This window comes from Nocardioides sp. Root1257 (genome assembly GCF_001425175.1).
GTDB lineage: Bacteria > Actinomycetota > Actinomycetes > Propionibacteriales > Nocardioidaceae > Nocardioides.
In genome coordinates this window covers 1-56,336 of sequence record NZ_LMDV01000001.1, presented here as the reverse complement: position 1 = coordinate 56,336, position 56,336 = coordinate 1, and the positions used below count along the sequence as shown (strand labels likewise).

Below are 56,336 nucleotides of genomic sequence, written 5' to 3'. Positions count from 1 at the left end.
CATCCTGTACGCCGACGAGGAGGCGGGCCGCCCCCTGCTGGTCAAGGTCTACGGTCGCGACGCCGCCGACGCCCACCGCGCGTCGCGGTGGTGGCGGATGCTGCTCTATCGCGACCAGGCTGCCCCGGGGGCGACCCGGCTCCAGCTGGTCGAGCACGAGGCGCTGCTGACGATCCTCGCCGAGCGTGCCGGCGTCCTCGTCGACGACGTCGTCGCGGCTGCCGAGACGGACGGCGACGCGGTGCTCGTCCTCGGCCGTCCGGGACGCCCGTTGGCGGATGCCGAGACGATCGGCGACGACACGCTGCGCGACGTATGGGGTGCGGTGTCGCGGATGCACGCGGCCGGCATCACCCATGGGGAGCTGACGCTCGAGCGGATCGCGACGACGGCGCGCGGCCCGGTGCTCTCGGAGTGGGCGTCGGGCACCGTCGCGGCCACGGACGCCCAGCGGGCGCGCGACGTCGCCGTCCTGCTGGCCAGCCAGTCGCTGCAGGTCGGCCCCGAGCGCGCGGTCGACGCGGCCGTGGCCGGCCTCGGCGCCGACGCGGTCGCCGCCGCCCAGCCCTACCTGCAGCGCGCCGCCATGCCGAGGTCGATGCCCGGCTCCGAGCTGAAGACGGCCCTCACCCGGATCGGCGAGCTGATCTCGGACCGCACCGGGGCGCCCGCGCCCGAACCTGCGGAGATCGTCCGGATCCGGTGGCGCGACCTCCTCCAGACCGGCCTGATCCTGCTGGCGGCGTACGGCCTGCTGAGCATGCTGATCGAGCTCGACTGGGAGACCGTGCTGGACACCTGGCGCAACGCGACGTGGGCCTGGGTCGCGATCGGGCTCGTGGTCGCGCAGCTCACCTCGATCGCCGATGCCGGCACCGCCATGTCGACGGTCCGCACCCGGCTCCCGCTCGGGCCTCTCGTGCAGCTGCAGTACGGCGTGAAGACCATCGGGCTCGCGATCTCGGCCACCCTCGGCCGGGTCGCGCTCTACACGACCTTCCTGCGTCGCTTCGGCGAGGGGCCTGCGGCCGCGGTCACGGCGACCGCGCTGGACTCCTTCGCCGGCACCATGGCGAACGTGGTCGTCGTGCTCGTGGCGCTGCTCCTCGCGTCGAACATGCCCGACGTCGACCTCTCGGGACCCGACAACCTCGACCGCATCCTGGTCTACATCGCCGTCGCGGTGGTGCTGTCGGCGATCGCCATCGCGGTGGTGCCGAAGCTGCGCCGCTACACCGTGACCGCGGTGCGCAGCGCCTGGGACTCCCTCCGGGTGGTGACCGAGAGCCCCGCCCGTGCGCTCGGGCTGTTCGGCACCAACCTCGCGTCCCTGATGATCACCGCGGTCGCCCTGGCCTGCATGGTCCAGGGGCTGCAGCCGTCGATCTCCTACGGCACCGCGCTCTTCGTGACCGCGGCCGCCGCCGCCTTCGCCGCGATCATCCCGGTGCCCGGCAACGTCGGCGTCGCCGAGGCGGCGATCGCGGCCGGCCTGGTCGCGGTCGGGATGGACAGCGGCCCCGCGTTCGCGGTCGCGGTCACCCAACGACTTGCGACGTCGTACCTCCCGCCGATCTACGGCGCGTGGGCCCTGCGCTGGCTGCGCAAGGAGGACTACATCGACTGAGCGTCCGCCTCGGACTCCCGCGCCGCCCAGCTGAAGACGCCCTGCGACATCGTCGACGCCTCGTGGGCCGCGCGGGTCGCGAAGACCTGCGCGCGCACCGACGCGATCGCGGGGTCGCCGGGCGCCGCCTGCGACGCGAGCTCGGCGAGGTGCCCGGCGAGACGCTCGTCGCCCGCTTCGAGCAGCGCGAGGGCCCGGTCGGCCAGCCGGGACGGGCCGCCGACGAGCGACGCCAGCTCGGCGGCGAGCTCGGCGGCCGGAGCGGGCTTCAGGTGGGCCGGGTCGCCGTCCCACCAGCCGCCGTACAGCCGCCAGACGTTGCGTACGACGAACTCCGGCTCGTCGTAGACCGGCCGCAGGTAGGGCCGCTCCAGCAGGTGCTCGGGGCCGCGGACGGTGTGCACGATCTCGTCGAGGCGGGCGCCGGCGTTCATCATCGCGACGGTCTCGTCGTGGAGGTGGTCGAGGAGGTCGGCGCTGTCGGTGAGCGCCTGCCGGATCCGGTCGGCCCCGATCACCGGCACCCCGTGCCCGGGCAGCAGGACCTCGGCGCCGAGGCCGGCCATCGTCCGCAGCCCGGCGGCCCACTCGCGCGGGTAGCGCTGGACCTTCTGCGGGTTGCCGGCGTTGGGCGAGGCCCAGATGAAGAGGTCACCGCTGCAGAGCACCTTGCGCTCCGGGACCCACGTGTAGGTGTGGTCGTCGGTCTCGCCCTTGCAGTGCGTGAGGTCGAGCCGGAGGCCGCCGACGGTGAGCGACGTGGCGTCGGCGTACGTCTCGTCCGGGTAGCGGTACTCGCGCGGCCAGCGCAGGTCGGGCAGCCCGAACTGGCGCTGGTTGATGACCTCGTTGTAGCCGGCGGTCAGGACGTAGCGGTCGAACCGGGCGGGCATCCGCTCGTGGGCGACGACCCGGGGCGCCGCCCAGCCGCGGTCCCGCGCCTCCTCCTCGAACGGCGCGACCCCGAAGACGTGGTCGATGTGGCCGTGGGAGAAGACGGCGGTGTTCAGGCGGGTGGTGTTCCAGCGCCGCAGCGTGTCGTGGACGTGCTGGGCGAACGGCGCACTGCCGGTGTCCACCAGGGTCAGGCCGTCGTCGGTCGCCAGCGCCGCGACGTTGGCGAACGCCGGAACGAAGGCGACGCCGTCGGTGATCTCCTCGGCCTCGCCGGACAGCGAGAAGGGGTGGGTGTCCTCGATCCGGCGCTTGCCGGTCCAGAGGTCGTCGGCGACGTCGATGATGCTCACGGCAGCTCCTGGATGAGGGCGTCGACCACGACCGCGTCCGGCGTGGCGGGGGCGGGAGGCACGGCGGTGACGACGGCGAACGCCCAGGCCCGGCCGTCGCCGACCGGGGTCCCGTCCACCTGGAGGACGAGGCGTCCCGCACCGGGCTCCGGGACGGCGGCGTCCGGACCGAGCAGCTCCACGGCGATGCGCCCGGCGCCGTCCGTCGAGCCACCGACCGGACGGCAGACCGCGATGATCGTCTCGAGCATGCCGGCGTCCTTGTGGACGTGCCGCTCGATGAAGTCGGGGCGCTCCTGCATGTCGACGAACGACCGGACCGACGGGTAGCGCACGACCGCGACCCGGTCCCAGTGCGAGCCCGGCACGCAGTCGCCGAAGAGGACGATCCTGGCCCCGAGCTCGTGCAGGATGTCGAGCGGCGCGTACCGGTCGTCGGCCTCCCTGCCGCTCAGGCCGGCGCCGGCGTCGGGATGACCGGCCGGGTAGTCGGCCAGGTCGCGGTAGCGCATCAGGTTCAGCATCAGGAACGGCGAGTCGTCGGCGGCCGGCAGCGTACGGAGCCGGGCGACGTAGGCGTGGTCCAGCTCGCCGTACCTGGACTCCTCGGTGTGTGCCGCCACGTCTGCCTCCTTCGTCCCGGAGGCTAATCTAGTGGCAGTGACTGTGTCACTAGATTGAGCCGGCGCCTGCGAGCAGGGCGGTCACGCCGCCGACCAGCGTCCGACGGGTCCGGGTCAGCGACAGGCCGCGACGGACCCGCAGGGCCTCCATCGACTCGAAGGAGCACAGCGCGTCGATGCTCGCCAGGAGCTCCTCGCCGTGGGCCTTGTCGAGGCCGCGGGTCTCCTCGGCGAACTGGGCCGCGACCTGCTCGGCGAGCAGGTCGCGCCGCGCCCGCACCTGGTCGGCGATCTGGGGCGAGAACGGCGCGCGGAGCATGGCCGCGCGGATCGTGGGAGCCAGCTTGCTGTGCAGCACCAGACGCTGGTTGACCAGGGCCAGGACGCGCTCCTCCTGCGTCCCGTCGCCGAGGCCGTCGAGCCCGTAGAGCTCACCGACCAGCGCGATCCGGCGCTCGATGGCCAGGTGCAGCAGCGCCTCGGTGTCCTCGAAGTAGCGGTAGACCGATCGCAGCGACACCCCGGAGCGGGCCGCGACGTCCTCGACGGCGGGCGAGAAGTTCCCCTCGACGAACATCTCGTGGACCGTGTCCAGCACGGCGTCGCTGTTGCGACCCCGCCGCGCCGTACGACCGTCCACGGGCTTGCTCATGTGCGAGAGGGTACGTCGTCCACGGCCGGGCGGCGACCGCCCGAGCAACATCTTTTGGCAATCTCATGCCAAATGGCGATGGCCGACGCCTCGTCGTACGGCATGATCCACAACCATGACCGATCTCCCCGGCGTGTTCGGGAGCGTTGCTCCCTACATCGACGACTACGGGTACTTCGCCGTCGCCGGGATGGTCTTCCTCGCCAACCTCTGCATCCCGGTGCCCGGGGACGCCACGCTGGTCGTGGCCGCGATCTACACCGTCTCGGGCGACCTCGACCTGCTCCCCGTGCTCGTCGTCGCCTGGACCGCGGCCGTGCTGGGCGAGTGCGGGGCCTTCGCGATCGGCCGGTACGGCGGTCGCCCGCTCGCGATCCGCCTGGGACGCCGCTTCGGGGTGACGCACGACCTGCTCGACCGGGTCGAGGCGTTCTACGCGCGCCGCGGCACGGCCACCGTGGTCGTCGGCCGCTTCGTCCCGCTCCTGCGCCGTGCCAATGGTCTGGTGGCGGGCCTGACGGAGATGACCTGGCACCGCTTCCTGATCGCCAACATGGCCGGCGCCGCGCTCTGGGTCGGCGTCTGCACGGTCGTCGGGCGCCAGGCCGGCAACAACATCGACACGGTCAACACGGTCCTCGAGCGCGTCGCACCGCTCCTCGGGCTGCTCCTGGTGGTGCTGATCGTCCTGTCCGTCGTCCGACGGCGCCGCCGGCGGGCGGCCGCCGACGTGCGGGAGGCCCCCGAGGAGGAGCTCCGATGATCGAGGTGACCCTCCTGGGCACCGGCAGCCCGCTCCCGGATCCCCATCGGGCGGGGCCGGCCACCCTGGTGCGCGCGGGCTCCGCGACGTTCCTGGTCGACGCCGGCCGGGGCGTGGTCATGCGCGCTGCCGGCGCGGGTTCGGGGCCGAACCAGCTCACCGCCGTACTCCTGACCCACCTGCACAGCGACCACGTCACCGACCTCGGCGACGTGGTCACGACGCGCTGGATCACGACCTTCGAGCACTCGCCGCTGGTCGTCGTCGGGCCTCCTGGGACCCGGACCGTGACGGCCGGCATCCTGCAGTCGCTCGCGCCCGACATCGGCTACCGCACCACCCACCACGCCGACCTGAACGGCCCGCCGCCCGTGCATGTGCAGGAGGTCTCGGCCGGCGTGGTCTGGGACGCCGACGACGTGATCGTCCGCGTCGACGCCACCGACCACCGTCCGGTCGAGCCGACGCTGGCCTTCCGGATCGAGCACGGCGGCACCGCGGTCGTGGTCGCGGGCGACACCGTCCCCTGCGCGACGCTCGACACGCTCTGCGCGGGCGCCGACGCCCTCGTCATCACCGCGATCCGGCGCGACCTGCTCGAGCCGGTGCCGCTCCCCCGCCTCCAGGACATCCTCGACTACCACTCGTCCGTCGAGGACGCCGCGCGCACGGCCGCTCGCGCCGGGGTCGGCACGCTCGTGCTCACCCACTACGTCCCCGCCCTGGTGCCCGGCACCGAGGACGAGTGGCGCCGGCTCGCCGCCCAGCACTTCGACGGCCGCGTCGAGCTCGGCGACGACCTGCACACCGTGCGCGTCGGCTAGGCCGCGAGCACGGGCGACGCCCGGAAGCCCTTGAACGTCAGCCAGAGCCCGAGCCCGAGCTCCCACGCGGCGATCGGAAGAGCGCAGAGCCCGGCGACGACGGAGAAGTCGTCCAGGCCGCCGAAGGTGACGACCATCGTCTTGGCGAGCAGGATCGGTGCCCCGATCAGACCGAGGACGGGCAGCACCCGGGGCACGAGGCCGGCCCGGTAGAGGATCGTCGCGAGGAAGAGGGCGTTGAACGCCGGCATGACGCCGGGACCGAAGAGGAAGGTCCAGTCACGTACGTCGACGAGCCCGTGTGCGACGGCGGCCAGCCCGGCCGGGGCGTCCGCCGTACCGGCGAAGTCCTGGCGCAGCGTGACGACGGACAGGATGCTCACAACGCCGACGAGGATCAGGCCGGCCTCCACCGTGCGGGACGCGACGAACCCGAGGGCGGAGGTCCGACTGACCCTCCGGGTCACCGGGTAGAGGGCGAGCGCGGTGGCGACGCAGGCCAGCGCGGTGATGAGCTCGAAGACCCCGCCGACGAGGACCTGGGTCTCGTTGCCGGCGCCCTGGACGAAGCCGGTGGGATCGTCGGTGGCCGGGTGCAGCAGCGGCACCGCCGGCATCGAGAAGACGAAGGTGGCGAGGTAGGCGAGGCCGCCGAGGAGGGCGGTGCGACGTGCGTTCACGAGGTGCTCCTGGAGGTGAGGATCCGGACCCGCGCCCGGTGCAGCTGGGGCATGAGTCCGTAGATGACGACGGGGACGGCGATGGTGGCGAGCACGAACGTGCGCAGCACCGGGGACATGGGGCGCAGCCAGTCCGAGAGCGTCAGGTTGATGACGGTCAGGGTCGGGAACACGCACAGCCAGATCATCAGGGCGAGCTGGTGCTTGGTCGGGGGGCCGACGGGCCGGGGGTTGGTGTCCATGCCAGCGAGCGTGCGGCCCGCATCCCCGTCTCGGCAACGATCGTTGCCGAATCCGGGACGCACGCGCTTCCATGGCTCCATGGCCGACCCGAACGCCCGCATCGCCACTGCCCTCGACCAGGTGGGCCCGCGCCTGAAGCGACTGCGCTCCCTGCGGTCGACCAGCCTGGCCGAGCTGTCCGAGCGCACCGGGATCTCGAAGAGCACGCTCTCCCGGCTCGAGACCGGCCAGCGCCGCCCGAGCCTCGAGCTGCTGCTCCCGCTGGCCGAGGCGTACGGCGTACCGCTCGACGAGCTCGTGGGCGCGCCCGAGGTCGGCGACCCGCGCGTGCACCTGAAGCCGCACCAGGTCCACGGCCGCACCGTGATCCCGCTGACCCGGCAGCCCGGTGGCGTCCAGGTGTGGAAGATCGTCATCCCGACGTCGAAGAACCGGGTCGAGATGAAGACCCACGAGGGCTACGAGTGGATGTACGTCATCGCCGGCCGGCTGCGGATCGTCATCGGCGACCACGACCTCGTCCTCGGCCCCGGTGAGGTCGCCGAGTTCGACACCCGCGTGCCGCACTGGTTCGGCAGCACCGGGGAGTCCCCGGTCGAGGTCCTCTCCGTCCTCGGCCGCCAGGGTGAGCGCATGCACGTCCGCGCCCGCCCGAGGGCTCAGGCCCCCGGCGGCGCGGCGCGGTCGTAGGCCGATGGGGACAGGACCTCAGAAGCAGAAGCCGCCCGTCCAGTCCGCGGGGGTCGCCTGCAGGGCGCTGCCGAGGACGAGCACCGGGACGATCGCGACGACGGGCGCCGGCAGCAGCCAGCGCGCCCACGGACGGCCGGTCCTGGCGGCGACCAGCGCCGCGACGACCCACGGGACGACGGACAGGACGACCATGATCGCGAGGTAGGTCCGGGCCTCGTGCAGCGCCGCGAGACTGGCCGGGTCGTTGCAGGTCCCCTTCGTCGCCCAGGCCTCGACGACAGCGACGAACGCCATCGCCACGGTGTTGACCACCGCGGCCACCACGAGCCCGGTCCAGGCCCACCAGCGCCAGGGCCGTCGCGGCTCGGTCCGGCGCACGCTGCGCGGGTTGGTCAGCGGGTTCTCGGGCAGCTCCATGCGCCCACCCTGTCCTGACGGGCGTCCGGTCGCCTGAGTAGCCAGGCTCAACGCGGTGCGGTCACCAGCTGAGGCGCCGGTCCCGGCGGCCGCGGGCGTAAGTCACGCCGATCGCCGCAGCTCCGGTGCCGACCGCCGCGACCCCGAACACCACGGCCACGTCGAACCGGTCCTCGCCCGCGACGCGACAGCGGGCGTTGATGTCGTCCTCGTCCGATGCTGGCTCACCTCCCGGGCGGTTGTCGGCATCGTTGAGAACGGTGTTCCACGGCGCGAGGCAGGGGTAGGGGTCGCCACGACTCGTGTGGCGGATCTCCGGGTTGTCGGTGGCCAACCACAGGGCAGTCACTCCGAGCGTCAACGCAGCCGCCGCGAGCAGCCAGCCCACGATCGCCAGTCTTCTGAGCACCGGGTCCGGTTGCAGGCGCGTCGCCGACCCGCGGAGATCGCCTCGATCAGTCATCCATCGGTCCTGCGTCACGAGGGATGTCTGTCATGGGCGCCAGTATCGGCGGGCCTGCCGGCACCGCGGCGTCACCACGCGGAGCGCGCGGCACCGGCACCGCCACGAGGCGGGCACGGCGCGACCTGTCGGCCACGACCCGCACGACACGCCGTACCGCCCCAGCGTGTCGCGCGGGTTCTGGCTGACAGCACTGCGGGTTTCGGCGGCCAGCCGGTGAAACCCGCAGACACGCCGGTCCGCGGGCGCGCCTCACCCAGCCGCGTCGGCGATCGCCCACATGAGGGACTCGTCCAGCACCTGGTCGTCCGCGGCCGTCACCAGGACGGACGACAGCCGCCCGGTGAACCGGGCCGGTGCCGGGTAGCCGCCGACGGTCAGGCCGCGGTCGCAGCCGACGTCGAGGCCGGTGTAGCCGGTCCTGGCCCGAGCCAGGACCGGCAGGGTGCCGGAGCCGACATCGGCTCCGTCGACCAGCAGCATGACGGTCCCCCCGTCATCCTGCTGCTGGTCGCGGAGGCGGTCGACGCGCACCTCCAGGTGGACGGTCCGCCCCCACGGGACCGTCCGGTTCGACACGGTGGTGGTCAGCCCACCGCCGTGCACGTAGTGGTGGACGAGGTGTCCGTCGGCGATGCGTAGGGCGTACCCGGCCGTCCGGTCGCCGTGGGCGACGAGCACTCCCCCGTCGTCGGGGCCCGGGAGCAGCACCGACGCCGAGATCGAGTGCGACCGGCCACGCACGTCGGGTGCCGCGGCGTCGGGGACACGCCCGGGGCCGGGGTAGAGCGTCCAGCGCGCGGTCATCGCGGCCCTTGGTCGTAGCGGCCGGTGATGATCGGGCCGTTCATGCCGCCGATGATGGCGCCGAGCGGCAGCGCGTCGTTGCGCTCGGCCTCCTGCCACCAGAGCTCGACCATCGCGGCGAGCCGCTCGGGCTCCTCGGTGGCGAGGTCGTGAACCTCGTTCCAGTCGGTGTCGAGGTGGTAGAGCTCCCAGCGGTCGGCGTCGAAGTCGGTGACCGCCGCGGCCTGCCCGGTGAGCACCAGGACCGGGCTGAGCATCGGCTCGTGGTGGGCGACCGCCTTCCAGCCGTCCTGCCAGATCGCGCGCTGGCCGTTCATCTCGAAGTACTGCACGGTCCGACGGGTCGGCTCGTCCGGTGACGCGAACGTGTAGCGCAGGCTCTCACCGTCGAGCGGACGCTGCTCGACCCCCTTCACCGAGGTGGGCGCCGTCATCCCCGTGACCTCGAGCGCGGTCGGGGTGAGGTCGATGGCGTGGTGGAACTGGGTCCGGATGCCGCCGGGGTCGGCGACCTCGCCGGGCCAGCGCACGATCAGCGGGGACCGTACGCCGCCGCCGTGCGTGTCCTGCTTCCAGAGCTTCAGCGGGGTGTTGCCGGCCATCGACCAGCCGATCGCGTAGGTGTTGACCCACTGCTCCTCGCCGATCTCGTCGAGGTGCTCACGCACCGCGGCCAGCTCCTGGTCGGGCGCGTCGTACCCGGTGAAGAACTTCACCGCGTTCATTGACCCGACCTCGCCGCCCTCCTGGCTGGCGCCGTTGTCGCTCATCAGCACGAAGAGCGTGTTGTCGAGCTCGCCCATCTCCTCGAGCGCCGCGACCAGCCGGCCCAGGTGCTCGTCGGTGTGCTCGACCATCCCGGCGTACGCCGCCTGCAGGCGCACCATCGCCGCCCGGTCCTCCGGGGCGTAGTCGTCCCAGGCCCGCACGCCGGGGTTGCGCGGCGGCAGCTCGGTGTCCGGCGCGACCAGGCCGAGCTCCTTCTGACGGGCGAGCCGGTCCTCGCGGGTGGCGTCCCAGCCCTTCTCGAAGACCGGCACGTAGCGGTCGACGTACTCGCGCGGCACGTGGTGCGGGAAGTGCGGCGCGCAGAACGCGACGTACAGGAAGAACGGCTTGGTCGCGTCGCCGTTGCGGTGGTCGTGGACGTAGCCGATCGCCTTGTCCACGATGTCGGCGGTGAAGTGGTAGCCGGGCTCGTCGGGCTGCTCGGTCCAGTGGTTGTCCTCGATCAGGTCGGGGCGCCACTGGTTGGTCATCCCGTCGGGGGTGCCGTAGTAGCGGTCGAAGCCGCGCTGCAGGGGCCACTGCGCGAAGGGGCCGGCACCGGTGAACTGGTTCATCGGCGTGAGGTGCCACTTGCCGACCCCGAGGGTCGTGTAGCCCTGCGACTGCGCCATCTCGCCGATGGTCGCGGTGGAGTGGTGCAGCTCGCCGCGGTAGCCCGGGTAGCCCATCGCGAAGTTCGGCAGCAGACCCATGCCGGTCGCGTGGTGGTTGCGCCCGGTCAGCAGGCAGGCGCGGGTGGGCGAGCACAGCGGGGTGACGTGGAAGTTGGTGTAGCGCAGTCCCTCGGCGGCCAGCCGGTCGGCGGTCGGCGTCGAGATCTCGGACCCGAAGCAGCCGAGGTCGGACCAGCCGAGGTCGTCGTAGAGCACGTACACGACGTTGGGAGCGCCCGGCCTGGCGCGCTCCGGCTCGGGGAACGTGGGAGCCGAGTCCGCGAACGTGCGTCCGATCATGGAGGCGACGCTAGCAACTATTGGCAAGGCTTGTGCCAAATGATAGAACTCGAACCATGACGACCACGGCGTCGCGCGTGTCGGTGGCAGCTCCCGTCGACGCGGTCTGGGACCTGTTGGCCGACTTCGCCGCGATCAGCCGCTGGGCCGGCAACGTCTCGCAGAGCAGCCTGCTGACCGCCGGCCCGCCGGGGCCGGGGACGGTACGACGGGTCCAGGTCGGCCGCGCCGCGCTCCGCGAGACGATCACGGCCTGGGAGCCGGGCCGCACGCTCGCCTACGACATCGCCGGGCTGCCCGCGATCGTCACCACCGCCAGCAACACGTGGACGCTCGCGCCCGACGGCGCCGCGACCTCGGTGACGCTCACCGGCCGGGTCGAGACCCGCGGCGGCCCACTGGTCGCCCGGCTGGTGGCCCGTCAGCTCGGCAAGGCCGGCGACGACCTGACCGCAAGCCTCGCGGCCCACCTGAGGAGCCAGCCATGAGTGCACCCGCCACCCGACCCGACGTCGTGATCCTGATGACCGACGAGGAGCGCGCCGCCCCGTCGTACGAGGGCCCCGAGCTCGCGGCCTGGCGGGAGCGGACCCTGGCCGGGACCCGGTGGTTCCGCGAGCACGGCGTCTCCTTCGAGCGGCACTACACGGGCTCGCTGGCGTGCGTGCCGTCGCGGCCGACGATCTTCACCGGGCAGTACCCCGACGTCCACGGCGTCACCCAGACCGACGGGCTCGGCAAGTCCGCCGACGACAGCCGGATGCGCTGGCTGCCGCGCGGCGAGGTGCCGACGCTGGGGAACTGGTTCCGGGCCGCGGGCTACGACACCCACTACGACGGCAAGTGGCACATCAGCCACGCCGACCTGCACACGCCGGACGGCCGACGCGTCGAGACGAACACGCCGTCCGGCGAGGTCGTCCCGGACGCCGTCCAGCAGTACGTCGACGCGGATCCCCTGGCGCCGTACGGGTTCTCGGGCTGGGTCGGGCCCGAGCCACACGGCGCCAGCCTCTCCGACAGCGGCCTGCGCCGCGACCCGCTGATCGCGGACCGGCTCGTCGCCTGGCTCGAGGACCGCTACCAGCGGCGCCGCGCCGGCGATCCGGACGCGCTGCGGCCGTTCCTGCTCGTCGCCAGCTTCGTGAACCCGCACGACATCGTGCTCTTCCCCAAGTGGGTGCGCCGGATGCCGATCGCGCCCAGCCACCTCGACCCCCCGCACGTCACCGAGCCGCCGACCGCCAACGAGGACCTCGCCCTCAAGCCCGCCGCCCAGATCGCGTTCCGGGAGTCCTACCCGTCGGCGTACGGACCGCCGTCGGCGATCGGCCGGATCTACCGCTCGAAGGCCCAGGCCTACCGCGACCTCTACTACCGGCTGCACGCCGAGGCCGACGCTCCCCTGGACCGGGTACGGCGCACGGTCACCGCCGGCTCGACGGAGGCCGTGCTCGTGCGGACCTCCGACCACGGCGACCTCCTGGGCGCGCACGGCGGCCTGCACCAGAAGTGGTTCAACCTCTACGACGAGGCGACCCGGGTGCCGTTCATCGTTGCCCGGACCGGCGGGTCGCCGACGGGCCCCGCCACCGTGAGCGAGCCAACCTCGCACGTCGACCTGGTGCCGACCCTGCTCGCGGCCGCGGGGATCGATGCCGACGCGGTGGCCGCTCGGCTGCGCGAGGACTTCAGCGAGGTGCACCCGCTGCCGGGCCGCGACCTGATGCCGGTCGTCGCCGACCCGGCCCTCGCCGACCACGACCGGGCGGTCTACCTGATCACCCGCGACAACATGCTCGAGGGCGACACCGGCCTGTCCGGCCTGGCGCGTCAGCTCGGCCGCAAGGCCGACCCGCCCGCGCCGCTCCGCATCCAGGTCGCGGCCCACGTGGGTGCGAACTTCGAGGGCGTGGTCGCCCGGGCTCCGTCGTCGAGCGGGCGGGGCCACCTGTGGAAGCTGGTGCGCACCTTCGACGACCCCGCCACCTGGACCGAGCCCGGACGCCGGCACCTGGCCGCCAACGGCGCCGCCGGGCCGGAGTACCGGACGGTCCCGGTCCCCGACCAGTGGGAGCTCTACGACCTCACCGCCGACCCCGTCGAGTCGGTCAACCGCTGGGACGACCCGGCCTGCAGCCCCGTCCTCGACCACCTCCGCACGCGGCTCAAGGAGGAGCAGCGCCGGTGCGTCCCGGAGCGCAACCACCCGTGGCCGTACGTCGCGCGGCGTCAGGGCGAGCCCGACCTCGTGCGGCCGCCGAAGCCGGCCCGCGCGCTGCGCCGGCTCGCGCAGCGACTGGGCATGCACCCCGACGACGCGGACGCCGTAACCCAGGAGGCCGCGGGGCGACGCGCGCTGGTGATCGCCACGAACCACGCGACGCTGGGCGACGGCACCCCGACCGGCGTCTTCTCCTCCGAGCTGACCGTGCCGTACTACTACTTCGAGGACGCCGGGATGTACGTCGACGTGGCGAGCCCGCTCGGCGGCGTGGTCCCGGTCGACCCGATGTCCCTCAAGCCGGTGCTGCGAACCACGGCCGACGACCGCTACCTCGGCGACGACATCCTGGCCTCGAAGCTGCAGGACTCGCTGGCGATCGCCGACGTGGACGTCACCGACTACGACCTCGTCTACCTCGCCGGCGGCTGGGGCGCGGCGTTCGACCTCGGCGACTCGGAGCCGCTCGCGGAGCAGATGACCGCCGCGGCGGCGGCGGGACTGGTGATCGGCGGCGTGTGCCACGGGCCGCTCGGGCTGGTCAACGCGACGGCCGCCGACGGGCGTCCGCTCGTCGAGGGCCGGAAGGTCTCCGCGGTCACCGACAAGCAGGTGCGCGAGCTGCGGATCACCTCGACGCCGCGGCACCCGGAGACCGAGCTGCGCAAGCGGGGCGCGCTCTTCGAGTCCGCGACCCGGTTCCGGGACCCGTTCGCCAACCACTGGGTCGTCGACGGCGACCTGGTCACCGGCCAGAACCAGAACGCCGCGCCGATGGTCGCCCGCGAGATGGTCCGACTCGTGCTCACCCGAGAGACGCCCCGGTGACGGACTGGACGGAGCTGAGCGCCCGCGCCGCCTTCGAGTCGCACCGACTGGTCGGCTGGATCTTCTGGGACCCCACGGCCGAGGCGGAGAGCGCGGAGCTCGGTCTCGACGTGCCGGGCACCTACTACATCGTCAGTCGGGCGGCGCCGCTCGCGCCGGCCGGGCACCAGGCGGTCTCGGCGGCGTTCTACTCGATCAGCCCGTTCTACATCGAGCTCTCGCTCGCGCTGGCCCGCGAGCGCACGTCGTACGCCGCGATCGCCGCGGTCCGCGACCGGGCGGTCGTGCGGGGGCTGCAGGAGTACGTGCCCGAGATCTGCGACGGCCTGGCCGAGCTCGCCGGTCCCCTCTGGGAGGCCGCCGACGCGCTGCCGGCCTCGGGACGGGTCCTGTTCGCCGCGCACCGCGAGCAGCCGCGCCCGGACGACCGCCTGCTGTCGGCGTGGCTCGCCGTCAACAGCCTGCGCGAGTGGCGCGGGGACACCCACTTCGCGATCCTGACGGCCGAGGACCTGAGCTCGACGCAGGTCGGCATCCTGCACAACGCGATGATGGACTACCCGCCCGACTGGATCCCGCGCAGCCGCGGGTCCGACGACGCAGCGCTGGCGACCGCGATGGCCGACCTGGAGGCGCGCGGCCTCGCCACCGACGGGCGGGTCAACGCCGAGGGCCTGGCGCTGCGCGCCGACATCGAGCAGCGCACCGACCGGCTCTGCGAGCGGCCGTGGCGGCTGCTCGGTCTCGAGCGCACCCAGGCGCTGATCGACCTGGTGGCGCCGTACGGTGCGCGCCTGGTCACGCGCATCGATGACACCGCCGGTCCGCAGTGGATGCCGGCCGCCCGACTCCCCCGCTTCTCCGAAGGAGCCACCTCGTGAAGGTCCTGCGCACGCCCGACGACCGCTTCGACGGCCTGCCCGGCTTCGACTTCGCCCCGTGCTACGCCGAGGTGCCCGACGGCGAGGGAGGCACCCTGCGGATGCACTACCTCGACGAAGGGTCGGAAGACGGACCGGTCGTGCTGCTCATGCACGGCGAGCCGTCGTGGTGCTACCTCTACCGCACGATGATCCCGGTGCTGGTCGACGCCGGCCTGCGCTGCATCGCGCCCGACCTGGTCGGCTTCGGCCGGTCGGACAAGCCGACCGAGCGCGACGACTACAGCTACGCCCGCCACGTCGAGTGGGTGCGCGGCCTCCTCTTCGACGTGCTCGACCTGCACGACGTCACGTTCTTCGGCCAGGACTGGGGCGGGCTGGTCGGTCTGCGCGTCGTCGCCGAGCACCCGGACCGGTTCGCGCGGGTCGCCATCGGCAACACGGGGCTGCCCACCGGGCACGAGCCGATGAGCGAGGCTTTCCTGGCGTGGCAGCAGTTCTCGCAGTCGACGCCGGACTTCGACCTGGGCGCGATCGTGAGCATGGGCGTCGTCACCCCGCCTGCCGCGGACGTCGTGGCGGCGTACAACGCACCGTTCCCTGACGACTCCTACAAGGCCGGTGCCCGGATCTTCCCGACGCTCGTGCCGACCTCCCCCGACGACCCGGCGAGCGCCGCGAACGTCGCCGCCCGCGAGGTCCTCGCGGCCTGGACCAAGCCGTTCCTGACCCTCTACTCGGACAGCGACCCGATCACGGGGGGTGGCGAGCGCTGGTTCCAGGAGCACGTGCCCGGCGCGGCCGGCCAGCCGCACGCGACGATCGTCGGAGGCGGCCACTTCCTCCAGGAGGACCAGGGTCCAGAGGTCGCGCGGCGGCTGGTCGCGTTCGTGTCCTAGACGTCGACGTGCGAGCCCAGCAGGATCGTGCGATCGCCCGGCAGCGCGAAGTGCTCGGCGGCGTCCGCGGTGATGTGTGACGTCGCGATGAAGAGCCGCTTGCGCCACGTCGCCATCCCGGGCTCGTCGCCCTGCCGCAGGGCGATGTGGGACAGGAAGTACGTGGCGTTGTCGAGGTCCAGCGCGCCCTCGGTCTCGTCGGCCGTCAGCGTCGCCAGGGCTGCGGGGAGATGGGGCGACTCGGTGTAGCCGAACCGCACCGTGACGTGCGTGATCCCGTCGTCGTGGTGCCCGAGGTGCTCGACCGTCGCCCGGTCCTCGTCGGCGACGCGGGGCACCGTCTCGATCTGGACCGCGACCACCACGACCCGCTCGTGACGCACGTGGTTGTGCTCCACGTTGGCCCGCAGCGCCAACGGCGCCGTCCGGCCCCGGTTGAGGAAGATCGCCGTGCCGCCCACGACGGCGGCGCGCTCGGGCTCGGCGTTGAGCTCGTCGACGAACTCCTGCAACGAGCCCTCGAGCGCCTCGCGACGCGCCGTGACCAGCTCGCGGCCACGTTGCCAGGTCGTCATGATCGTGAACGCCGTGAGCGCGATGACCAGCGGCAGCCACGCGCCGTGCACGATCTTGGTCAGGTTGGCGGCGAGGAACAGCAGGTCGACGCCGAGCAGGACCACCAGTCCGGCGACCAGCAGCCACGTCGGTGTCCGCCAGGTCCGGATCGCGACGTAGAAGAAGAGGATCGTCGCGATGGTGATCGTGCCGGTCACGGCCATCCCGTAGGCGTAGGCGAGCGCGGCCGAGCTGCGGAACGCGAGCACCAGGGTCAGCACGGAGGCCAGCAGCAGCCAGTTGATCCACGGCACGTAGATCTGCCCGTGCGTCGACTGCGACGTGTGCAGGATCCGCAGTCGCGGCAGGTAGCCGAGCTGGGCCGCCTGCGAGGTGACCGAGAACGCTCCGGTGATCACCGCCTGGGACGCGATCACGGTGGCGGCGGTGGCCAGGACGACCATCGGCAGCCGCGCCCACTCCGGGGCGAGCAGGAAGAACGGCGCCGACAGGTTGTCGGTGTCCTGGAGGACCAGGGCGCCCTGCCCGAAGTAGCTCAGCATGCACGCCGGGAAGACCAGGAAGAGCCAGCCGGCGGAGATCGGCCGCCGTCCGAAGTGCCCCATGTCGGCGTACAGCGCCTCGGCACCGGTCACGGCCAGCACGATCGCGGCCAGCGCGAAGAACGCCAGGTGGAAGTGGCCGGCCAGGAACCCGACGGCGTACGTCGGGGACAGCGCGCGGAGGATCTCCGGCTCCGTGACGATGCCGCGGATCCCGCAGGCTCCGATCACGACGAACCAGAGGATCATCACCGGGCCGAAGAGGCGCCCGACGGCCGCCGTGCCGAACCGCTGGGCGGCGAACAGGAGGACGATGATGACGGCGGTGATCTCGACCACCCACCGACCCAGACCGGCGTCGACGGCCTTGACGCCCTCGACGGACGACAGCACCGAGATCGCCGGCGTGATCATGCTGTCGCCCAGGAACAGCGACGCACCGAAGAGGCCGAGAGCGGCCAGCAGCGTCGTGGTCCGGGTGCGCGTGCCGGAGGACCACCGACGGAGCAGGGTGATCAGGGCCATGATCCCGCCCTCGCCGTCGTTGTCGACGCGCATCGCGAGCAGGATGTAGGTGATCGTCACGATCAGCGTCACCGACCAGAAGATCAGCGACACGACGCCGTACACGTTGTCGGTGCTGACGGGGACCGGGTGCGGGTCGTCGGGGTTGAACACCGTCTGCAGCGTGTAGATCGGGCTGGTGCCGATGTCGCCGAACACGACCCCGAGCGCGCCCACGACCACGGCCAGGCGGAGGGGGCTGGCGGCGGTCGCGGGTCGTTCGGTCACGGAGGCACCCTAGGCCGCGTCGTCACGACGTGAGCGCGCGGCGGGCCGCGTGCCGAGGTGTTGGTAACGTCCGGTCTGCCAGTCGAACCACCTCGGTGGTCAGGGAACCCGGTGAGAGTCCGGGACTGACGCGCAGCGGTAAGGGTGACGGGCGGGACACGCACGGCCACTGGGCTCGCAGCTCCGCATCTGCGGTGGGCCTGGGAAGGCGTCCCGTACCGGTGGATCCCGAGTCCGAAGACCTGCTGGCCCTCACGGCACGAGCCGCGAGGAACCCGCGGGCTCCGCGCACGAGCCCCTGACCGCGGAGGCTCCACCGTGACCAGCACCCGGACCAGGCCCGACCGATGCCCCGGGGTCCTGCGCCCCTGGCCCGCCGAGGACGGCAGCCTGGTGCGGCTCCGGCCCGCCGGCGGCCAGCTGCCCGCGGGCAGCCTGCGGGCGCTGCTCGACGTGGCGACGACGTACGGCGACGGCGACGTGCACCTCACCGGTCGCGCGAACCTGCAGCTGCGCGGCCTCGGCGAGGTCACCGAGGAGGTCGTGACGGCGATCGAGGCGACCGGACTGCTGCCGTCGCGCAGCCACGATCGCGCGCGCAACCTGATGATGTCGCCGCAGTCCGGGCTCGCCGACGGGCGCGCCGACCTGCGGCCCGTGGTCGCCGAGCTCGACCGGCTCCTGTGCGCCGACCCGGTGCTCGCCGACCTGCCCGGCCGGTTCCTCTTCGTGTTCGACGACGGCCGTGGCGACCTCCTGGACCGGCCCGTCGATCTCGGCCTCGTCGCGCTCGACGACCGGTCGGCGCAGCTCCTCGTCGGCGGTCGCTGGGGCGAGGTCGTCGCGCTGACGGACGCGCCGCGGGCGCTGGTGGCGCTGGCCCGGGCGTTCCTCGACACCCGGACCGACGAGTGGCACACCGTCGAGCTGCCCGGGCCGCTGGCAGCGGTGCTGCCACCCGACCGGCTGGTCCCGCTGCCCTCGCGACGCCTCGCGTACGGCGAGGTCCCCGGCGGCCGTCACGTGCCGGCGGTCGGCGGTGTCGTCGACCCGTCGCTCGCCGAGCTCGACACCCACCTCGTCGTCACCCCGTGGCGCGGCGTCCTGGTGCCGGCATGAACCGGCCACAGCGCCGCTACGCGTACGTCGACGACGGTCCGGCGATCTACGTCGACTCGTTCGCGACGATCCGTCGCGAGGCGCGCCTCGACGCCGTACCAGCCGACGCCGAGAAGCTCGCCGTCCGGATGATCCACGGCTCCGGGCAGGTCGACCTGGTCGACGACCTCGTGATCCACCCGGGACTCGTCCCGGCGGCGTGCACCGCATTGATGACCGGTGCCCCGATCCTCACCGACGCGCGGATGGTGGCCATGGGCATCACCGCAGGGCGGCTGCCGGCCGACAACCCGGTGCACTGCTTCCTGACCGACCCCCGGGTCCCCGACCTGGCCGCCGCGTGGGGCACGACGCGCACCGCCGCGGCCGTCTCACTGTGGGAGCCGCTGCTCGACGGGGCGGTGGTCGCGATCGGCAACGCCCCCACGGCGCTCTTCCACCTGCTCGAGATGATCCTCGACGGCGGACCGCGCCCGGCCGCCGTCGTCGGGTGCCCGGTCGGCTTCATCGGTGCGGCGGAGTCCAAGGAGGCGCTGGCGTCGTTCGGTGCCGACCACGGCATCGACCTCCCGTTCGTCACCGTCCGTGGCCGCCGGGGCGGCTCGGCGATGGCGTCGTCCGCGATCAACGCCCTGGCCCAGGAGGAGGAGTGATGCCCGGTCGTTTCTGGGGGGTCGGGGTCGGCCCCGGTGACCCCGAGCTGATCACCCTCAAGGCGGCCCGGCTGATCGCGTCGGCCGACGTCGTCGCCTACCACGCCGGCGTCCGCAAGTCGTCGAACGCGCGACGCATCGCCGCCGGCCTGATCCCCGCCGGGGTCGTCGAGGAGGAGCTCCGCTACCCCGTCACGACCGGCACGACCGAGCACCCGGACGGGTACGCCGGCGCGATGGCCGCCTTCTACGAGTCGGCAGCCGACCGCCTCGCCGCCCACCTCGAGGCCGGGCGCGACGTCGTCCTCCTCGCCGAGGGCGACCCGCTGTTCTACGGCTCCTTCATGTACATGCACGACGCGCTGTCGGAGCGGTTCGAGACCGGCATCGTGCCGGGGGTCCCGGCGTTCGCGGCCGCCACCGCCGTCGCCGCCTCTCCCCTGGCCCGCCAGACCGACGTCCTCACGGTGCTGCCCGGCACGCTGCCCGAGCCCGAGCTCGCGCGGCGGCTCGCCGACACCGACGCCGCCGTGATCATGAAGCTCGGCCGGACCTTCCCCGCCGTACGCCGCGCGCTGGCCGCCGCGGGACGCCTCGAGCACGCGGTCTACGTCGAGCGCGCATCCATGGACGACGAGCGCTGGCTTCCTGTGGCCGACGTCGACCCCGACACGGTCCCGTACTTCTCCCTCGTGCTGGTCGCCGGCGACTCGCGGCACGGCTCGGGTCGGCGGCCCGACGTTTGGTCACCAACCGCAGATGGGACCGCTCCCAGCGCGACGTTTGGTCACCAACCGCGGGCCGGAGGGCTGCTGGTGGTCGGCCTCGGACCCGGCCCGGACGCCTGGGTGACCCCGGAGGTCACGGCCGCGCTGGCGGAGGTGGACCACGTCGTGGGCTACGCGCCGTACGTCAACCGGGTGCCACAGCGGGCCGGTCTGACCCGGCACGCCTCGGGCAACAGCGTCGAGCTCGACCGCGCCCGATCGGCCCTCGACCTGGCGCTCGCCGGTGAGCGCGTCGCGGTGGTGTCCGGCGGGGACGCCGGGGTCTTCGGGATGGCCTCGGCGGTCTACGAGGCGGCCGAGGACGAGCGGTACGCCGACCTGCCGATCACGGTGCTGCCCGGCATCAGCGCCGTGCAGGCCGTCGCGGCGCGGGCGGGCGCTCCGATCGGCGCCGACTTCGCGGTGGTCAGCCTCTCCGACCGGCTGAAGCCGTGGTCGCTGATCGAGCAGCGGCTCCGTGCGATCGCGCAGGCGGACCTGGTGCTGGCGGTCTACAACCCGGCCTCGAGGTCGCGCACCCACCAGGTGGTGGAGGCGCAGAAGGTGCTGCTCGAGCACCGGTCGCCCGAGACCGTCGTCATCGTCGGGCGCGACGTCGGTCGGGCGGAGGAGTCGCTCACGGTGACGACGCTGGCCGGGCTCGACGCCGACACGATCGACATGAAGTGCCTGCTGATCGTGGGGGCGTCGAGCACGACCGTCAGCGCCACCGGCGCGGTCTGGACGCCGCGCTCGGTGGGCTGACCGGGGTCACTGCGCGGCGTCGGTCTACGCGGGAGCTGCCCGGGTGCCTCTCCACGCACGACCGTCCGTAGCTCAGGTCGAGACCGTCGGGCCGGTGCTCCGCTCGCGCGACCCGGCGTACAGCCACGACTCCCCGCCGTCGCGGGCCAGCGCCCGGCCGACCAGGATGACCGCCGCCTGACGCAGGCCCGCTTCCTCCACCTGGTCGGCGATGTCGCCGACGGTGCCGGTGAGCACGAGCTCCCCGGGCTGAGAGGCGCGGTGCACGACGACGACCGGGCAGTCCGCGCCGTACTCCCCCGCGATCTCAGCCATCAGCTCGCGGGTCCGGGTGATCGCGAGGTGCAGGACCAGGGTGGCGCGGGTGGCCGCGAACGCCGCCAGCGACTCGGTGTCCGGCATCGCCGTGGACCGGGCCTGGGTGCGCGTGAGCACGACCGACTGCGACACCAGCGGGACGGTCAGCTCACGCCCCACCAGGGCGGCCGCGGCGGCGTACGCCGGCACCCCGGGCGTCACGTCCCACGGCACGCCGGCCGCGTCGAGCCGGCGGGTCTGCTCGGCGATGGCGGAGTAGACCGAGGGGTCGCCCGAGGTCAGGCGTACGGCGTCCTGCCCGGCCTCGTGCGCGGCCACCAGCTCGGCGAGGATCGCGTCGAGGTCGAGGTCCTGCGTGTCGACCAGCCGGGCGCCCTCGCGGCAGTGCGCGAGCACGGCGTGGTCGAGGTAGGTCCCGGGGTAGAGCACCAGGTCCGTGGCGGCGAGCAGCGCCGCCGCGCGCAGGGTCAGCAGGTCGGCCGCACCGGGTCCGGCGCCGACGAAGTGCACGGTCATGGCCTGCTCCAGCTCCACTGGGTCACGGTCCGGGCGGGGCTCCACCCGGTGAACGAGCCGATCGGCGCAGCCTGCTCGATCGCGAGCCGGGTGAGCTCGCCGCCGTGCTCGGCGTACGCCGCCGCCAGCAGCGCCTCGGTCTCGAGCGTCACGCCGTGGACGACGAGACGGCCGCCGGGTCGCAGGCGCTCGCGGCAGAGGTCGAGCACACCGGAGGCGGTGGCGCCGCCACCGATGAAGACCGCGTCGGGAGCGGGGAGGTCCGCCAGCGCGTCGGGCGCGCGGCCGTGGACGACCTGCAGCCGCGGGACGCCGAGCCGGGCCGCGTTGCGGCCGATCCGCCCGGCCCGCTCTTGGTCGGCCTCGACGGCGAGGGCGCGGCAGGTGGGGTGGGCACGCAGCCACTCGATCCCGACGGAGCCGGCGCCCGCGCCGACGTCCCACAGCAGCTGCCCCGGCTGCGGGGCCAGGCGGGCGAGCGCACTCGCCCGGAGGTCGCGCTTGGTGAGCTGGCCGTCGTGCTCGAACGCGTCGTCCGGCAGCCCGGCGACCCAGGACCCGACGAGCGGCCCGCGCAGGTCGAGCGCGACCACGTGCAGGGCTGGCGCCGGACCGGTCCAGGTCGCCGCCGTCGCCTCGGCACGGGACTCCTCGGCGCCACCCAGGTCCCCGAGGACGGTCAGCGCGCTGTCGCCGTACCCCTGCTCGACCAGCAGGCCGGCCAGCGCTGCAGGGGTGTCCGCGTCGGACGACAGCACCAGCACCCGCCACCCGGGCGCCAGCTCCCGCAGCACCGCGTGCAGGTCACGGCCGACCACCGTGACGACCGTGCTGGTTTCGGCCGACCACCCCATCCGGGCCCGGGCCAGGGCGACGGACGACACCGCAGGCTCGACGCGGACCGCGCCCTCGCCCAGCAGGTCGATCAGCGTCGTCGCGATGCCGGAGACGAGCGGATCGCCCGACGCGAGCGCGACGACGTCACGGCCTGCGTGCTCGTCGAGAAGCGCGGGCAATGCCGCGCGCAACGGCGACGGCCAGGCAACCCGGACCGCCGTCGCCGAGGTGGGGACCATCGCGAGGTGCCGGGCCCCGCCCAGCACGACCTCCGCGCGCGCGACCCGGTCGAGGGCGAGCTCGGACAGTCCGTCCGCGCCGACCCCGATCACGGTGATCAGCGGCTGGGGGGCGTCGGTCGGCACGACGCAAGACCCTAGCCTCCGCGGGTCAGGCTCCGCGGCGGGCTCAGGTCTGCCAGTGCCGGGTGCGCCGCCAGCGCCCGGCGCGCCCGGTGCAGGCGCACCCGTGCGGTGCCGGGCCGCAGGCCCAGCACCACGGCCGCGTCGGCGATCGGGAGGCGCTCCCACTCGGTGAGCCGGACGAGCTCGCGGTCCGGCTCGCTCAGGGAGTCGAGCGCGGCCCGGACCGCTGCGGTCCGCCCGGCCCGGTCGGCGTCGTCGCCGTCGGCGCCGTGGTCGTCAGCGGGCTCGACGAACCTCGCGCGCTCGCCCTCGGCGTCGTGGCGCTGCCGGACGTCTCGCTGGGCCGCCAGCAGCAACCGCCGGGCCACGCCGAACAGCCAGGCCCGTCGTACGTCGGGGTCGGGCAGGTCGTCGAGGCGCTGGAGCGCCACGACGAAGACCTCACCCAGCAGGTCGGCACCCGCCTGCCCGGCCCGGCGGTAGAGGTAGCCGCGCAGCTCGCCGGCGTGGCGTCGGTAGAGCTCCTCCACGTCGGCGCGCGACGCGGGCTGCCTCACCATCGCTTGCCCAGCCCCAGCTCGGGGGCGAGTCCGGGCATGCAGGACTGGTTGCCGCGGAGTGCGGCCCTCGCCGCTGCCGGGTCGTCGGTGCGGACCGCCTGCTCGAGGTGAGGGAGCCAGGCGAACTCGGAGTCGTTGGCCAGGTCGGGGTCGGTGTCGGTGATCGACGGCCAGGTCCGCGCGTCGAGGACCACGTCGGCGGCCCGCTCCTCGCCCGCGCGGTCGCCGGTCCGCAGGGCGACCGCCCAGGTGTCGCTCCACGCGCACAGCGCGTGACCGGCCACCCACAGTCGCACGGCTCCGGTCGACACGGTGGAGCCGCCGGACCGGTCGCCCGCGTAGTTGTCGACGTCCCACGACAGCGCGCCCGCACGAGACTTCGCGGTGGGGAACCTGATGTCGGTGGTCAGGTCGTCGATGACCGCGGCGAAGTCGGGCGCCCGCGGGTCGAGTCGCTCCCCGGGTCCGCCGAGCTCGACGTCCTCCGCGTCAGCCGGACCTCGGCCGGTGTGCGCGCTGAAGACGTTGCCCGCTGCCGCGCCGGCGACACCGACGCCGAGCAGCACGACGACGGCCCCGGCCACGGCGGGCCGCCAGCGTCGGCGGCGTACGGCGGGGGTCGGGTCGGCGGCGTCGACCCGCTGCCAGAGCGCCTCCCGCTCCGCCTCGGTCCACTCCGGCACGTCGGGCGCGGCCTCACGGATCACGGTGCCGTGGTGGTCCGACCAGTCCCGGTCGCTGCCCGTCGGTGTCATGCGTCCTCCTCGAGAGATGCTGTCATCCCTGAGGTGTCGGCGCGTTACACGAATCGGGTCCGCCGTAGGATTCCGCGGTGCTCACCGCCACGGACCCGCTGCCCCACCGGCCGCAGCGCGTGGCGATCGCCGGCGTCGCAGGCTCCGGCAAGAGCACGCTCGCGCGGCGGGTCGGTGACGTCCTCGGGCTGCCGCACACCGAGATGGACGCGCTGCACCACGGACCGGGCTGGACCAAGCGACCGGAGTTCGAGGCCGACGTCGACGCGGTCGTCGGCGCGGACCGGTGGGTGTGCGAGTGGCAGTACGACTACGCGCGGCCGCTGCTGACCGAGCGTGCCGACCTGATGGTGTGGGTGGACCTGCCGTTCCCGCTGACCCTGAGCCGCGTCGTACGCCGCACGCTGCGGCGCCGCCTGCGTCGCGAGGAGCTCTGGAACGGGAACCAGGAAGGCCCGCTCTGGCACTTCTTCACCGACGACGAGCACATCGTGCGGTGGGCGATCAGCACCCGGAACCTGTACGACGAGCGCCTGCCGGCCGTCGCGGCCGAGCGGCCCGACCTGCCGATCGTGCACCTGCGCAGCCGACGCGACGTGGACCGCTGGCTGCGCGAGGTCGTCGAGCCGCTAGCCTGACCGACGGCACGAGGTGCCCCGAACGCTGCGACTCGGCGGAGGGGAGAATCTGGGAAGCCGGTGAGAGTCCGGCACAGGCCCGCTGCGGTGACCCGTGGCTGTGGAGACACAGACCCGGGAAGTCCGAAGACCGGCCTCGCGCCACGCATCATCCGATGTCCGTTGGCGAGCGAGCGGGAGCCTCTCATGCCACAGCAGTACCCCTTCAGTGCCGTCGTCGGCTCGGACGAGCCGGCCGGCATGGCACTCGCCCTGGTCCTCACGACCGTCTCCCCCGACATCGGCGGCGTCCTGGTGCGCGGCGAGAAGGGCACCGCGAAGTCGACGATCGTCCGTGCCCTCGCCGGCGTGCTGCCGCCGATCGACGTGGTCGCCGGCGACCGGTTCTCCAGCGATCCCCGCGACCGCGGGTCGCTCTCGCCGGACGGCCCGTTCCCTGCGGACGCTCCGGTCGAGACCCGCGCCGTACGCCTGGTCGAGCTGCCCGTCGGCGCCACCGAGGACCGGGTGCTCGGCTCGCTGCACCTCGAGCGGGCGCTGTCGGAGGGGAAGGCCGAGTACGAGCCCGGGCTGCTCGCCCGCGCGCACCGCGGGATCCTCTACGTCGACGAGGTCAACCTGCTGCACGACCACCTCGTCGACCTGCTGCTCGACGCGGCCGCCATGGGCCGCTCGACCGTCGAGCGGGACGGCGTCTCCGTCGAGCACGCCGCCCGGTTCGTGCTGGTCGGCACCATGAACCCGGAGGAGGGTGAGCTCCGGCCGCAGCTGCTCGACCGGTTCGGGTTGACGGTCGAGGTCGCGGCGCCGCGCGACCCGGCGCAGCGGGTCGAGGTCGTCCGCCGCCGGATGGCCTACGACGCCGACCCGGAGGGGTTCGCCGCGGCGTACGCCGCCGAGGAGCGCGCCCTCACGGCTCGCATCGAGGCCGCCCGCGCGCGGGTCGCCGACGTCGAGCTGTCCGACGAGATGCTGCTCCGGATCGCGGAGCTGTGCGCCGCCTGCGAGGTGGACGGCATGCGCGCCGACATCGTCACCGCGCGCACCGCCGTCGCCCATGCCGCCTGGCACGGCCGCACCGCCGTCACCACCGAGGACGTCCGGGCCGCGGCGCTGCTCGCGCTCCCGCACCGGCGGCGGCGCAACCCGTTCGATGCCCCCGGCCTCGACGAGTCGCTGCTGGACGACGTCCTCGGCGAGGACGACCCCGAGCCCGATCCGGACCCCGAGCCTGATCCCGATCCGCCGGGTGGTGGTTTCGACGAAGGCGACAGCGCTGGCGCGCCTTCCTCCACCACCGACGGGGGCGACTCGGCGGTTGAGGAGGTTGCGCAGCAACCGTCTCGAAACCCCGGCACCGCGGAGTCCACCGTCGCCCCCGGTGCGACGTACCGACCCCAGCTGTTCACGGTCCGCGGCGTCGGGACCGGTGAGGCCGGCCGCCGCAGTCGCGCCGTCACCGACAACGGACGTCGGATCGGCTCGCGCCCCGGCGGCACCGGGGCGCTGCACCTGACCGAGACGGTGCGCGCCGCCGCACCCCACCAGCGCGCCCGAGGGCGTACGACGGGTCGCCTGCTGCTGCGCGCCGACGACCTGCGCATCGCGACCCGGGAGGGTCAGGAGTCCAACCTGGTGCTCTTCTGCGTCGACGCCTCCGGCTCGATGGCCGCCCGCAAGCGGATGGAGCAGGTGAAGGCGGCGATCCTGTCACTGCTGCTCGACGCCTACCAGCGCCGCGACAAGGTCGGGCTCGTGACGTTCCGCGGCGGCGACGCCGACCTCGCGCTGCCGCCGACGTACTCGGTCGAGATCGCAGCGGCGCGGCTGGAGGAGCTGCCGGCCGGCGGGCGCACGCCGCTCGCCGAGGGCCTCCTCGAGGCGGCCCGGGTGCTGGAGCTCGAGCGCGTCCGCGACCCTCGGCGCCGCCCGCTGCTCGTCGTCGTCACCGACGGCCGGGCGACCAGCGGCTCCGCTGCGGTCGAGCGCTCCCGCCAGGCAGCCGGCGCGCTGGCCCGGGCCGGCGTCGCGAGCCTGGTCGTCGACTGCGAGAGCGGCGCGATGCGGCTGGGGCTCGCCTCCGTGCTGGCCCAGCACCTCGGCGCCGAGCACGTCCCCATCGCGGAGGTGAGTGCCGAGGCGCTCGCCGGAGTCGTGCGGCACGGACGGGCCGCATGAGCACCGCCGGGCTGTACGACGTCATCGCCCGGCGCCGCGACGTCCGTGCCGAGTTCAGCGCCGAGCCGCTCGACGACGTGGTGCTCGACCGGGTCCTCGGCGCGGCCCACGCCGCACCGAGCGTCGGCCACAGCCAGCCGTGGGACTTCGTCCTCGTGCGCGACCCCGCCACCCGCCGCCGCTTCCAGGAGCACGTGCACGCCGAGCGCGCGACGTACGCGGCGTCGCTCGCCGCCGAGCGACGTGCCGCGTTCAAGCGCATTCGGATCGAAGGCATCCGCGAGTCCGCACTCGGCGTGGTCGTCACCTACGACCCGAGCCGCGGCGGACCGCGGGTGCTGGGCCGGCACGCGATCGACGACGCCGGCCTCTACTCCACCTGCCTCGCGATCCAGAACCTGTGGCTCGCCGCGACGGCCGAAGGTCTCGGCGTCGGGTGGGTCTCGTTCTACCGCGAGGAGTTCCTCGGCGACCTGGTCGGCCTGCCCGACGGCGTCCGGCCGGTCGCGTGGCTGTGTCTCGGGCCGGTCACCGGGCTGCAGGAGACGCCCGACCTCGAACGACACGGGTGGCGCGAGCGCCGCCCGCTCCGGCACGCCGTCCACCACGAGACGTGGGGGTGCTGAGGTGCCCCAGGGACAGCCCGCGACCGTGCCCGACGACGGGCTGACCACCGCGCAGCGCCGCAACCAGCCGCTCCTGATGGTCAACACCGGCGACGGCAAGGGGAAGTCGACCGCGGCCTTCGGCCTCGCGATCCGGGCCTGGAACCAGGGCTGGGACGTCGGGGTCTTCCAGTTCGTGAAGTCCGCGAAGTGGCGCATCGGCGAGCAGACCGTGCTCGAGCGGCTCGGCGAGCTGCACGAGCAGACCGGCGAGGGCGGACCGGTCGAGTGGCACAAGATGGGCGCCGGGTGGTCCTGGTCGCGCAAGGCCGGAGAGACGGAGGACCATGCCGCCGACGCGGCCGCCGGCTGGGCGGAGATCAAGCGCCGCCTGGCCGAGGAGACCCACGACCTCTACGTGCTCGACGAGTTCACCTACCCGATGGAGTGGGGCTGGGTGGACGTGGAGGACGTCGTCGAGACCCTCGTCGGCCGGCCCGGGCGGCAGTACGTCGTGATCACCGGCCGCCGCGCGCACCCGCGCCTGGTCGACGCCGCCGACCTGGTCACCGAGATGACCAAGGTCAAGCACCAGATGGACCGCGGCCAGAAGGGCCAGAAGGGCATCGAGTGGTGACGGCACTACCGCGACTGGTCGTCGCCGCGCCGGCCACCGGACAGGGCAAGACCACGGTCTCCGTCGGGCTGATGGCGGCCCTGCGCCGGGTCGGGCACGAGGTGAGCGGGCACAAGGTCGGGCCCGACTACATCGACCCGGGCTACCACGCGCTCGCGTGCGGGCGGCCGGGCCGCAACCTGGACCCGCACCTGGTCGGCGAGCACCGCATCGCTCCCCTGCTGCTGCACGGTGCGCGTGGCGCCGACATCGCCGTCGTCGAAGGCGTGATGGGTCTCTACGACGGCAAGGTCGGCGCCCGCGGCTTCTCGTCGACGGCCCACGTCGCCACCCTGACCGACTCGCCGATCGTGCTGGTCGTCGACATCTCCCGGTCCTCACGGTCGATCGGCGCGGTCGTGCACGGCATGGCGACCTACGACCCCTCGGTGCGGATCGCCGGGGTCGTGCTCAACCAAGCCGGCTCGCCGCGGCACGCGGCCGAGGTGGCCGACTCGATCGACCTGCCCGTGCTGGGCACCCTCGGGCGCGACCCCGAGCTCGCCGTGCCGTCACGGCACCTCGGCCTGGTGCCCGCCGCCGAGCGCGACGAGGCCGCCCACGCCCTGGACACGCTCGCCGACCGGATCGCCGAGCAGGTCGACCTCGACGCCGTGCTCGATATCGCCCGCGCCGCGCCCGACCTGGATGCGGAGCCGTGGGACCCCTCCGCCGAGGTGCGTCCCCCGACCACCGAGCGGCCGGTGGTCGCGATGGCCGGTGGGCGCGCGTTCACCTTCCGCTACGCCGAGACCGAGGAGCTGCTCCGGGCAGCCGGCTGCGACGTCGTCACCTTCGACCCGATGCACGACGAGCGGCTGCCGGAGGGGACCGCGGGGATCTACCTCGGTGGTGGCTTCCCGGAGGTGCACGCCCGCGAGCTCACCGGCAACGAGCCGCTGCGCCGTCAGCTCGGGGCGGCGGTCGCGGACGGCGTACCGACCGTCGCCGAGTGCGCGGGGCTGCTCTACCTGTGCTCGTCACTGGACTCCTCCCCCATGGTCGGCGCGATCGCGGCGGAGGCCGCGATGACCGAGCGGCTGACGTTGAGGTACCCCACGATGACCGCCACCACCGACAGCCTCCTGACCCGCGCGGGCGAGGCACTGACCGGGCACGAGTTCCACCGCACCCAGGTCAGCCCCACCGGCGGCGACCTCGGCTTCCTCGGACCGAGCCTGTACGCGTCCTACCTGCACACCCACTGGGCCGGTCACCCCCAGCTGGCGCAGCGGTTCGCGGACGCGGTGCACGCCCGTGCGTGACCCGCTCCGGCACCACGGCGACGTCGAGGTCCGTGACGGCCTGCTCGACTTCGCCGTCAACGTGTACGACGGGCCGCGACCCGCGTGGCTGGACGCCGCCCTGCGCGGGGGTCTGGACGCTGCCGGCAGCTACCCCTCGGCGACCGCGGCCGAAGGAGCCGTCGCCGCCCGTCACGGTCGAGATCCGGACGAGGTCCTCGCGACGGCGGGCGCCGCGGAGGCGTTCTCACTCATCGCCCGGCTGCGCCGCTGGGAGCGACCGGTCGTCGTGCACCCGCAGTTCACCGAGCCGCACGCGGCGCTGCTGCAGGCCGGTCACGACGTCACCGAGGTGGTGCTCGGCGACGACTTCACCCTCGACCCCGGAGTCATCCCCGACGACGCCGACCTCGTGGTCGTCGGCAACCCGACGAACCCCACCGGCGTCCTGCACCCGCGCCCGACCCTCACCGACCTGCTCCGCCCCGGTCGGCTGGTCCTCGTCGACGAGGCCTTCATGGACGCAGTCCCCGGTGAGCCCGAGACGCTGGCCGCCGACCGGCACCCCGGGCTCGTCGTGACCCGCAGCCTCACCAAGCACTGGGGCATCCCCGGCGTCCGGGCCGGCTACCTGCTCGGCGATCCGGCCGTCGTGGCCGCCCTGCGCCGCGAGCAGGTGCCGTGGTCGGTCTCCAGCACGGCCGCCGCCGCGATGCTGGCCTGCTGCACCGAGGAGGCGGTGTCCGAGAGTCGCCGACGCGCCGAGGAGATCGCCGAGTGGCGTCGCCACCTCGAGGAATCCCTTTCAACCATGGGGATCCGTCACATCGCGTCGCACGCGAGCTTCGTGCTCGCCGACGTCGGCGACGGCGTGCACGACGCGCTGCGCGTCGCCGGGATCGCCGTACGACGTGCCGACACGTTCCCCGGTCTCGGCCCGTCGTGGGTGCGGATCGCGGTCCGTCCGCCGGCGCGAACCAGATCACTGCTGGACGCTCTGTCCGAAGCCCGCTCCGATGCCCTAGGCTGACGCCGCGGGCACGAGGAAGCCGGTGAGATTCCGGCACAGTCGCGCTACTGTGACATCGCTTCCGAGCGGTGGAGTCAGACCCGAAGGTCCGCTTCCATCCATTCGAACAGGGACGCACGTATCCCTGAGGAGGCACCATGTCGCAGTCGTCTGCCGCACCCATCTCCGGCTCCACCGTCGAGATCCCGTCGATCCCCTTCCGCGAGATCGCCCCGTGGGCGCTCTTCTTCGGCCTGCTCGGGCTGATCATCCTGTTCTTCATCAGCGCCGACCAGGGCGCGATCTCGATCCCGTCGGGCAACGCGATCCACGAGTGGGTCCACGACAGCCGGCACCTGCTCGGCTACCCCTGCCACTGAGCCGGGGTCGCCACCATGACCGCACGCGCATTCCTCGTCCGGGGGCTGCTCGTCGGCCTCCTCGCCGGCTTCGCCACGTTCCTGGTCGCGCACCAGGTCGGTGAGCCGCACGTCGAGACCGCCATCGCCCTCGAGGAAGCCGCCTCCGCCGACGAGCCCGCCACCGAGGCGGGCTCTGCACACGAGGCGGGCCATGTCCACGAGGAGGACGGCACCACCGTCTCCCGCCCGAACCAGCGCACCTGGGGCCTGCTCACCGGCAGCCTGGCCGTCGGTCTCGCCATCGGCGGCATCGTCGCCCTGGTCGCGGCCTCCGTCGTGGGCCGGATCGGCACCCTGACGCCGGGCCAGTCCACGGCCCTGGTCAGCCTCGTCGGCTTCGTCTCCGTCGCACTGGTGCCGTTCCTCAAGTACCCCGCGACGCCACCGGCCGTCGGCTCGGGCGACACCATCGGCGACCGCACCAGCTGGTTCTTCGGCTTCATGCTGATCTCGGTCGCGTTCGCGGCGCTGTCGTCGCTGCTCGCCGTGCGCATCCACGAGCAGTCGGGCACCTACGTCGCGGTGCTCAGCGGCGTCGGCCTGTACGTCGTCGCCATGGTCGCCGCCGGGCAGCTGATGCCGACCGTCAACGAGGTCGGCACCTTCCCGGCCGACGTGCTCTGGTACTTCCGCCGGGCCTCGTTGATCACGCTCGCCACGCTCTGGGGCGGGATCGGGATCGGTCTCACCGGGCTCGTCGGCCGGCTCTACCGCCGCGAGACCGTCCAGGTCGAACGGCGCGCGCTGGCGGCCAGCCTGTGATCGCGGCTCCGTCGGCGGCCGTGGCCGCCGCCGCGACCGAGCGCCTGGCCGGCCTGGCCACCCCTCCGGGGGCGCTGGGCCGGCTGGGCGACCTCGCCGTCTGGATCGCCGCCACCCAAGGCGTCTGTCCGCCGCGCGAGCTGACCGACGTCGGCCTGGTCATCTTCGCCGGCGACCACGGCGTCGCCCGGCACGGCGTCTCGGCGTACCCGCCCGAGATCACCGCCGCGATGGTCCGCACGTTCCTCAGCGGGCGGGCCGGCGTCTCCGCCCTCGCGCACGCCCACGGCGTGCGCGTGCGGGTCCTCGACCTCGGGGTCGACGACGACCTGGACGGCGTGCCCGACGACGTACGACGCCACAAGGTGCGCCGCTCCTCGGGGGCGATCCACCTCGAGGACGCCCTGACGGCGGACGAGACGGGCCAGGCCCTCGAGGTCGGCGCGACGGTCGCTCGCGAGGAGATCGCAGCCGGCGCGCAGCTGCTGCTCAGCGGCGACATGGGCATCGGCAACACCACGCCCGCGGCCGCGCTCGTGGCGGCCGGGCTCGGCCTGCCCGCTACCGAGGTCACCGGCCGCGGGACCGGCATCGACGACGCGGCACTGCTGCACAAGGAGCAGGTCGTCCAGCAGGCGCTCGACCGGGCCGGCGCGCGCACCGACGACCCCGTCGACACGCTCACCGCTCTCGGCAGCGCCGACCTGGCCGCCAGCACGGGCTACCTCGCCGAGGCCGCCCGGCAGGGCGTCCCGGTGCTGCTCGACGGGTTGATGGCGGTCGCCTGCGCGCTCACCGCCGACCGGATCGAGCCGGGCGCGGCCGCCTGGTACGCCGCCGGGCACCGCTCCACCGAGCCCGCCCAGTCGCTCGCGCTCGCCAAGCTCGGGCTCGAGCCGGTGCTCGACCTCGGGCTGCGGCTCGGCGAGGGCAGCGGCGCGGTCGCCGCCGTGCCGGTGCTGCGCAGCGCGGTCGCCCTGCTGCGCGACGTCGCGCTGCTCTCGGAGATCCTCCCGGGTGCGTGACGCCTGGCGGCTCGCCGTCGGGACGCTGACGGCGCTGCCCATCGGCCCGCCGTCCCGGGTCGACCGGACGACCGCGCGTCGCGCCATGCTGCTCGCCCCCGTCGCGGTCCTCCCCCTCGGCGTCCTCGTCGCGACGGTCCTGTGGCTCGGCGGTCTCGCAGGGCTCCCGTCGCTCGCGGTCGCGTCCGTCGCCGTGGGCGCGCTGGCCGCCGGCTCCCGCGCCCTGCACTGGGACGGGTTGTCCGACGTGGCCGACGGCCTCACCGCGTCGTACGACCGCGAGCGCTCGCTCGCCGTCATGAAGACCGGCACCAGCGGCCCGGCCGGCGTCGTCGCGACCGTCGTCGTCGCCGGGGTCCAGGCCGGCGCGCTGACGGCGTACGTCGACTCCGCACGCCTCGCCGCGCTCGCGGGCGCACTCGTCTGCCTGTCCCGGTGCGCACTCTGGATCGCCTGCTGCACCCGGGTGCCGGCGGCGCGGCCCGACGGTCTCGGCAGCTCCTACACGCGCACCGTCCCGCTCCCGGTCGCCGCGCTCGGGGGCGTGCTGCTCTCGGTCACCGGCGGGCTCGCGGTCGTCGCCCTGGTGCGGCGCACGACGCGTCGCCTCGGCGGCGTGACCGGCGACGTCTTCGGCGCCGCCATCGAGCTCGCCCTGGCGACCACGCTGCTCACCTGGGCCTGGCTGTGACGCTCCAGGGACATCAGATGCGGAGGACCCGTCCTGCGACGACCAGGTGCACCTCGTCGCACGCGGCCCCGAACCGTTGGTTGACCGAGCCGAGCAGGTCGCGGAAGACCCGTCCCGACCGGTGCTCCGGCACCACCCCCATCCCGACCTCGTTGGTCACGAGGACCACCGTGCCACCCAGCGCCGACACCGCCCGGTCGACGGCCGCGTCGACGTGTGCGATGAGGTCCGGCACCGACGCGTCCCACATCCCTGCGTCGTCGACAAGCCGGGTCAGCCAGGTGCCGAGACAGTCGACGAGCACCGCGTCGCCAGTCGTCAGCGCCTGCGTCAGGTCGCCCGTCTCGACCGTCGTCCAGTGCGCCGGCCGGCGGGCCCGGTGAGCGGCGACCCGCTCCTGCCAGTCCGCGTCGTCGCGGACCGGGCCCGGCGCGACGTACCGGACCGCGGCCTCTGCGTCGAGCAGCGACTCGGCGTGCCGCGACTTGCCGGACCGCACCCCGCCCGTGACCAGGACCCTCATCGATGAACGCTCCCCTCGGACTCGTGCTCGGCTACGCCGCCGACCGGCTGCTGGGCGATCCCGCGCGCTTCCACCCGGTGGCGGGCTTCGGGCGCGCGGCCGCGGCGCTCGAGCGAGTCACGTACGCCGACCGGCGCGGGCACGGCGTGGTCCACGTGGCCGTGCTGGTGGGTGCCGCCGCGGCCCTCGGCCGCTCCGGCGTCCCGGTCGCGCTGGCCACCTGGGCCGTGCTCGGCGGTCGCTCGCTCGATCGCGAGGCCGCGGCGGTGGAGGAGCTGCTCCGGTCGGGCGACCTGGGCGCCGCGCGGATCCGGCTGACCCACCTGGTCGGCCGTGACACGACCACGCTCGACGAGGGCGAGATCGCCCGCGCGGTGATCGAGTCGCTGGCCGAGAACACCTCGGACGCAGTGGTCGCGCCCCTCGTCTGGGGGGCGCTGGCCGGCGCGCCGGGGCTGCTCACCTACCGGGCCGCGAACACGCTGGACGCGATGGTCGGGCACCGCAACGCTCGCTACGAGCGGTTCGGCTGGGCGGCGGCACGCCTCGACGACCTGCTCAACCTGCCGGGCTCGCGGCTCACCGCCGGCCTGGCGGTCGCGCTCGGCGACGACCGTGCGGGCGCCGTGCGTGCCTGGCGTCGCGATGCCGGCGGCCACCCCAGCCCCAACGCGGGACCGGTCGAGGCGGCGTTCGCCGGCGCGCTCGGGATCCGGCTCGGCGGCGTCAACGTGTACGGCGACCGGGTCGAGGACCGTCAGGTGCTCGGCGACGGCAGGGCCCCGACTCAGCACGACATCACCCGGGCCCGCTTGCTGGCGCGGCGGGTCGGACTCGGCGCGCTGGCTGTCGTCGTACCCATCGCGCTGCTGCGTCGACGTCGCTGACCGACTCGACGCCCTCCGGAGGCGCGGGTCGCCGTACGACGACGACGGGGACGCCGAGCGTCGCGGCCGCGTCGAGCTTGGGCCGGGTGTGGCTGCCGCCGGAGTCCTTGGTGACGAGCACGTCCGTGCGGTGCCGCCGCATCAGCGCCAGCTCGCCGCCGACCGTGTAGGGCCCCCGGTCGCGGAGCAGCTCCCAGGCCGGCGGCAGCTCGATCGCGGGCGCGTCCACCACTCGCGCCAGCACGGCCCGGTCTCGCATCGGGCCCACGAAGGCGTCGAGTCGCTGGCGACCGATGGTGAGGAAGGGCCGTTCCCCCAGACTCGCTGCCGTGTCGGCCGCCTCCTCGTGGTCGTCGACCCACGTCCAGGGACCGTCCCAGCCCGGGCGGGCCAGCCGGAGCAACGGCACCCGCACGCTCGACGCGTGCCGCGAGATCTGCGCGGCGTAGGGGTGCGTCGCGTCGACGACCGCGTCGAAGTCCTCGGCGTACGCCGCCAGCGCGACCGCGCCGCCGAACCCGCCGATCCGCACCTCACCGACCGGCAGCCGCGGGTCGGCGACCCGCCCGGCCAGCGACGACACGACGTCGAACCCGTCGCGGACCAGCTCGGCCGCCAGGGCGCGGGCCTCCGCCGTGCCGCCCAGCACGAGCACCCTCATCGCCGGTCGCCCGGAGGCAGCACCCGCAGCCCGGCGGGGGCGCCGGCGGTCGCCAGCTCGAGCAGTGCGTCGACGTCGAGGTGGTGCTCGACCAGGTCGCCGAGCAGGTCGAGCCGGCGCTCCCGAGCGGCGCCGAAGCTGACCCCGGACGGCGTCCACACGTGCCCGGTCAGCCGCGCCACCTCGGCCAGGAACGCGCCCCGGAAGGCGTCGCTCTCCAGGCAGCCGTGCCACATGGTGCCGAAGACGTGACCGCTGCGGGCGCCGCCCAGGAACTGCTCGCCCGTGCCGACGACGACCCGGCCGTGGTGGATCTCGTAGCCGTCGACGGGCGCGCCGAGCGCCGTGCCCCGGGGCAGCCGCAGCACCTTCTCCGCTGCGAAGACGGTGTTGACGTCGAGCAGCCCGAGCCCGGTGTCGGACGCCCCCGCCGGGCCCTCGACACCGTCCGGGTCGTGCACACCGCGGCCGAGCATCTGGAAGCCGCCGCAGATGCCGAGCACCGGCCGGCCGGCCGCCGCGTGGTCGAGCACCGCGCGGTCGAGGTCGCGCGAGCGCAGCCACGCCAGGTCGGCGAGCGTCGCCCGCGACCCCGGCAGCACGATCAGGTCTGCGTCCGCCAGGGAGCGGCCGTCCGACGCGTAGACGACGTCGACCCCCGGCTCCAGGCCGAGCGCGTCGATGTCGGTGAAGTTGCTGATCCGTGGCGAGCGCACCACGACCACGCGCAGCGGCGCCGGCCCGTCGACGACGCGCCGGTCGCCGACGTCCAGGGTGTCCTCGCTGTCGAGCCACACGTCGGAGCTGAACGGCAGCACGCCGTACACCCGCCGACCGGTGAGCTGCTCGAGCTCGCTCAACCCCGGCCCGAGCAGCGACTCGTCGCCACGGAAGCGGTTGACCACGAAGCCCGCCACGAGCCGCTGGTCCTCCGGCGACAGCAGGGCGACGCTGCCGAAGAGCGACGCGAAGACCCCACCCCGGTCGATGTCGCCGACCAGCACCGTCGCCAGGCCACCGTGCTGGGCGAGGCCCATGTTGACGTAGTCGCTCGCCCGCAGGTTGATCTCGGTCGGGCTGCCGGCACCCTCGGCGACGATCACGTCGAAGCGCGAGGCGAGGTCGTCGAAGGCGTCGTACGCCGCGGCCGCGAGGTGCCGCCGCCCGTCGACGAAGTCACGGGAGGAGACCTCGCCCGCCGGCCGGCCGAGCACGACGACGTGGCTGCGCTGGTCGCTGCCGGGCTTGAGCAGCACCGGGTTCATCGCGACCTCGGGCTCGACCTTCGCCGCGAGCGCCTGCACCCACTGGGCGCGGCCGATCTCGCCGGTCCCCGTCGGTGCGGTGACGACCATCGAGTTGTTGGACATGTTCTGCGACTTGAACGGCGCGACCTTCACCCCCCGCCGCACGAACGCACGGCAGAGCCCCGAGGTGACGATGCTCTTGCCGGCGTCGGAGGTGGTCCCGGCGACCAGGAGGCCGGTCACGCTCCACCGAGCTTCCACTCGGCGAGCACCCGGCAGTCGTGGTTGGCGTAGCGGTGCAGCACGAGCCGGTCGGCGCGGCAGCGGGCGGGCACGGCGTCTCCGAGCGCGGTGCGCACCGACTGCTCGTCGATCCCGTCCGCCCGTTGGTCGAGGGTCAGGTGCGGCGTCGGCTCCGGGTAGGCGCCGCCGTACGGAGGGCACTGCGGGAACGCCGCAACCAGCCGCCGGGTCAGCTCGCGGAAAGGGTCGTCGGGATCGGGCAGCAGGGACAGGATCCCGTGCGCCAGCTCCCCGATCCGCTCCAGCGTGAAGTCGAAGGCCGGTGTAGCCGCAGCGATCTCGCCCACCAACGCCCGATCCGGACTGCTCGGGTCGTCGAGGAACGGCCCCAGGGCCGAGATGTGGGCGTGCACGAAGGTCGGGTCCGCGGAGACGAACGACGCGTCGTAGTGCCGAGTCCGCCCGAGCACGAACGGCTCCAGCTCCGGCACCGGGACGACCAGGACGGTGTGCGCCATCACGCCTCGCGACGGATCAGGAAGATGTCCATCACCCAGCCCGCGGCCGCGCGCACCCGCTCACGGGCGGCGTCGATCTCGGGCAGCACGTCGCCGACCCGGCCGGCCACCAGCTCCTCCGAGGCCGTGCCGAGGTTGGCGCCCCACCAGATCGACCACTCACTGAGGTCCGTCTGGGGCCCCTCGAGCTCGATCACCCGGTTGAGCATCACGACGACGTTGTCCTGCCCCTGGTCGAGCGCCTCGCGCAGCCGTCGACCGCTGGTGACGTGCAGCGCGTGGCCGACCTCGTGCAGCACGATCCGGTGCTTGGCCGCGAGCAGCTGGATGCTGGAGATCCCGGGGATCACGTCGAGCTCGAGGTCGAGGCGGCCGCGCTCCTGCAGCGACTGCAGGATCCGGATCGTCGAGTCGTAGAACGCCGGGTCCCCCCACACCAGGAAGCCCGCGACGCCCTCCCGGGAGAGCAGCGCCTCCTCGTACGCCGTCTGCCGCTCCTCGTGCCAGCGCGCCACGGCCGCGTCGTACTCCTCCTGCGTGGCGGTGCGGTCCGGGCGGCGCTCGCGCTCGGGGTCGTCGACGCGCACGATCACGGGCGGCGCCCCGAGGTGCCGGTCCAGCAGCCGCTCCCGGGCGTTGACCAGCGGGTCGGGCATCCCGCCGCGACCGGACTTGTCGGTGACGACGAAGTAGTCGACCTCCCGCAGCGCCTGCACCGCCTCGAGCGTCACCTGGTCGGGGTCGCCCGGCCCCACGCCGATGATGCGGACCCGCCTGGCCGGAGTGGTCATGCTCGGTCCTCCAGGTCGCCCTCGAGGTCCAGGTACACCTGCTGCATGGCAGCCACCGTGGCCGGGTCGGGCGACTCCCACAACCCACGGTCCTTCGCCTCGTGCAGCCGCTCGACGATGCCGCGCAGCGCCCACGGGTTCGACTTGGTCATGAACTCGCGGTTGGTCTCGTCGAGCACGTACTCCTGCGCGAGCGACTCGTACATCCAGTCGTGCACGACGCCCGCCGTGGCGTCGAAGCCGAAGAGGTAGTCCACGGTCGCCGCGAGCTCGAACGCGCCCTTGTAGCCGTGCCGCTGCATCGCGGAGATCCAGCGCGGGTTGACGACCCGGGCCCGGAAGACGCGGTTGGTCTCCTCCTGCAGGCTCCGGGTGCGTACGGCGTCGGGGCTGGTCGAGTCGCCGACGTAGGCCTGCGGGGCGGTGCCGGTCAGCGCGCGGACCGTGGCGACCATGCCGCCGTGGTACTGGAAGTAGTCGTCGCTGTCGGCGATGTCGTGCTCGCGGGTGTCGACGTTCTTCGCCGCCACCTTGATCCGCCGGTAGTTGGCCCGCATGTCGTCGGCCGCCGGCGCCCCGTCGAGGTCGCGGCCGTAGGCGAACCCGCCCCAGGCCGTGTAGACCTCGGCCAGGTCGGCGTCGTCGCGCCAGCTCCCGGACTCGATCGCCTGCAGGATGCCCGCGCCGTACGAGCCGGGCTTGCTGCCGAAGATCCGGGTCGTCGCCCGCCGCTCGTCGCCGTGCTCGGCGAGGTCGGCCCGGGTGTGCGCGCGCACGAAGTTGGCGTCGTCGGGCTCGTCGAGGCCGGCCACCAGCCGCACGGCGTCGTCGAGCATGGCGACCACGTGGGGGAACGCATCGCGGAAGAAGCCCGAGATCCGCACGGTGACGTCGATGCGCGGCCGGCCGAGCTCCGCGAGCGGCACCACGGCCAGGTCGCTCACCCGTCGCGACGCCTCGTCCCACTCGGGACGGACGCCGAGCAGCGCCAGCACCTCGGCCACGTCGTCGCCGGAGGTGCGCATCGCCGACGTGCCCCAGATCGAGAGGCCGACGGAGGTCGGGTACTCGCCCGTGTCGTCGAGGTGCCGCTGCAGCAGCGAGTCGGCCATCGCGACCCCGGTCTGCCAGGCGAGCCGGCTCGGGACCGCGCGCGGGTCGACCGTGTAGAAGTTGCGGCCCGTCGGCAGCACGTTGACCAGCCCGCGCAGCGGCGAGCCCGACGGGCCGGCCGGCACGAAGCCGCCGTCGAGCGCGTGCAGCAGGGCGTCCAGCTCGTCCGTCGTACGCCGCAGCCGCGGCACCACCTGCTCGGCGGCGAACTCCAGGACCCGCTGCACCTCCGGGTCGTCGTGCAACCCGGCGGCAGCGGCGGGATCCCAGTCCGCGTCCTCCATCCGCTGCACCAGCCCGCGGGCCTGCTCCTCGATCGTGTCCACGGCCGAGGTGGACTCGGCGCCCTCCTTGAGGCCGAGTGCCATCCGCAGGCCGGGCACCGCGTGGGCGGCTCCACCCCAGACCTGCGCCGCCCGCAGGATCGCGAGCACCAGGTTCACGCGGGCCTCGCCCTGCGGCGCCTGCCCGAGGACGTGCAGCCCGTCGCGGATCTGGGCGTCCTTGATCTCGCAGAGCCAGCCGTCGACGTGCAGGATGAAGTCGTCGAACTCCTCGTCGTCGGGCCGTTCGTCCAGGCCCAGGTCGCGGTGCATCTCGGCCGCGTGCATCAGCTGCCAGATCTCACCTCGGACGGCGGGCAGCTTGGCGGGGTCCATCGCGGCGATGTTGGCGTGCTCGTCGAGGAGCTGCTCGAGGCGGGCGATGTCGCCGTACGACTCGGCACGCGCCATCGGCGGCACCAGGTGGTCGATGATCGTGGCGTGCGCACGCCGCTTGGCCTGTGCGCCCTCGCCGGGGTCGTTGACCAGGAAGGGGTAGATCAGCGGCAGGTTGCCGATCGCGGCGTCGGTGGCGCACGCGGCCGAGAGCGCGGCGTTCTTGCCGGGCAGCCACTCCATCGATCCGTGCTTGCCGAGGTGCACGACGGCGTGCGCTCCGAACCCGTGCTGGAGCCAGCGGTACGCCGCGAGGTAGTGGTGGGAGGGCGCGAGGTCCGGGTCGTGGTAGATCGCCACCGGGTTCTCCCCGAAGCCGCGAGGCGGCTGGATCAGCAGCACCACGTTGCCGGCCTGGATGGTGGCGAGCACGATCTCGCCGGCGTCGTTCACGAAGAGTCGCCCGGGCGACTCGCCCCAGGCCTCGACCATCTCGTCCCTCAGCGCGCGCGGGACGTCGGCCGTCCAGGCGTCGTAGTCGGCCTTGGTGATCCGCACGTGCGCGTCGGTGAGCTGGGCGTTGGTCAGCCACTCCTCGTCCTGGCCGCCGGCCGCGATCAGAGCGTGGATCAGGGCGTCGCCCGCCTCCGTCTCGTCGTCGAGGTCGAGGGCCGGGATGTGGCCGACGTCGTACCCCTCCTGGCGCATCCGGCGGAGCAGCCGCACCGTGCTGACCGGGGTGTCGAGGCCGACGGCGTTGCCGACGCGCGAGTGCTTGGTCGGGTACGCCGAGAGCATCAGCGCGACCCGCTTCTCGGCGTTCGGGATGTGCCGCAGTCGCGCGTGGTTGACCGCGATGCCGGCCACCCGGGCGCACCGCTCGGGGTCCGCGACGTAGCGCGGCAGCCCGTCGGCGTCGACCTCCTTGAACGAGAACGGCGCGGTGATGATCCGGCCGTCGAACTCCGGGATCGCGATCTGGGTCGCCGAGTCGAGCGGCGTCACGCCGTCGTCCGAGGCGTCCCACTCATCGCGGCTGCTGGTCAGGCAGAGTCCCTGCAGGACGGGGATGTCGAGGGCGCGCAGCCGCTCCACGTCCCAGGCCTCGTCGTCTCCCCCGGCGCTCGCGCCCGCCGGAGTGCTGCCACCGGCGGCGAGCACGGTCACCACCAGCGCGTCGAGCGTGCCGAGGGCGTCGTACAGCTCGTCGGGCGCGGAGCGCAGGCTGCCGGCGAACACCGGTACACCCACGGCCTGCCCGGTCGCGTCGATCGCGTCGACCAGGGCGTGCGCGAAGGCGTCGTTGCCGCTGATCTCGTGGGCGCGGTAGTAGAGCACCCCGACGCGCGGCAGCGCGCTCTCGGTGGTTGAGGAAGGACGAAGTCCTGTCTCGAAACCACCCATGCCCCACTGCGGCACCACGACCGGCGGCTCGAAGCCCTCACCCGTGAGCAGCACCGTGTCGGAGAGGAACGCGTGCAGCTGGGCGAGGTTGTCCGGCCCGCCCTCGGCCAGGTAGCGGTGCGCCTCCGCGGCGATCCCGATCGGGACGCTCGACATCTCCATCAGCTCGGCACTGGGCTGCTGCTCACCGCCCAGCACGACCATCGGCATCCCCGTGTCCCGGATCCGTGCGAAGCCGGAGCACAGGTCGTGCGGCGAGCCCAGGATGCGGCCGACGACGAGGTCGGCGCCCTCGATCACCTCGGCCATCGACTGGTGCCCCGGGCGCCCCGGGTTCGCGAAGACGTAGTCCGCGCCCGAGGCCCTCGCGGAGAGCAGGTCGGTGTCGGACGTCGAAAGCAGCGCGATGCGCATGGATCCTCCTCGGGGTTCTCGCCCGTCGTTGGTCGGAGGTCTCGTGGCCAGTGTCTGGCTTCGGCCGGTCGCTGGGTCAGCGAACGGCCTCACAGTGGCGGAACCGCCCCGGAGTCGCACCGGGTTCCTGTTCCACGAGACGTGGTGGCCTCAGCCTAGGGCAGACCAGGCGGCCCAGAGCTCGGCGTACCGGCCGCCGGCCGCGACCAGCTCGTCGTGGGTGCCCCGCTCGACCACCCGTCCCGCATCCATGACGACCACCTCGTCGGCCGTCGCGGCCTGGGTGAGGCGGTGCGCGATCGTCACCGCGGTGCGGCCGGTCGTGACCGCCAGCGCCGCCTGCTCGAGCACCCGGGCACCGGCCGACCCCGCCTCGGCGGTCGCCTCGTCGAGCACGACGACGAGCGGATCGGCGAGCAGCACCCGGGCCAGCGCGACCTGCTGCGCCAGGGCCGGCGTCAGCGTGACGGCGCCGTCGCCGACCGGGGTCCCCAGCCCGTCCGGCAGCGCCTGCACGGACGCCCAGGCGCCCACGGCCGTCAGCGCCGACTTCAGGTCGGCGTCCGACGCGTCGGGGGCGGCGAGCGTCAGGTTGTCGCGCAGGGTGCCCGCGAAGACGTGCACCTCCTGGCTGACGATCGCGACCGCGGGCCGCCCGGCACCGTCGACCCGCGCCAGCGGGACGGAGCCCAACGACACGGTGCCCCGGGTCGGCCGCAGGCGCCCCGCGATCGCCGCGCCGAGTGTCGTCTTGCCCGCACCCGACGCGCCGACGACGGCGACCCGTCGCCCGGGCGCCACCTCCAGCGACACCTCGTCGACGGCCGGTCGGCCCTCGACGTACTCGTGGTGCAGCCCGTGTACGACGAGGCGAGCGTCCTCGGGGCGCTGCGGGTCGTGCACGGGGACCGGCGCCGGCAGCTGCGCGAGGCCGACCAGCCGGACCAGCGAGGCGCCGACCGACTGCGCCTCGTCGAAGAGGCCGATCAGCGCACCGATCGGGTTGAAGAGCCGGTGGAAGAGCAGCGCCGCCGCCGTGACCGCACCGACCGTCAGGGCGTCGTCGCGGACGAGGAACCAGCCGGTGGTGAGGATCAGCAGCAGCCCGACGAGCTCGGCGCGGTTGTTGCGCGCGTAGAAGCGGGTGAGCATCCGGTAGACGTCGATGGAGATCTGCGCCGAGCGCCACGACGCCTCGGTGGTGACCTCCTGGTGCCGGTCGGCGAGCCCGAAGCCGCGCAGCGTCCGGCTGGCGTGCACGCCGGTGAGCAGCGCCTCGGCCCGCGCTCCGTTGGCCTCCCGCTCGCGGCGGTAGTAGGGGCCGGAGCGCGGGAGGTACCAGCGCAGCCCGAGCACGTAGAACGGGACGGCGCCGAGCCCGGCGAGGCCGAGTCGCCAGTCGAGCGCGAAGAGGCCGGCCGAGGTGAACACGACCGCGATCGCGGAGGTGACCAGGATCGGGACGACCTCGGTGAACGACTCGGTGACCAGCCGTACGTCGTCGCCGATCCGGGAGAGCAGGTCGCCCGAGCCGGAGGCCTCGATCTCGCTCGCCTCGAGACCGAGCGCCCGCTCGACGACGGTCTCGCGCAGCTCGGCCAGGGCCGGCTCGGCCGTGCGGGCCATCAGCGCGATCGACAGGGCGGTCGCGAGCCCGCCGACGACGGCAGCGCCGAGGATCCAGGCGGCGGCCCGCACGACGTCGCTGCTCTCACCGCCGGTGTCGACCACGTCGACGATCCGGCCGAGCTGCCAGGGCCCGACCAGTCCGGCCAGGCCGGCGACCACGAACGCCAGCGAGCAGAGCAGCAGGGGCCGGGGGTGGGAGCGGACCAGGCGCCAGGAGAACGCGGCGGCCTCGCGCGGCGTGGAGACGGGCCGCAGGCTCATCGCAGCACCGCCGTCCGGTAGGCCTCGTCGCGGGCGAGCTCGACGTGGCTGCCGACCGCGACCACCCGTCCGGACACCAGGTGCACGACCCGGTCGGCGCGGGCGAGCAGCGCGGGGCTGCTGGTCAGCACCAGGGTCGCCCCGTCGGCCCGCCGTACGCCGTCGAGGCGCTCGGCGATCCGCTCCTCGGTGACGGCATCGACGGCGGTCGTCGGGTCGTGGAGCACCAGCACCGGCGGGTCGGCGGCCAGCGCCCGCGCCAGACCGAGCCGCTGCCGCTGGCCGCCGGAGAGCGTCGTGCCGTTGACCGTCACCGGCTCGTCGGGCAGGTCCTCGGCGGCCGAGGCCGCGAGCACCGCCGCGAACCGGTCGTCGCGCACGACCTCTCCGGGGTCGACGTTGGAGCGCAGGCTGCCCTCGAACAGGTCGACGTGGTGCTCCCCCACCACCAGCAGCCGGCGGAGCTCCTCGATCCGCAGCTGCGTCAGGGGTACGCCGGCGAGCCGGACCTCCCCCGAGGCCGGCGGCGACTCGGCGCGGAGCAGGTCCATCAGCGCGGCCGCGTCGGCCGGCTCCTCGGCCACGACGGCGACCAGCTCGCCGGCCGGGACGTCGACGGACACGTCGCTCAGGGACCCGTGGGTGACGGCGTCGAGCACGAGGCCGCCTGCCCCGGGCACCGCCGACCGCTCGCCCACGTGCACCAGCGGAGCCGCGCCGAGCACCTCGACGATCCGGCGGGCCGAGGCCCGTGAGCGAGCGATCGCGGCGACCAGGTAGGCCACCATCCCCATCGGCTCGGCGACGAACTGCGCGAGCCCGACGACCGCCACGAGCTCGCCGATCGACAGGTCGCCGGACAGCGCCCGCTGCCCGGCCAGCAGCGCGACGGCCGCGAGGAACGCGATCCCGAGGCCGTCGGTCACGCCGTACAGCAGCCCCTCCCAGCGGGCCGCAGAGATGCTGGCGCCCATGGCGTCGCGGCTCTGTGCGCGATAGCGCCGGTGCGCGACCCGCTCGGCGCCGATCCCCTTGAGCGGACGCAGCCCGCGGACCAGGTCGGTGGCGAGGCCGTTGGCCCGCCCGACCGCCTCCTGGCGGACGTGGGCGCGATGGGCGAGCCGCGGCGCGAGGACCTGGGTCGTCAGCAGCACCAGCGGCACGCCGACGAGGACGACCGTCGCGACCAGTAGGTCGATCGTCGCGAGCACGACCGCGCTCACCACCAGGCCGACCAGCCCCACGACCGTGAAGGTCAGGTGCCGGAGCACGGTCGCCACGGCCTCGGCGTCACCGGTGGCGATCGACAGGACGTCGCCGGGCAGCCGTTCGGTGCGGGCTCCTCTCGGCGAGAGCACGAGCGCGGACACCTCGGTGCGCAGCGCGTGGCTCTCCTCCTGGAGCGCGCGGAACCCGACCCGCGAGCCCAGCCGGTACGCCGTGCTCAGCACGGCGAAGTGCACGCAGAGCACGACGCCCCACAGCACCATCTGCTCGGCGTCGCTGGTCGCCACGGCCCGGTCGATGACCACGCCGATCAGGACCGGCACGGCGGCCTCGCACACCTGCCAGACCATGAGCAGCGCGACCGCACCCGCGAGCCGCCTACGCTGGCGGGAGATGGTGCGGCGTACGAGCCCACCGGGGGTCGCCGGCGTGACGGGCATGCGGCCTGCTTTCGTAGTAAGGGAAACCTTACTTTAGGACGTCGACGAGAGGACCCAACGCGTGGCCAGCTGGCATGGACAGGTCGAGAGCACGGAGCGGCTGACACCCACCCTCGTGCGAGTGGTGCTGGGCGGTGAGGGGCTCGCCGGCTTCACGGTGCCCGAGGCGACCGACACCTACGTGAACGTCGCGATCCCGCCCGCGGGTGCGCCGTACGGCGGGGTCTTCTCCCCCGCCGAGGTCCGCGAGTCGCACCCCCAGGAGACCTGGCCGGCCCGCCGCCGCTACACGGTCCGCGACTGGGACGCCGCGGCCGGCCTGCTGACGCTCGACTTCGTCGTGCACGGCGACCAGGGTGCCGCGGGACCGTGGGCCGCGAGCGCCCGCCCCGGCGACGTGCTGGTGTTCGAGGGACCGGGCAGCGGCTACCTGCCCGACCCGTCGGCGGACTGGCACCTGCTGGTCGGCGACGAGTCCGCCCTTCCTGCCATCGCGGCCTCGCTCGCGACCATCCCGGCCGGCGCCCGCGCGGTCGTGCGGCTCGTCTGCGACGGGCCCGACCACGAGGTCGCCCTGAGCTGCCCCGGCGACCTCGACCTGGTGTGGCTGCACCGCACCGGCACCGTCGAGGACGTCGACCTGCTGGCCGACGCGGTCGCCGACGTGGACTTCCCCGAGGGCCGCGTGCACGCGTTCGTGCACGGCGAGGCCGACGAGATCCGCGCGATCCGCAAGCACCTGATCAGCGACCGCGGGGTCCCGCGCGCCGACATGTCCTGCTCGCCGTACTGGCGCCGCACGATGACCGACGAGGCCTGGCGCGCGGTCAAGCGCGACTACGTCGCCGCGATGGACGCCGACGTGGCCTGAACCCTCGTCGAGCGGAACGGCCCCCGGGAGAGTCTCCCTGGGGGCCGTTCCTCGTCTGTCGCCGACTACGACGTCACTGGTCGTAGCGGATGACGCCGCGGATGTTCTTGCCGTCGCGCATGTCCTGGTAGCCCTGGTTGATCTCGTCGAGCGAGTACTCCTGGGTGACCATCTCGTCCAGCTTGAGCTTGCCGTCCATGTAGAGGTCGAGCAGGCGCGGGATGTCGTAGCGCGGGTTGGCGTTGCCGAAGATGCAGCCGACCAGCTCCTTGCGCATCATCGACATCTCGAAGAGGTTCAGCTTCACGTCGTCGGCCATCATGTTGGCGACCGAGGTGACGACGCCGCGACCGGCCTTCTTGACCAGGCTCATCATCGGCGCGATCAGGTCGCCGGTGGCGAGGCCGACCGCGAGGATCGCCTTGTCGGCCATCGCGCCCTGCGTGATCTCGTTGATCAGCGGCTGCGCGTCGGCCATCGACGGGGCGGTGTGGGTGGCGCCGAGGGTCAGCGCCTTCTCCCGCTTCCAGTCGACCGGGTCGATCGCGATGACGTGGCGGGCACCGGCCATCGCCGCGCCCTGCACCGCGCTCATGCCGATGCCGCCGAGGCCCATGACGGCCACGGTCTCGCCGGACTGCACGTCCGCGGCGTACGTCGAGGAGCCCCAACCGGTGGTCACGCCGCAGCCGACGAGCGCGGCCTTCTCGAGCGGCACGTCCTTGCGGATCTTCACCGCGCTGTCGACGTTGACGACCGTGTACGGCGAGAACGTGCCGAGCCCGACCATGATGCCGAGGTCGCGACCGTCCTTGGCGTGGTGGCGGTAGGAGAAGTCGGAGAGCTGCATGCCGCTGAGCAGGAACGCGCCCAGGTCGCAGAGGTGCTGGTGGCCCGTCGAGCACGACGGGCACTTGCCGCAGGACGGGATGAAGCTGAAGACGACGTGGTCACCGACCTCGAAGCCGACCGTGTCCGGACCGACCTCCTGGACGACGCCGGCGCCCTCGTGGCCGCCGATCACCGGGAACTGCTTGAGGCCGAAGGCCTCCGCGAGCTCCGGGTCGAGGACCATGTCACCGGTGACCATGTGCTCGTCCGAGTGGCACAGGCCCGAGGCGGCGAGCTTGACGAGGATCTCACCCCGCTTGGGCGGGTCGAGCTCGATGTCCTCGACACTCCAGTCGGTGTGCGGCTCCCACAAGATGGCGGCGCGGGTCTTCATGCTGGCTCCTCGGGGCTGTGACGTGCGGATGGGCGCGCGAAGTAGAACAGGTTCTTGTCCCCGAAGGTAGCCCCTCGTGTGGCGGCTGTCACGCGAATCAGGCGCGCAGGTGGGCCACGAATCCCGGGTTCGTCAGCGCCCACGGGCCGCGGGCCGCGCGGACGGCCCCGATCGCCGCGTCCGGTGTGCTCCCGAGCCGCACCAGGGCGCTCGCGACGACCAGGCCCGAGCGGTTGAGGCCTCCCGAGCAACGCACCAGGACCCGTCGCCCGTCGCCTACGGCGTCGGCGACCCGCCCCGCGACCTCGTCGACCCGGGCGCCGGTCGCCGGGTCGATGGCCGCGTCCGCGAGCCGCAGCACCACGTGCTCGACCCCTTCGCTCGGGCCGTAGCCCGGACGGGTCGCCAGGCTCACGACCAGGTCGAACTCGTCACCGACGACGCACGCCGAGCCGGACTGCGAGAGCACGTCGTGGCCGCCCTGGAAGAGCCCGGGAACCACCTCGTTCCACGGGTCGGCGCACAGCGGCATCGACGTGGCGCGGCCGGTCCCCCGGCACGCGGCGCAGTCCGGCATCGACGCCGGCTCGGCGTAGCAGGCGTGGCACAGCACGCCCGCAACCTACCCGCCGGCCGCCATCGTCGAGGCTCGTCCGGCGACGCTCAGGCGGCGAAGCTGATCTTGCTCTCGACCGCGGCCAGGATCTCCGGGGTGATGTCGGTGATGCCGTGCGCGCCCGCGGCGTGCGCGGCGACCTGGCCGAGCATCGCACCCCGGTCGGGGTTCTCGAATCGGGCGGCGCAGCCCGGCATCACGTCTCCACAGGCGAGCTTGAACATCGTTGTCCTCCACATTCGGGGTCGGGTCAGCGGCGTGGGATCCGCACCCAGAGCACGGCGCCGTCCTCGTCCTGATCGGCACCCAGCGTCCCGCCATGAGCAACAACGAGGGCGCGCGCGAGGTAGAGCCCGATCGTCACGCCGGTGCCGTCGTCGTTGAGGTCGAAGGGCTCGAACAGCGCCTTCAGCACCTCGAGGTCGATCGGGTCGGCGTCACGCACCACGCGCAGCTCGAGCCAGGGCCCGATCTCGGCGACCTCGAGGCGCAGGGAGCGGGGTGCGGGGATCGACCGGCCGGCCAGCCACAGGTCGCGCAGCACGCGGCGGAAGTGGTCGGGGTCGACCGTGACCCCCACGTCGCCGCCCAGCCCCGCGATCTCGCCGAGTCCCTCGAGCCCTGCCGCAAGCTCGTCGATGGTGACGTACGTCGGCTCGAGCCGGGTCAGGCCGAGCGACGACGCGGCCAGCAGCTCGACGTCGATGATCCGGTCCGCGAGCCGCGCCAGCGCATCGGCGAGCTTCGTCAGCGAGCTGGCGACCATCGTCGGCGGGAGCTCGTCCTCCTGGAGCATCGCGACCCACCCGCGGGCGACCGTCAACGGCGTACGCAGCTCGTGGGCGAAGGCCGCCAGGAACCGGTCGCGCTGGTTGGCGGCCTCCGGGTCCGGCGTGTTCGTCACCTGCGCCGCTCCGGCCTCGACGAACGCCGCCACCCACCGGTGCACCAGGACGGGGTCGACCGCCCAGCGTGCCGCGACCTCCCCGGTGCTGCGTCCGGCGAGCACCTCGAGCACCGCCTGCACCCGGGGGTCCTGCTCGTCGGTCCGGCCGCCCTCGAGCACCTCGGGACGCCACGCTGCTCCTTCCGACATGGCTTCCCGATCGGTCGGACGGCCGGTGACCTGACTATTCCTCTGCGCACTACCGGATTCTGAGGACGACCTGCCCCTCCCGCCGGTGGATCCTCGGGGGATCGACCGGAGGGGGCGGGCATGCCAGCACGACCGCGCGTCGGGGCGCGCCGCCCCCGCCTCGTCGCTCTCGGCCTGCTGCTGGTCGCCGCCCTCGTCGTGGCGGCGCTGGGAACGGCGGAGGCGGCCACCGCGCCGACGCTCGCGAACGTCCGTGTGTCGACCCTCGGCACGACCAGCGTGACGATCGCGTGGGACACCGACGTCGCCTCGGACACCCAGGTCGCCTACGGCGTCACGGCGGCGTACGGGTCGCAGTCCACCCTCGTCACGACGAAGGTCACCGCGCACTCCGCCACCCTCACCGGGCTGAGCGCGAACCGGACCTACCACTTCCAGGTCCGGAGCCGCGACGCCGCCGGAGACCTGACGGCGTCGACCGACCGGACGTTCACGACCAAGCTCGGCGCGGCCGCGGCTGGGGGCTCGACGGACTCCGACGACTCCAACAACATCAACGCCACGCGATTCACGTCGGTCGAGGGCGGCCGCGTCGTCTCGCTCGCCGTGAACGTCGGAGCCGTCGATCCGTCGCTCGCCCAGCGCAGCTTCGAGCTCGCGATCTACGCGGCCAACGGCAACGCCCCGGGTGCGCTGATCGCACGCAGCGCTCGGGGCAGCCTGGTGGCGAACTCGTGGAACTCCGTGGCGATCGACGCCACCCTGGCTCCCAGCACCGCCTACTACTTCGCCTACAACACCAACGGTGCGAGCGCTGCTGTCAACAACCTCCGCTACGCGAGCGGCGGCAGCAGCGGGTGGCGCACCAACGGCCAGGCCTTCGGCACCTGGCCGGCGACCTTCGGCTCCTTCACCAGCCAGGCGACCACCTTCTCCTTCCAGGCGACCTTCGCCAGCGACGTGACGCCGCCGGTCGTCACGCTCACCCAGCCCGCCGACGGCGCCACCGCGACCGGGGTCGTCGACCTGGCCGCCACCGCGACCGACGACTCCGGGATCGCCTGGGTGCAGTTCAAGGTCGGCGGTGTCGACCTCGGGCCGGCGGACACGACGCCGCCGTTCACCGCGAGCTGGGACACCCGTCCGCTCCTCGACGGGCCGCGGACCATCACAGCCGTCGCCACCGACACCGCGGGGCTCTCCACCACGAGCTCCGGCGTCGCGGTCGCCGTCCACAACCCCGCCCGGGTCCGGCTCACCGCCCCGGCTCCCGGCGAGGCGGTCGCAGGGACCGACGTGACGGTCCGCTACGCGAAGGCCGGGGACTGGAAGCCGGACGACGGCCAGCACGTCCACCTCTCGCTGGACGGCGGCCCGACGAAGATGGACTTCGACGTCGACGGCGACCAGTCCTACACCTTCCCCGGCGTGCCGGGCGGCCCGCACACCGTCACCGCCGTGGTGGCGAACGCCAGCCACGTCGAGCAGCCGGACAGCGGCGGCAGCGTCAGCTTCACCAGCACGGCGGCGGACACGGTGGCCCCGACCGTCGCGCTCACGGCACCGGCGCCGGGCGCGACGGTCGGCAACACCGTGACCGTCTCCGCCAACGCCTCCGACGACGTCGGGGTCGTGGGAGTGCAGTTCCTCCTCGACGGCGCGCCCCTCGGCAGCGAGGACACGACGGCGCCGTACGCCGTCAGCTGGGACACGCTCACCGCCACCAACGGCGCCCACACGCTGCGGGCCCGAGCTCGCGACACCGTCAACCAGACGACCTCCAGCGCCGTCGACGTGACGGTGACCAACAGCGACCCGCGCGCAGTCGTCGGCGAGTGGAGCCCGCTGACGAGCTGGCCGCTCGTGTCCGTGCACGCCACACTCATGAAGACCGGCGAGATCCTGATGTGGGACGCCTGGGAGCTGCCCACCGCACAGGCCAAGGTGTGGAACCCGACGACCAACACCTTCACCGACGTCCCGGTCGGCGCGGGCGTGTTCTGCTCCGGGCAGGCGACCGACGCCAACGGCAACGTGATCGTCGTCGGCGGCCACGACGGCCAGGGCCACGGGATCAAGGACGTCTACTCGTTCAACCCGGACACCCGGGCGTGGACCAAGAAGCCCGACATGACCTACAGCCGGTGGTACCCGAGCCTGACCCAGATGCCCGACGGGAAGATGCTCATCCTCAGCGGCGCGAGCAACATCTCCACGTCCTGGGTCAACACCCCGGAGGTCTACAACCCGGCGACCAGCACGGTCGGCACACTGCCGATCAGCACCCCGGAGATGCACGAGGAGCAGTACCCGCAGACCAACGTCCTGCCCGACGGCAAGATCCTGGCGATCTCGGCCGAGCACGGCAGCGTGATGACCTTCGACCCCGCGACGAACGCGTGGACCCGGCTCGGGACCACGCAGGTCCCGTTCGGTGCCTGGACGTCGTTCGCTCCCGGCAAGTACCTCGTCACCGGCGGCGCGGCGACGCTCGACTCCTACAACCCGAACAACCCAGTGCCCTCGACGCGGGCCGCGAAGGTGCTCGACATGACCAGCGGCTCACCGGTGTGGAGCGACGCGGGCCAGATGGCCGTCGCGCGGTCGTTCCACAACCTCACGATGCTGCCGACCGGGGAGGCCATGGCGATCGGCGGCTCGACCGTCGTCAACGACTACTCGAGCACCGGCACGAAGACGGCCGAGATCTGGAGCCCCGCCACCAACACCTGGCGGTCGGTCGCCAGCCCCGCCGCGGTGCGGATGTACCACTCGATCTCGATGCTGCTCCCCGACGGCCGTGTCCTGTCGTCCGGCGGCGGTCGCCTGGCCCCTGCGCCCGACCAGCTCAACATGCAGATGTACTCCCCCGGCTATCTCTTCAAGGGGCCACGGCCGACGATCTCCAGCCTGCCGGGGCAGATCGAGTACGGCGCCACGATGGACCTCGTGACGCCGCAGGCCGCCGACATCGCGAAGGTCAGCCTGGTGAGCCTGGCCTCGGTCACCCACACCGCCGACTGGAACCAGCACTTCCTCGACCTGCCCTTCCAGCGCACGGGCGGGACCCTCACGGTGTCGACACCGGCCAGCGCCAACCTCGCGCCGCCGAACTACTACATGGTCTTCGCGGTCGACTCGAACGGCGTGCCGTCGATGGCGCGCATCGTCAAGCTCGGCGCCGGAGCGGCCCCGGGCGACACGACCCCGCCGACCGTGAGCGTGACCGCCCCGGCGTCGGGTGCGACGCTGACCGGCTCGGCCACCCTGACCGCGACCGCGGCCGACAACGTCGGGGTCGCCGGCGTCCGCTTCCAGGTGGACGGCGCGGACGTCGGCAGCGAGGACACCACGAGCCCCTACTCGCTGACCTGGGCGTCGACGACGGTGGGCAACGGCGCGCACACCGTCACGGCGATCGCCCGTGACACCGCCGGCAACACCACGACCTCGACGGCAGTGCCGGTGACCGTCTCGAACTCCGCCCCGAGCACCCTCGTCGCGGCGTACGGGCTCAACGAGGGCACGGGCACGACGTTCGCCGACGCCTCGGGCTCCGGCAACGGCGGGTCGGTCTTCCAGGCGACGTGGACGGCCGGCAAGTACGGCACCGCGCTGTCCTTCGACGGCACGAACGACTACGCCTCGGTCCCCGACGCACCGAGTCTGGACCTGAGCAGCCCGATGACCCTCGAGGCGTGGGTTCGCCCGACCGCCTCGTCCGGATGGCGCACCATCCTGATGAAGGAGACGCCGAACGACCTCGCGTACTCCCTGTACGCCACCTCGGGCACCAACCGACCGTCCGCATGGATCGGCGGCGGCTCCTCGATCGGCACGGCCGCCTTGCCGCTGAACACCTGGTCGCACGTCGCCTCGACGTACGACGGCTCGCGCCTGCGGCTCTACGTCAACGGGACCCTGGTCACCAACGCCGCGTACGCCGGCGCCGTACCGACCTCCGCGAGCCCGCTGAAGCTCGGCGGCAACGCCGTCTGGGGCGAGTTCTTCGCCGGCCAGCTGGACGAGGTCCGGATCTTCAGCGCGGCCCGCACCCAGGCCCAGATCCAGGCCGACATGAACGGGCCGATCTGACGTGCGTGCCGTCCTCGCCCTCGTCCTCGCGTGCCTGGTCGCGCTCGTCGGCGGCCCCGCGCGGGCCCACACGGGGTCCTACGACATGAAGTACGTCGACGGCTCGAACCTGATCCTGCTCACCTTCAACACCCACCAGCCCACCTCGGGGCTCGACATCGTGCACGACATCAGGCTCTACGACCTCGTCGGTGCCCCGATCCCCTACGACGAGGTCCGGGTCGAGGTGCACACCCGCAAGAACACCGACAAGCTGGCCGTGGGCGGCGACTCCCTCATCGAGGAGGACACGCTGCCGATGCTCGCGACCAACGAGTCGAAGCTGACCTACGCGTACCCGATCTCCGGCTCCTACACGTTGTCCACGGAGTTCCTCGCGGGCGGGCGACCGATCTCCCGGGGCGAGTTCGCCATCGAGATCACTCCGGGCGCTGCCGAGAGCTCCTCCGGATACGGGCCTCTCCCCCTCGTCGCCGCGTTCGCAGGCGGTGCGGCCGTCGCCCTCGTCGTGACGGCACTCGTACGCCGTCGCCGGAGCCGCGAGGTCGGCGACGTCGAGGACTCCCCCGACCCGGACGACGCCGTGGTCCCGGAGGAGCAGGAGCACGCGTTCGCCGCCGGGCGCGGCAACTGGCCCTGACGGCGCGGCGGTCGGGCGGGCCTCTGCCTCGCTACGACGTCGCGTGCGTGCGTCGACGCGTGGCGAGCCGGGCGACGGCACGCCAACCCAGCATCGTCACCGCGAGGAAGAGCGCGGCCACGACCAGGAAGCCGGGCGCCAGTCCGCGGCCGGAGAGTGCACGCAGGAGCATGCCGAGCCCGTAGGTCACGGCGACGACCGTCGCGCCCTCGGGCCAGACACGCTGCGTCGTCCGGTCGCGCCGCGCGAGCAGCAGGTGGGCCAGCACGGCGGCCAGGGCGAACGGCCAGGCAATGGTGAGCAGGATCCAGTCGGACTCACCGGGCTCGTGCGAGCTCTTGCCGCCCAGGGCGAGGGCGAGCACGCAGACGAGATCGGCGAGGAGCGGCCAGAGCCGTCGAAGGGTCACGCGTCCGCGTCCTCGTCGACGATGTCGCGACCGTCGGCGGTCACCGGGTGCTCGTCGATCGCCTCGACGGCCTCGGTGATCTCGGGCTCGGCGGCGGGACGCTTGTCGAGGTGGACGCCCGCGATCATGCAGCGCACGGAGCCGCCGGCCAGCTCGATGGTCGGGATGTCGACCGAGAGGATCGTGCAGGACCTCTCGATCTCGTCGATCTGGTCCTGGCGCAGGCTGCGGTGGGCCTCGGCCGACATCGCCATGATGTAGCTGCGACGGCCGTCCGGCGTACGACCGCAGAGCTCGACGGCGTTGCCGGCGAAGTGCCGGACCTGGTCCTCGGTGAGCTCGACGACCGTGCGCCCGTTGACCGTGAGCCGCTCGCGGACCTGCTCGCGACGGTGCTTGTCGGGGATCAGGTCGAGCGCGAAGAGCGCGACGTCCGTGCCGACGCAGCCCATCACGTTGGTGTGGTAGACCGGCACGCCGTCGTGGTCGACCGCGTCGAAGGCCATCGGCTCGTAGCCGAAGTCGGTGCAGAACCGCTCCAGCACGTGGGTGTCGGCACGGTGGCTGCGAGCGGCGTACGCGACCCGTGAGACGTGGTCGAGCACCATCGCACCGGTGCCCTCGAGGAAGATGCCGTCCGGCTCCAGGCCGGAGTAGTCGATGATCGTCTGCACGCGGTACTCGGACTTGAGCAGCTCCAGCACGTCGGCACGGCGCTCGTGGCGGCGGTTGGACGCGTACATCGGGTAGACCGCGACGTTGCCTCCGGCGTGGGTGGAGAGCCAGTTGTTGGGGAAGACGCTGTCCGGGCGGGTGTGGTCCTCGTCGGAGAAGACATGCACGCGTACGCCGGCCGCCCGCAGCGCCTCGGCGACCGCGTCCATCTCGGCCAGCGCCTTGGCGGCGGTCTCATCGTCGTCCTGACCCGCCGGCACGTCGTGCTGGAAGGCGTTGTCGGCGGCGGTCGCCGGGTTGGGCTTGAACCGCTCGGCGCGGATCAGGATCACAGCGGAAGGGGCTTGAGCACTCACGGCACCCGAATGTAGGCCCTCACCGGTCGACACTCCGAACCGCCGACAGCGACGTCGGGTCGGGCTGACACACATCTCGTCGAGCGTTGGCTCGAGTCGGCCGGCCGCGCCCATCCGCGGCCCGCGGCGCGGCGCATACTCGGGACGTGCCGAAGTTCGACTCGATCGACGACTACCTCGCGTCTCTGCCCGATGACCAGCGCGCGGTCGTCGAGCAGATCGAACGACGGGTGCTCGCCGTGGCGCCCGATGCGACCCGGGTGATCCGCTACGACATGCCGACCTGGCAGGTCGACGGTTCGTCGCTCGTCCACGCTGCCGCCTGGAAGAAGCACGTCTCGCTCTATCCCGTGCCGGCTGCGGGCGATGCGGACCTCGACCGCGACCTCGCGCCGTATGCCGGGGCGAAGGGCACGCTCAAGTTCTCCTATGCCGAGGTCGACTACGACCTGATCGAGCGCGCCGTACGGCGGCTGGCGAGGACTCGGACCTAAGGGCCCGGGTCGTGATCACGCGGCCAGGCGCCTTCGCCGCTGGGGGGACCGGGAACACGGCGAAGGCGCACCTCCACGGTACGTCGCGCCGTCCCCCGCCCACGTCCCAGAGACCTGTCAGGCCCGGAGATCCGTGGATCTCCGGGCCTGAACTTCGCAGGTCAGAGGCCGAATCTGGCCCTCTGCGTTCGGTCGGGCTGACAGTGTGCTGGTTCAGGACATCCCGGACACATGTCTCAGGTCATCCCGGACTGATGTCTCACGACATGCCGGACGTGGAGTGGGTGTAGATGCACCGGCCGATAGACGTGCGGGATGTCGAAGGCCCGCCTGGTCATCACCGCCGTCACCCTCGAGAACCGCACCGTCGCGGAGGTCGTCGCGACCTACGGCGGGTCGTCGCGACCTACGGCG

The 56,336-nt window shown here is 73.3% G+C and carries 54 protein-coding genes and 4 riboswitches (1 of these 58 running past the window's edge); of the genes, 26 read left to right on the top strand and 28 right to left on the bottom strand.

Annotated elements, in window-relative coordinates; translation table 11 throughout:
* Positions 1–1,627 carry the 3' portion of a lysylphosphatidylglycerol synthase domain-containing protein gene (locus ASC77_RS00260; RefSeq protein WP_056147331.1) on the top strand. Its footprint begins 719 nt before the window's first position, so 1,627 of the gene's 2,346 nt are visible here — the last part of the coding sequence; the start codon falls outside the window, past its left edge; its stop codon occupies positions 1,625–1,627.
* On the opposite strand, the gene ASC77_RS00255 is transcribed toward ASC77_RS00260, so the two are convergent.
* From ASC77_RS00255 to ASC77_RS00245, 3 genes are read right to left on the bottom strand one after another with little or no spacing between them, the layout of a single operon-like run.
* Complete coding sequence (locus ASC77_RS00255; protein WP_056147328.1) at positions 1,615–2,874, bottom strand: alkyl sulfatase dimerization domain-containing protein; 1,260 nt, start codon at positions 2,872–2,874, stop codon at positions 1,615–1,617. The two genes, ASC77_RS00260 and ASC77_RS00255, sit on opposite strands and share 13 nt — an antisense overlap.
* Entirely contained in the window at positions 2,871–3,497 is a 627-nt protein-coding gene (locus tag ASC77_RS00250) for a hypothetical protein (RefSeq protein ID WP_056147324.1), read from the bottom strand. Before ASC77_RS00250 ends, ASC77_RS00255 begins: the two co-directional genes overlap by 4 nt.
* A 49-nt stretch (positions 3,498–3,546) precedes the next feature.
* Positions 3,547–4,149 carry a TetR/AcrR family transcriptional regulator gene (locus tag ASC77_RS00245; RefSeq protein ID WP_056147321.1) on the bottom strand — a complete coding sequence of 201 codons (603 nt, stop codon included), beginning with the start codon at positions 4,147–4,149 and terminating at the stop codon, positions 3,547–3,549.
* Positions 4,150–4,264: 115 nt separating this feature from the next.
* Between ASC77_RS00245 and ASC77_RS00240 the strand changes: the two genes are divergently transcribed.
* Together ASC77_RS00240 and ASC77_RS00235 are read left to right on the top strand one after the other, a co-directional pair.
* On the top strand, positions 4,265–4,912 hold the full coding sequence (locus ASC77_RS00240) for a DedA family protein (protein WP_056147318.1): 648 nt from the start codon (positions 4,265–4,267) through the stop codon (positions 4,910–4,912).
* Complete coding sequence (locus ASC77_RS00235) at positions 4,909–5,736, top strand: ribonuclease Z (RefSeq protein WP_056147315.1); 828 nt, start codon at positions 4,909–4,911, stop codon at positions 5,734–5,736. Before ASC77_RS00240 ends, ASC77_RS00235 begins: the two co-directional genes overlap by 4 nt.
* Here the strand turns inward: ASC77_RS00235 and ASC77_RS27065 are convergent.
* Complete coding sequence (locus tag ASC77_RS27065; protein WP_056147312.1) at positions 5,733–6,416, bottom strand: DUF4386 domain-containing protein; 684 nt, start codon at positions 6,414–6,416, stop codon at positions 5,733–5,735. The two genes, ASC77_RS00235 and ASC77_RS27065, sit on opposite strands and share 4 nt — an antisense overlap.
* Complete coding sequence (locus tag ASC77_RS27060) at positions 6,413–6,658, bottom strand: hypothetical protein (protein WP_056147309.1); 246 nt, start codon at positions 6,656–6,658, stop codon at positions 6,413–6,415. The genes ASC77_RS27065 and ASC77_RS27060 overlap by 4 nt, the downstream gene beginning before the upstream one ends.
* A 79-nt stretch (positions 6,659–6,737) precedes the next feature.
* Here ASC77_RS27060 and ASC77_RS00220 point away from each other — a divergent pair, with 79 nt between their 5' ends.
* Entirely contained in the window at positions 6,738–7,349 is a 612-nt protein-coding gene (locus tag ASC77_RS00220) for a helix-turn-helix domain-containing protein (RefSeq protein ID WP_056147307.1), read from the top strand.
* A gap of 18 nt (positions 7,350–7,367) precedes the next feature.
* Here ASC77_RS00220 and ASC77_RS00215 read toward each other — a convergent pair whose 3' ends face one another.
* The 4 genes from ASC77_RS00215 to ASC77_RS00200 all read right to left on the bottom strand — a co-directional run bounded on the left by ASC77_RS00215 (position 7,368) and on the right by ASC77_RS00200 (position 10,781).
* Positions 7,368–7,769, bottom strand: coding sequence for a hypothetical protein (locus tag ASC77_RS00215; RefSeq protein ID WP_056147304.1), 402 nt, complete (start codon positions 7,767–7,769; stop codon positions 7,368–7,370).
* A gap of 61 nt (positions 7,770–7,830) precedes the next feature.
* Positions 7,831–8,250, bottom strand: a complete 420-nt coding sequence (locus tag ASC77_RS00210; protein ID WP_056793366.1) for a hypothetical protein — start codon at positions 8,248–8,250, stop codon at positions 7,831–7,833.
* A 234-nt stretch (positions 8,251–8,484) separates the two neighbouring features.
* Entirely contained in the window at positions 8,485–9,039 is a 555-nt protein-coding gene (locus ASC77_RS00205) for a LamG domain-containing protein (RefSeq protein ID WP_056147297.1), read from the bottom strand.
* On the bottom strand, positions 9,036–10,781 hold the full coding sequence (locus ASC77_RS00200; protein WP_056147295.1) for an arylsulfatase: 1,746 nt from the start codon (positions 10,779–10,781) through the stop codon (positions 9,036–9,038). Before ASC77_RS00200 ends, ASC77_RS00205 begins: the two co-directional genes overlap by 4 nt.
* Before the next feature lie 56 nt (positions 10,782–10,837).
* Here ASC77_RS00200 and ASC77_RS00195 point away from each other — a divergent pair, with 56 nt between their 5' ends.
* Genes ASC77_RS00195 through ASC77_RS00180 form a run of 4 tightly spaced genes read left to right on the top strand, consistent with a single transcriptional unit; the run spans position 10,838 to position 15,613 of the window.
* Complete coding sequence (locus ASC77_RS00195; RefSeq protein WP_056147294.1) at positions 10,838–11,269, top strand: SRPBCC family protein; 432 nt, start codon at positions 10,838–10,840, stop codon at positions 11,267–11,269.
* Positions 11,266–13,833 (top strand): sulfatase-like hydrolase/transferase, encoded by a 2,568-nt coding sequence (locus ASC77_RS00190; RefSeq protein WP_056147292.1) that lies wholly within the window; start codon positions 11,266–11,268, stop codon positions 13,831–13,833. Before ASC77_RS00195 ends, ASC77_RS00190 begins: the two co-directional genes overlap by 4 nt.
* Entirely contained in the window at positions 13,830–14,714 is an 885-nt protein-coding gene (locus ASC77_RS00185) for an SCO6745 family protein (protein ID WP_056147290.1), read from the top strand. The genes ASC77_RS00190 and ASC77_RS00185 overlap by 4 nt, the downstream gene beginning before the upstream one ends.
* On the top strand, positions 14,711–15,613 hold the full coding sequence (locus tag ASC77_RS00180; RefSeq protein ID WP_056147287.1) for a haloalkane dehalogenase: 903 nt from the start codon (positions 14,711–14,713) through the stop codon (positions 15,611–15,613). Before ASC77_RS00185 ends, ASC77_RS00180 begins: the two co-directional genes overlap by 4 nt.
* Here the strand turns inward: ASC77_RS00180 and ASC77_RS00175 are convergent.
* Positions 15,610–17,523, bottom strand: coding sequence for a potassium transporter Kup (locus tag ASC77_RS00175; protein WP_056147284.1), 1,914 nt, complete (start codon positions 17,521–17,523; stop codon positions 15,610–15,612). The genes ASC77_RS00180 and ASC77_RS00175 overlap by 4 nt on opposite strands.
* Positions 17,524–17,585: 62 nt before the next feature.
* A riboswitch (cobalamin riboswitch) is annotated at positions 17,586–17,788 on the top strand.
* A gap of 53 nt (positions 17,789–17,841) precedes the next feature.
* Here ASC77_RS00175 and ASC77_RS00170 point away from each other — a divergent pair.
* The 3 genes from ASC77_RS00170 to ASC77_RS00160 are packed head-to-tail and all read left to right on the top strand — an operon-like array spanning position 17,842 to position 20,827.
* A complete protein-coding gene (locus ASC77_RS00170) occupies positions 17,842–18,642 on the top strand; it encodes a nitrite reductase (RefSeq protein WP_056147281.1) in 801 nt (266 codons plus the stop codon).
* Positions 18,639–19,295, top strand: a complete 657-nt coding sequence (locus tag ASC77_RS00165) for a precorrin-8X methylmutase (protein WP_056147280.1) — start codon at positions 18,639–18,641, stop codon at positions 19,293–19,295. The genes ASC77_RS00170 and ASC77_RS00165 overlap by 4 nt, the downstream gene beginning before the upstream one ends.
* Positions 19,295–20,827 carry a precorrin-2 C(20)-methyltransferase gene (locus ASC77_RS00160; protein ID WP_056149686.1) on the top strand — a complete coding sequence of 511 codons (1,533 nt, stop codon included), beginning with the start codon at positions 19,295–19,297 and terminating at the stop codon, positions 20,825–20,827. The genes ASC77_RS00165 and ASC77_RS00160 overlap by 1 nt, the downstream gene beginning before the upstream one ends.
* 72 nt (positions 20,828–20,899) lie before the next feature.
* Here ASC77_RS00160 and ASC77_RS00155 read toward each other — a convergent pair whose 3' ends face one another.
* The 4 genes from ASC77_RS00155 to ASC77_RS00140 are packed head-to-tail and all read right to left on the bottom strand — an operon-like array spanning position 20,900 to position 24,178.
* Entirely contained in the window at positions 20,900–21,661 is a 762-nt protein-coding gene (locus ASC77_RS00155; RefSeq protein WP_056149684.1) for a cobalt-precorrin-4/precorrin-4 C(11)-methyltransferase, read from the bottom strand.
* Positions 21,658–22,863: a precorrin-6y C5,15-methyltransferase (decarboxylating) subunit CbiE gene (gene cbiE / locus ASC77_RS00150; protein WP_056147277.1), complete on the bottom strand. Its 1,206-nt coding sequence runs from the start codon at positions 22,861–22,863 to the stop codon at positions 21,658–21,660. The genes ASC77_RS00155 and cbiE overlap by 4 nt, the downstream gene beginning before the upstream one ends.
* An 11-nt stretch (positions 22,864–22,874) precedes the next feature.
* Positions 22,875–23,420, bottom strand: coding sequence for an RNA polymerase sigma factor (locus tag ASC77_RS00145; protein WP_162249776.1), 546 nt, complete (start codon positions 23,418–23,420; stop codon positions 22,875–22,877).
* Positions 23,417–24,178 (bottom strand): hypothetical protein, encoded by a 762-nt coding sequence (locus ASC77_RS00140; protein WP_056147273.1) that lies wholly within the window; start codon positions 24,176–24,178, stop codon positions 23,417–23,419. The genes ASC77_RS00145 and ASC77_RS00140 overlap by 4 nt, the downstream gene beginning before the upstream one ends.
* 77 nt (positions 24,179–24,255) lie before the next feature.
* Here ASC77_RS00140 and ASC77_RS00135 point away from each other — a divergent pair, with 77 nt between their 5' ends.
* The 10 genes from ASC77_RS00135 (at position 24,256) to ASC77_RS00095 (ending at position 33,428) form a co-directional block, all read left to right on the top strand.
* On the top strand, positions 24,256–24,816 hold the full coding sequence (locus ASC77_RS00135) for an AAA family ATPase (protein ID WP_056147268.1): 561 nt from the start codon (positions 24,256–24,258) through the stop codon (positions 24,814–24,816).
* A riboswitch (cobalamin riboswitch) is annotated at positions 24,811–24,970 on the top strand. It overlaps the preceding gene by 6 nt.
* A gap of 32 nt (positions 24,971–25,002) precedes the next feature.
* Positions 25,003–26,994 carry a magnesium chelatase subunit D family protein gene (locus ASC77_RS00130; RefSeq protein WP_056147265.1) on the top strand — a complete coding sequence of 664 codons (1,992 nt, stop codon included), beginning with the start codon at positions 25,003–25,005 and terminating at the stop codon, positions 26,992–26,994.
* A complete protein-coding gene (gene bluB / locus ASC77_RS00125) occupies positions 26,991–27,620 on the top strand; it encodes a 5,6-dimethylbenzimidazole synthase (protein ID WP_056147263.1) in 630 nt (209 codons plus the stop codon). Before ASC77_RS00130 ends, bluB begins: the two co-directional genes overlap by 4 nt.
* 1 nt (position 27,621) lies before the next feature.
* Positions 27,622–28,236, top strand: coding sequence for a cob(I)yrinic acid a,c-diamide adenosyltransferase (gene cobO, locus ASC77_RS00120; RefSeq protein ID WP_056147261.1), 615 nt, complete (start codon positions 27,622–27,624; stop codon positions 28,234–28,236).
* On the top strand, positions 28,233–29,540 hold the full coding sequence (locus ASC77_RS27350; protein WP_235547363.1) for a cobyrinate a,c-diamide synthase: 1,308 nt from the start codon (positions 28,233–28,235) through the stop codon (positions 29,538–29,540). The genes cobO and ASC77_RS27350 overlap by 4 nt, the downstream gene beginning before the upstream one ends.
* Positions 29,533–30,549 carry an Rv2231c family pyridoxal phosphate-dependent protein CobC gene (cobC, locus tag ASC77_RS27345; RefSeq protein WP_235547362.1) on the top strand — a complete coding sequence of 339 codons (1,017 nt, stop codon included), beginning with the start codon at positions 29,533–29,535 and terminating at the stop codon, positions 30,547–30,549. The genes ASC77_RS27350 and cobC overlap by 8 nt, the downstream gene beginning before the upstream one ends.
* Positions 30,516–30,650, top strand: a riboswitch (cobalamin riboswitch). It overlaps the preceding gene by 34 nt.
* 36 nt (positions 30,651–30,686) lie before the next feature.
* A complete protein-coding gene (locus tag ASC77_RS00110) occupies positions 30,687–30,908 on the top strand; it encodes a CbtB domain-containing protein (protein ID WP_056147258.1) in 222 nt (73 codons plus the stop codon).
* 15 nt (positions 30,909–30,923) lie between these two features.
* Complete coding sequence (locus ASC77_RS00105; RefSeq protein WP_056147255.1) at positions 30,924–31,712, top strand: CbtA family protein; 789 nt, start codon at positions 30,924–30,926, stop codon at positions 31,710–31,712.
* The gene (cobT, locus tag ASC77_RS00100) at positions 31,709–32,737 is read left to right on the top strand and encodes a nicotinate-nucleotide--dimethylbenzimidazole phosphoribosyltransferase (RefSeq protein ID WP_235547361.1); all 1,029 of its coding nucleotides are present in this window, start codon (positions 31,709–31,711) and stop codon (positions 32,735–32,737) included. The genes ASC77_RS00105 and cobT overlap by 4 nt, the downstream gene beginning before the upstream one ends.
* A complete protein-coding gene (locus ASC77_RS00095; protein WP_056147252.1) occupies positions 32,730–33,428 on the top strand; it encodes an adenosylcobinamide-GDP ribazoletransferase in 699 nt (232 codons plus the stop codon). The genes cobT and ASC77_RS00095 overlap by 8 nt, the downstream gene beginning before the upstream one ends.
* Positions 33,429–33,441: 13 nt before the next feature.
* Here ASC77_RS00095 and cobU read toward each other — a convergent pair whose 3' ends face one another.
* The gene (gene cobU, locus ASC77_RS00090) at positions 33,442–33,951 is read right to left on the bottom strand and encodes a bifunctional adenosylcobinamide kinase/adenosylcobinamide-phosphate guanylyltransferase (protein ID WP_056147250.1); all 510 of its coding nucleotides are present in this window, start codon (positions 33,949–33,951) and stop codon (positions 33,442–33,444) included.
* A 2-nt stretch (positions 33,952–33,953) separates the two neighbouring features.
* On the opposite strand from cobU, the gene ASC77_RS00085 reads away from it, so the two are divergent.
* Entirely contained in the window at positions 33,954–34,838 is an 885-nt protein-coding gene (locus ASC77_RS00085) for a cobalamin biosynthesis protein (RefSeq protein ID WP_056147248.1), read from the top strand.
* Here the strand turns inward: ASC77_RS00085 and ASC77_RS00080 are convergent.
* The 7 genes from ASC77_RS00080 to ASC77_RS00050 all read right to left on the bottom strand — a co-directional run bounded on the left by ASC77_RS00080 (position 34,750) and on the right by ASC77_RS00050 (position 45,445).
* On the bottom strand, positions 34,750–35,499 hold the full coding sequence (locus tag ASC77_RS00080) for a cobalt-precorrin-6A reductase (protein ID WP_056147246.1): 750 nt from the start codon (positions 35,497–35,499) through the stop codon (positions 34,750–34,752). The two genes, ASC77_RS00085 and ASC77_RS00080, sit on opposite strands and share 89 nt — an antisense overlap.
* Positions 35,496–36,989: a cobyric acid synthase gene (locus ASC77_RS00075; protein WP_082574359.1), complete on the bottom strand. Its 1,494-nt coding sequence runs from the start codon at positions 36,987–36,989 to the stop codon at positions 35,496–35,498. Before ASC77_RS00075 ends, ASC77_RS00080 begins: the two co-directional genes overlap by 4 nt.
* Positions 36,986–37,507, bottom strand: coding sequence for a 2'-5' RNA ligase family protein (locus ASC77_RS00070; protein ID WP_056147242.1), 522 nt, complete (start codon positions 37,505–37,507; stop codon positions 36,986–36,988). Before ASC77_RS00070 ends, ASC77_RS00075 begins: the two co-directional genes overlap by 4 nt.
* Positions 37,507–38,298 carry a precorrin-6A synthase (deacetylating) gene (gene cobF, locus ASC77_RS00065; protein ID WP_056147241.1) on the bottom strand — a complete coding sequence of 264 codons (792 nt, stop codon included), beginning with the start codon at positions 38,296–38,298 and terminating at the stop codon, positions 37,507–37,509. The genes ASC77_RS00070 and cobF overlap by 1 nt, the downstream gene beginning before the upstream one ends.
* On the bottom strand, positions 38,295–41,888 hold the full coding sequence (cobN, locus tag ASC77_RS00060; RefSeq protein WP_056147238.1) for a cobaltochelatase subunit CobN: 3,594 nt from the start codon (positions 41,886–41,888) through the stop codon (positions 38,295–38,297). Before cobN ends, cobF begins: the two co-directional genes overlap by 4 nt.
* A gap of 27 nt (positions 41,889–41,915) precedes the next feature.
* Positions 41,916–42,062, bottom strand: a riboswitch (cobalamin riboswitch).
* Complete coding sequence (locus tag ASC77_RS00055) at positions 42,039–43,778, bottom strand: ABC transporter ATP-binding protein (RefSeq protein WP_056147236.1); 1,740 nt, start codon at positions 43,776–43,778, stop codon at positions 42,039–42,041. It overlaps the preceding riboswitch by 24 nt.
* On the bottom strand, positions 43,775–45,445 hold the full coding sequence (locus ASC77_RS00050; RefSeq protein WP_056147233.1) for an ABC transporter transmembrane domain-containing protein: 1,671 nt from the start codon (positions 45,443–45,445) through the stop codon (positions 43,775–43,777). Before ASC77_RS00050 ends, ASC77_RS00055 begins: the two co-directional genes overlap by 4 nt.
* Positions 45,446–45,506: 61 nt before the next feature.
* Here ASC77_RS00050 and ASC77_RS00045 point away from each other — a divergent pair, with 61 nt between their 5' ends.
* Complete coding sequence (locus ASC77_RS00045) at positions 45,507–46,316, top strand: siderophore-interacting protein (protein ID WP_056147230.1); 810 nt, start codon at positions 45,507–45,509, stop codon at positions 46,314–46,316.
* A gap of 73 nt (positions 46,317–46,389) precedes the next feature.
* Here ASC77_RS00045 and ASC77_RS00040 read toward each other — a convergent pair whose 3' ends face one another.
* The 4 genes from ASC77_RS00040 to ASC77_RS00030 all read right to left on the bottom strand — a co-directional run bounded on the left by ASC77_RS00040 (position 46,390) and on the right by ASC77_RS00030 (position 49,253).
* Positions 46,390–47,541, bottom strand: coding sequence for an NDMA-dependent alcohol dehydrogenase (locus ASC77_RS00040; protein ID WP_056147227.1), 1,152 nt, complete (start codon positions 47,539–47,541; stop codon positions 46,390–46,392).
* A gap of 97 nt (positions 47,542–47,638) precedes the next feature.
* Positions 47,639–48,154, bottom strand: a complete 516-nt coding sequence (locus ASC77_RS00035) for a dual specificity protein phosphatase family protein (protein ID WP_200944857.1) — start codon at positions 48,152–48,154, stop codon at positions 47,639–47,641.
* Positions 48,155–48,204: 50 nt separating this feature from the next.
* Positions 48,205–48,381: a DUF1059 domain-containing protein gene (locus ASC77_RS25940; protein WP_162249775.1), complete on the bottom strand. Its 177-nt coding sequence runs from the start codon at positions 48,379–48,381 to the stop codon at positions 48,205–48,207.
* A gap of 26 nt (positions 48,382–48,407) precedes the next feature.
* A complete protein-coding gene (locus tag ASC77_RS00030; protein ID WP_082574357.1) occupies positions 48,408–49,253 on the bottom strand; it encodes a sensor histidine kinase in 846 nt (281 codons plus the stop codon).
* A 120-nt stretch (positions 49,254–49,373) separates the two neighbouring features.
* Between ASC77_RS00030 and ASC77_RS00025 the strand changes: the two genes are divergently transcribed.
* Together ASC77_RS00025 and ASC77_RS00020 are read left to right on the top strand one after the other, a co-directional pair.
* Positions 49,374–53,348 (top strand): Ig-like domain-containing protein, encoded by a 3,975-nt coding sequence (locus ASC77_RS00025; protein ID WP_056147223.1) that lies wholly within the window; start codon positions 49,374–49,376, stop codon positions 53,346–53,348.
* 1 nt (position 53,349) lies between these two features.
* Positions 53,350–53,988: a hypothetical protein gene (locus tag ASC77_RS00020; protein ID WP_056147221.1), complete on the top strand. Its 639-nt coding sequence runs from the start codon at positions 53,350–53,352 to the stop codon at positions 53,986–53,988.
* A 31-nt stretch (positions 53,989–54,019) separates the two neighbouring features.
* Here the strand turns inward: ASC77_RS00020 and ASC77_RS00015 are convergent, their stop codons facing one another.
* Together ASC77_RS00015 and ctlX are read right to left on the bottom strand one after the other, a co-directional pair.
* Entirely contained in the window at positions 54,020–54,397 is a 378-nt protein-coding gene (locus ASC77_RS00015; RefSeq protein WP_056147218.1) for a DUF3054 domain-containing protein, read from the bottom strand.
* Positions 54,394–55,428, bottom strand: a complete 1,035-nt coding sequence (gene ctlX, locus ASC77_RS00010; RefSeq protein ID WP_056147215.1) for a citrulline utilization hydrolase CtlX — start codon at positions 55,426–55,428, stop codon at positions 54,394–54,396. Before ctlX ends, ASC77_RS00015 begins: the two co-directional genes overlap by 4 nt.
* A gap of 146 nt (positions 55,429–55,574) precedes the next feature.
* Here ctlX and ASC77_RS00005 point away from each other — a divergent pair, with 146 nt between their 5' ends.
* On the top strand, positions 55,575–55,922 hold the full coding sequence (locus ASC77_RS00005) for an iron chaperone (RefSeq protein ID WP_056147212.1): 348 nt from the start codon (positions 55,575–55,577) through the stop codon (positions 55,920–55,922).
* Positions 55,923–56,336 lie beyond the last annotated feature (414 nt).

Excerpts from the sequence above, each read along its gene's own strand:
- bluB (WP_056147263.1), top strand. The coding sequence starts at position 26,991 with ATGAGCACCGCCGGGCTGTACGACGTCATCGCCCGGCGCCGCGACGTC.
- ASC77_RS00235 (WP_056147315.1), top strand. The coding sequence starts at position 4,909 with ATGATCGAGGTGACCCTCCTGGGCACCGGCAGCCCGCTCCCGGATCCC.
- ASC77_RS00050 (WP_056147233.1), bottom strand. The coding sequence starts at position 45,445 with ATGCCCGTCACGCCGGCGACCCCCGGTGGGCTCGTACGCCGCACCATC.
- ASC77_RS00205 (WP_056147297.1), bottom strand. The coding sequence starts at position 9,039 with ATGACCGCGCGCTGGACGCTCTACCCCGGCCCCGGGCGTGTCCCCGAC.
- cobF (WP_056147241.1), bottom strand. The coding sequence starts at position 38,298 with ATGACCACTCCGGCCAGGCGGGTCCGCATCATCGGCGTGGGGCCGGGC.
- ASC77_RS00200 (WP_056147295.1), bottom strand. The coding sequence starts at position 10,781 with ATGATCGGACGCACGTTCGCGGACTCGGCTCCCACGTTCCCCGAGCCG.
- cobN (WP_056147238.1), bottom strand. The coding sequence starts at position 41,888 with ATGCGCATCGCGCTGCTTTCGACGTCCGACACCGACCTGCTCTCCGCG.
- ASC77_RS00195 (WP_056147294.1), top strand. The coding sequence starts at position 10,838 with ATGACGACCACGGCGTCGCGCGTGTCGGTGGCAGCTCCCGTCGACGCG.
- ASC77_RS00165 (WP_056147280.1), top strand. The coding sequence starts at position 18,639 with ATGAACCGGCCACAGCGCCGCTACGCGTACGTCGACGACGGTCCGGCG.
- ASC77_RS00155 (WP_056149684.1), bottom strand. The coding sequence starts at position 21,661 with ATGACCGTGCACTTCGTCGGCGCCGGACCCGGTGCGGCCGACCTGCTG.
- ASC77_RS00215 (WP_056147304.1), bottom strand. The coding sequence starts at position 7,769 with ATGGAGCTGCCCGAGAACCCGCTGACCAACCCGCGCAGCGTGCGCCGG.
- ASC77_RS00140 (WP_056147273.1), bottom strand. The coding sequence starts at position 24,178 with ATGACACCGACGGGCAGCGACCGGGACTGGTCGGACCACCACGGCACC.
- ASC77_RS00030 (WP_082574357.1), bottom strand. The coding sequence starts at position 49,253 with ATGTCGGAAGGAGCAGCGTGGCGTCCCGAGGTGCTCGAGGGCGGCCGG.
- ASC77_RS00240 (WP_056147318.1), top strand. The coding sequence starts at position 4,265 with ATGACCGATCTCCCCGGCGTGTTCGGGAGCGTTGCTCCCTACATCGAC.
- ASC77_RS00190 (WP_056147292.1), top strand. The coding sequence starts at position 11,266 with ATGAGTGCACCCGCCACCCGACCCGACGTCGTGATCCTGATGACCGAC.
- cobU (WP_056147250.1), bottom strand. The coding sequence starts at position 33,951 with ATGAGGGTCCTGGTCACGGGCGGGGTGCGGTCCGGCAAGTCGCGGCAC.
- ASC77_RS00070 (WP_056147242.1), bottom strand. The coding sequence starts at position 37,507 with ATGGCGCACACCGTCCTGGTCGTCCCGGTGCCGGAGCTGGAGCCGTTC.
- ASC77_RS00085 (WP_056147248.1), top strand. The coding sequence starts at position 33,954 with ATGAACGCTCCCCTCGGACTCGTGCTCGGCTACGCCGCCGACCGGCTG.
- ASC77_RS00055 (WP_056147236.1), bottom strand. The coding sequence starts at position 43,778 with ATGAGCCTGCGGCCCGTCTCCACGCCGCGCGAGGCCGCCGCGTTCTCC.
- ASC77_RS00130 (WP_056147265.1), top strand. The coding sequence starts at position 25,003 with ATGCCACAGCAGTACCCCTTCAGTGCCGTCGTCGGCTCGGACGAGCCG.
- ASC77_RS00080 (WP_056147246.1), bottom strand. The coding sequence starts at position 35,499 with ATGAGGGTGCTCGTGCTGGGCGGCACGGCGGAGGCCCGCGCCCTGGCG.
- ASC77_RS27060 (WP_056147309.1), bottom strand. The coding sequence starts at position 6,658 with ATGGACACCAACCCCCGGCCCGTCGGCCCCCCGACCAAGCACCAGCTC.
- ASC77_RS00245 (WP_056147321.1), bottom strand. The coding sequence starts at position 4,149 with ATGAGCAAGCCCGTGGACGGTCGTACGGCGCGGCGGGGTCGCAACAGC.
- ASC77_RS00040 (WP_056147227.1), bottom strand. The coding sequence starts at position 47,541 with ATGAAGACCCGCGCCGCCATCTTGTGGGAGCCGCACACCGACTGGAGT.
- ASC77_RS00160 (WP_056149686.1), top strand. The coding sequence starts at position 19,295 with ATGCCCGGTCGTTTCTGGGGGGTCGGGGTCGGCCCCGGTGACCCCGAG.
- ASC77_RS00025 (WP_056147223.1), top strand. The coding sequence starts at position 49,374 with ATGCCAGCACGACCGCGCGTCGGGGCGCGCCGCCCCCGCCTCGTCGCT.
- ASC77_RS25940 (WP_162249775.1), bottom strand. The coding sequence starts at position 48,381 with ATGTTCAAGCTCGCCTGTGGAGACGTGATGCCGGGCTGCGCCGCCCGA.
- ASC77_RS00220 (WP_056147307.1), top strand. The coding sequence starts at position 6,738 with ATGGCCGACCCGAACGCCCGCATCGCCACTGCCCTCGACCAGGTGGGC.
- ASC77_RS00110 (WP_056147258.1), top strand. The coding sequence starts at position 30,687 with ATGTCGCAGTCGTCTGCCGCACCCATCTCCGGCTCCACCGTCGAGATC.
- ASC77_RS00105 (WP_056147255.1), top strand. The coding sequence starts at position 30,924 with ATGACCGCACGCGCATTCCTCGTCCGGGGGCTGCTCGTCGGCCTCCTC.